This is a genomic window from Escherichia sp. MOD1-EC5189 (genome assembly GCF_002966045.1).
GTDB lineage: Bacteria > Pseudomonadota > Gammaproteobacteria > Enterobacterales > Enterobacteriaceae > Escherichia > Escherichia coli_F.
The window spans coordinates 1-48,671 of record NZ_PTRX01000033.1 but is presented as its reverse complement, the minus strand read 5'-3'; the positions used below and the strand labels follow the sequence as shown (position 1 = coordinate 48,671).

Annotated in this window: 42 protein-coding genes; 34 read left to right on the top strand and 8 right to left on the bottom strand. The window is 49.7% G+C overall.

The window, feature by feature from the left end:
- The 11 genes from ATB02_RS21720 to ATB02_RS21670 form a co-directional block, all read left to right on the top strand.
- Positions 1-684: pyridoxal-dependent decarboxylase (locus ATB02_RS21720; protein ID WP_001477102.1), on the top strand; the 684-nt coding region annotated here is incomplete at its 5' end.
- 155 nt (positions 685-839) lie between these two features.
- Complete coding sequence (gene gadC / locus ATB02_RS21715) at positions 840-2,375, top strand: acid resistance gamma-aminobutyrate antiporter GadC (protein WP_105272219.1); 1,536 nt, start codon at positions 840-842, stop codon at positions 2,373-2,375.
- A gap of 130 nt (positions 2,376-2,505) precedes the next feature.
- The gene (locus tag ATB02_RS21710; RefSeq protein WP_105272218.1) at positions 2,506-3,825 is read left to right on the top strand and encodes a family 10 glycosylhydrolase; all 1,320 of its coding nucleotides are present in this window, start codon (positions 2,506-2,508) and stop codon (positions 3,823-3,825) included.
- Between the two features lie 363 nt (positions 3,826-4,188).
- Positions 4,189-5,571 carry a diguanylate cyclase DosC gene (gene dosC, locus ATB02_RS21705; RefSeq protein WP_105272217.1) on the top strand — a complete coding sequence of 461 codons (1,383 nt, stop codon included), beginning with the start codon at positions 4,189-4,191 and terminating at the stop codon, positions 5,569-5,571.
- Between the two features lie 24 nt (positions 5,572-5,595).
- Positions 5,596-7,995 carry an oxygen-sensing cyclic-di-GMP phosphodiesterase DosP gene (dosP, locus tag ATB02_RS21700; RefSeq protein WP_024211995.1) on the top strand — a complete coding sequence of 800 codons (2,400 nt, stop codon included), beginning with the start codon at positions 5,596-5,598 and terminating at the stop codon, positions 7,993-7,995.
- A 257-nt stretch (positions 7,996-8,252) separates the two neighbouring features.
- Complete coding sequence (gene ddpX, locus ATB02_RS21695) at positions 8,253-8,834, top strand: D-alanyl-D-alanine dipeptidase (RefSeq protein WP_105272216.1); 582 nt, start codon at positions 8,253-8,255, stop codon at positions 8,832-8,834.
- A 13-nt stretch (positions 8,835-8,847) separates the two neighbouring features.
- Entirely contained in the window at positions 8,848-10,398 is a 1,551-nt protein-coding gene (locus ATB02_RS21690; RefSeq protein ID WP_000830536.1) for an ABC transporter substrate-binding protein, read from the top strand.
- 1 nt (position 10,399) lies between these two features.
- On the top strand, positions 10,400-11,422 hold the full coding sequence (locus ATB02_RS21685) for an ABC transporter permease (protein WP_000145093.1): 1,023 nt from the start codon (positions 10,400-10,402) through the stop codon (positions 11,420-11,422).
- Entirely contained in the window at positions 11,419-12,315 is an 897-nt protein-coding gene (gene ddpC / locus ATB02_RS21680; protein ID WP_032184225.1) for a D,D-dipeptide ABC transporter permease, read from the top strand. The genes ATB02_RS21685 and ddpC overlap by 4 nt, the downstream gene beginning before the upstream one ends.
- Positions 12,312-13,298 carry an ABC transporter ATP-binding protein gene (locus ATB02_RS21675; protein WP_032184224.1) on the top strand — a complete coding sequence of 329 codons (987 nt, stop codon included), beginning with the start codon at positions 12,312-12,314 and terminating at the stop codon, positions 13,296-13,298. Before ddpC ends, ATB02_RS21675 begins: the two co-directional genes overlap by 4 nt.
- Positions 13,291-14,217, top strand: a complete 927-nt coding sequence (locus ATB02_RS21670) for an oligopeptide/dipeptide ABC transporter ATP-binding protein (RefSeq protein ID WP_105272215.1) — start codon at positions 13,291-13,293, stop codon at positions 14,215-14,217. Before ATB02_RS21675 ends, ATB02_RS21670 begins: the two co-directional genes overlap by 8 nt.
- A 37-nt stretch (positions 14,218-14,254) precedes the next feature.
- On the opposite strand, the gene ATB02_RS21665 is transcribed toward ATB02_RS21670, so the two are convergent.
- Positions 14,255-15,145 carry a LysR family transcriptional regulator gene (locus ATB02_RS21665; protein WP_000784067.1) on the bottom strand — a complete coding sequence of 297 codons (891 nt, stop codon included), beginning with the start codon at positions 15,143-15,145 and terminating at the stop codon, positions 14,255-14,257.
- 141 nt (positions 15,146-15,286) lie between these two features.
- Here ATB02_RS21665 and ATB02_RS21660 point away from each other — a divergent pair, with 141 nt between their 5' ends.
- The 6 genes from ATB02_RS21660 to ATB02_RS21635 are packed head-to-tail and all read left to right on the top strand — an operon-like array spanning position 15,287 to position 21,000.
- A complete protein-coding gene (locus ATB02_RS21660) occupies positions 15,287-15,994 on the top strand; it encodes a CoA transferase subunit A (protein WP_000907685.1) in 708 nt (235 codons plus the stop codon).
- A gap of 2 nt (positions 15,995-15,996) precedes the next feature.
- On the top strand, positions 15,997-16,653 hold the full coding sequence (locus tag ATB02_RS21655; protein WP_000957780.1) for a CoA transferase subunit B: 657 nt from the start codon (positions 15,997-15,999) through the stop codon (positions 16,651-16,653).
- 9 nt (positions 16,654-16,662) lie between these two features.
- Entirely contained in the window at positions 16,663-17,868 is a 1,206-nt protein-coding gene (locus ATB02_RS21650; protein WP_001154416.1) for an acetyl-CoA C-acetyltransferase, read from the top strand.
- Positions 17,858-18,781: a 3-hydroxyacyl-CoA dehydrogenase family protein gene (locus ATB02_RS21645; RefSeq protein WP_105272214.1), complete on the top strand. Its 924-nt coding sequence runs from the start codon at positions 17,858-17,860 to the stop codon at positions 18,779-18,781. Before ATB02_RS21650 ends, ATB02_RS21645 begins: the two co-directional genes overlap by 11 nt.
- A gap of 45 nt (positions 18,782-18,826) precedes the next feature.
- On the top strand, positions 18,827-20,218 hold the full coding sequence (locus ATB02_RS21640; protein ID WP_000114547.1) for a GntP family permease: 1,392 nt from the start codon (positions 18,827-18,829) through the stop codon (positions 20,216-20,218).
- An 11-nt stretch (positions 20,219-20,229) separates the two neighbouring features.
- On the top strand, positions 20,230-21,000 hold the full coding sequence (locus tag ATB02_RS21635; protein ID WP_001053158.1) for a 3-hydroxybutyrate dehydrogenase: 771 nt from the start codon (positions 20,230-20,232) through the stop codon (positions 20,998-21,000).
- Between the two features lie 34 nt (positions 21,001-21,034).
- Here the strand turns inward: ATB02_RS21635 and osmC are convergent, their stop codons facing one another.
- Positions 21,035-21,466: a peroxiredoxin OsmC gene (gene osmC, locus ATB02_RS21630; RefSeq protein WP_000152305.1), complete on the bottom strand. Its 432-nt coding sequence runs from the start codon at positions 21,464-21,466 to the stop codon at positions 21,035-21,037.
- Between the two features lie 343 nt (positions 21,467-21,809).
- On the opposite strand from osmC, the gene bdm reads away from it, so the two are divergent.
- From bdm to ATB02_RS21595, 6 genes are all read left to right on the top strand, one after another.
- Positions 21,810-22,025, top strand: coding sequence for a biofilm-dependent modulation protein (gene bdm / locus ATB02_RS21620; protein ID WP_105272213.1), 216 nt, complete (start codon positions 21,810-21,812; stop codon positions 22,023-22,025).
- Positions 22,026-22,126: 101 nt separating this feature from the next.
- Complete coding sequence (sra, locus tag ATB02_RS21615) at positions 22,127-22,264, top strand: stationary-phase-induced ribosome-associated protein (protein ID WP_000841554.1); 138 nt, start codon at positions 22,127-22,129, stop codon at positions 22,262-22,264.
- Between the two features lie 156 nt (positions 22,265-22,420).
- A complete protein-coding gene (maeA, locus tag ATB02_RS21610; protein ID WP_000433464.1) occupies positions 22,421-24,118 on the top strand; it encodes a malate dehydrogenase in 1,698 nt (565 codons plus the stop codon).
- 132 nt (positions 24,119-24,250) lie between these two features.
- Positions 24,251-25,261 (top strand): alcohol dehydrogenase AdhP, encoded by a 1,011-nt coding sequence (adhP, locus tag ATB02_RS21605; protein WP_105272212.1) that lies wholly within the window; start codon positions 24,251-24,253, stop codon positions 25,259-25,261.
- A 185-nt stretch (positions 25,262-25,446) separates the two neighbouring features.
- The gene (locus ATB02_RS21600; protein WP_104919749.1) at positions 25,447-25,725 is read left to right on the top strand and encodes a type II toxin-antitoxin system RelE/ParE family toxin; all 279 of its coding nucleotides are present in this window, start codon (positions 25,447-25,449) and stop codon (positions 25,723-25,725) included.
- Positions 25,725-26,009, top strand: coding sequence for a HigA family addiction module antitoxin (locus tag ATB02_RS21595; protein ID WP_000781370.1), 285 nt, complete (start codon positions 25,725-25,727; stop codon positions 26,007-26,009). Before ATB02_RS21600 ends, ATB02_RS21595 begins: the two co-directional genes overlap by 1 nt.
- A gap of 50 nt (positions 26,010-26,059) precedes the next feature.
- Here ATB02_RS21595 and fdnI read toward each other — a convergent pair whose 3' ends face one another.
- Genes fdnI through fdnG form a run of 3 tightly spaced genes read right to left on the bottom strand, consistent with a single transcriptional unit; the run spans position 26,060 to position 30,650 of the window.
- Positions 26,060-26,713 (bottom strand): formate dehydrogenase-N subunit gamma, encoded by a 654-nt coding sequence (gene fdnI / locus ATB02_RS21590; protein ID WP_000045646.1) that lies wholly within the window; start codon positions 26,711-26,713, stop codon positions 26,060-26,062.
- Positions 26,706-27,590, bottom strand: coding sequence for a formate dehydrogenase N subunit beta (gene fdnH, locus ATB02_RS21585; RefSeq protein WP_001240580.1), 885 nt, complete (start codon positions 27,588-27,590; stop codon positions 26,706-26,708). The genes fdnI and fdnH overlap by 8 nt, the downstream gene beginning before the upstream one ends.
- Positions 27,591-27,602: 12 nt before the next feature.
- The gene (gene fdnG / locus ATB02_RS21580; protein ID WP_157945214.1) at positions 27,603-30,650 is read right to left on the bottom strand and encodes a formate dehydrogenase-N subunit alpha; all 3,048 of its coding nucleotides are present in this window, start codon (positions 30,648-30,650) and stop codon (positions 27,603-27,605) included.
- 231 nt (positions 30,651-30,881) lie between these two features.
- On the opposite strand from fdnG, the gene yddG reads away from it, so the two are divergent.
- From yddG to ATB02_RS21520, 10 genes are all read left to right on the top strand, one after another.
- Complete coding sequence (gene yddG / locus ATB02_RS21570; protein ID WP_105272210.1) at positions 30,882-31,763, top strand: aromatic amino acid efflux DMT transporter YddG; 882 nt, start codon at positions 30,882-30,884, stop codon at positions 31,761-31,763.
- Positions 31,764-32,022: 259 nt separating this feature from the next.
- Complete coding sequence (gene ompC / locus ATB02_RS21565; RefSeq protein ID WP_032184219.1) at positions 32,023-33,123, top strand: porin OmpC; 1,101 nt, start codon at positions 32,023-32,025, stop codon at positions 33,121-33,123.
- A 169-nt stretch (positions 33,124-33,292) separates the two neighbouring features.
- Positions 33,293-34,552 carry a leucine-rich repeat domain-containing protein gene (locus ATB02_RS26250; RefSeq protein WP_123059858.1) on the top strand — a complete coding sequence of 420 codons (1,260 nt, stop codon included), beginning with the start codon at positions 33,293-33,295 and terminating at the stop codon, positions 34,550-34,552.
- Between the two features lie 61 nt (positions 34,553-34,613).
- The gene (locus ATB02_RS21550) at positions 34,614-35,864 is read left to right on the top strand and encodes a leucine-rich repeat domain-containing protein (RefSeq protein WP_105272209.1); all 1,251 of its coding nucleotides are present in this window, start codon (positions 34,614-34,616) and stop codon (positions 35,862-35,864) included.
- Between the two features lie 324 nt (positions 35,865-36,188).
- Positions 36,189-37,577 (top strand): nitrate/nitrite transporter NarU, encoded by a 1,389-nt coding sequence (gene narU / locus ATB02_RS21545; protein WP_001207897.1) that lies wholly within the window; start codon positions 36,189-36,191, stop codon positions 37,575-37,577.
- Positions 37,578-37,671: 94 nt separating this feature from the next.
- On the top strand, positions 37,672-41,412 hold the full coding sequence (narZ, locus tag ATB02_RS21540; protein WP_105272208.1) for a nitrate reductase Z subunit alpha: 3,741 nt from the start codon (positions 37,672-37,674) through the stop codon (positions 41,410-41,412).
- On the top strand, positions 41,409-42,953 hold the full coding sequence (narH, locus tag ATB02_RS21535; RefSeq protein WP_000702545.1) for a nitrate reductase subunit beta: 1,545 nt from the start codon (positions 41,409-41,411) through the stop codon (positions 42,951-42,953). Before narZ ends, narH begins: the two co-directional genes overlap by 4 nt.
- On the top strand, positions 42,953-43,648 hold the full coding sequence (gene narW / locus ATB02_RS21530; protein ID WP_105272207.1) for a nitrate reductase molybdenum cofactor assembly chaperone: 696 nt from the start codon (positions 42,953-42,955) through the stop codon (positions 43,646-43,648). The genes narH and narW overlap by 1 nt, the downstream gene beginning before the upstream one ends.
- Complete coding sequence (gene narI / locus ATB02_RS21525; protein WP_000617115.1) at positions 43,645-44,325, top strand: respiratory nitrate reductase subunit gamma; 681 nt, start codon at positions 43,645-43,647, stop codon at positions 44,323-44,325. Before narW ends, narI begins: the two co-directional genes overlap by 4 nt.
- A 79-nt stretch (positions 44,326-44,404) precedes the next feature.
- Entirely contained in the window at positions 44,405-45,298 is an 894-nt protein-coding gene (locus ATB02_RS21520; RefSeq protein ID WP_105272206.1) for a PhzF family isomerase, read from the top strand.
- Between the two features lie 95 nt (positions 45,299-45,393).
- On the opposite strand, the gene nhoA is transcribed toward ATB02_RS21520, so the two are convergent.
- A complete protein-coding gene (gene nhoA / locus ATB02_RS21515; RefSeq protein ID WP_105272205.1) occupies positions 45,394-46,239 on the bottom strand; it encodes an N-hydroxyarylamine O-acetyltransferase in 846 nt (281 codons plus the stop codon).
- Between the two features lie 174 nt (positions 46,240-46,413).
- On the opposite strand from nhoA, the gene ATB02_RS21510 reads away from it, so the two are divergent.
- On the top strand, positions 46,414-46,983 hold the full coding sequence (locus ATB02_RS21510) for a flavin reductase family protein (protein WP_032184209.1): 570 nt from the start codon (positions 46,414-46,416) through the stop codon (positions 46,981-46,983).
- A 391-nt stretch (positions 46,984-47,374) separates the two neighbouring features.
- On the opposite strand, the gene ATB02_RS21500 is transcribed toward ATB02_RS21510, so the two are convergent.
- The gene (locus ATB02_RS21500; protein WP_105272203.1) at positions 47,375-48,010 is read right to left on the bottom strand and encodes an aminopeptidase; all 636 of its coding nucleotides are present in this window, start codon (positions 48,008-48,010) and stop codon (positions 47,375-47,377) included.
- 214 nt (positions 48,011-48,224) lie between these two features.
- Positions 48,225-48,671: ISAs1 family transposase (locus tag ATB02_RS21495; protein ID WP_123059857.1), on the bottom strand; the 447-nt coding region annotated here is incomplete at its 5' end.

The window sequence follows — 48,671 nt, the reverse complement described above, 5'->3', positions numbered from 1 at the left end:
ATGCACATCGACGCCGCCAGCGGTGGCTTCCTGGCACCGTTCGTCGCCCCGGATATCGTCTGGGACTTCCGCCTGCCACGTGTGAAATCGATCAGTGCTTCAGGCCATAAATTCGGTCTGGCTCCGCTGGGCTGCGGCTGGGTTATCTGGCGTGATGAAGAAGCGCTGCCGCAGGAACTGGTGTTCAACGTTGACTACCTCGGCGGTCAGATTGGTACTTTCGCCATCAACTTCTCCCGCCCGGCGGGTCAGGTGATTGCACAATACTATGAATTCCTGCGCCTCGGTCGTGAAGGCTATACCAAAGTACAGAACGCTTCCTACCAGGTTGCCGCTTATCTGGCGGATGAAATCGCCAAACTGGGGCCGTATGAGTTCATCTGTACGGGTCGCCCGGACGAAGGCATCCCGGCGGTTTGCTTCAAACTGAAAGATGGTGAAGATCCGGGATACACCCTGTATGACCTCTCTGAACGTCTGCGTCTGCGCGGCTGGCAGGTTCCGGCCTTCACTCTCGGCGGTGAAGCCACCGACATCGTGGTGATGCGTATTATGTGTCGTCGCGGCTTCGAAATGGACTTTGCTGAACTGTTGCTGGAAGACTACAAAGCCTCCCTGAAATATCTCAGCGACCACCCGAAACTGCAGGGTATTGCCCAGCAGAACAGCTTTAAACACACCTGATAACGTTTAACGGTAACGGTGTCCCGAAACGAACCCGTTTCGGGACAATTTCCAAAGTCTGTTCACTGGCATTAGCAACGGAAAATATTGTTCTGAATACGCTTCAGAACAAAACAGGTGCGGTTCCGACAGGAATACCGTTTTAGGGGGATAATATGGCTACATCAGTACAGACAGGTAAAGCTAAGCAGCTCACATTACTCGGATTTTTTGCCATAACGGCATCGATGGTAATGGCTGTTTATGAATACCCTACTTTCGCAACATCGGGCTTTTCATTAGTCTTCTTCCTGCTATTAGGCGGGATTTTATGGTTTATTCCCGTGGGACTTTGTGCTGCGGAAATGGCTACCGTCGACGGCTGGGAAGAAGGTGGCGTCTTCGCCTGGGTATCAAATACTCTGGGGCCGAGATGGGGGTTTGCAGCGATCTCATTTGGCTATCTGCAAATCGCCATCGGTTTTATTCCAATGCTCTATTTCGTGTTAGGGGCACTCTCCTACATTTTGAAATGGCCAGCGTTGAATGAAGACCCCATTACCAAAACTATTGCAGCACTCATCATTCTTTGGGCGCTGGCATTAACACAGTTTGGTGGCACGAAATACACGGCGCGAATTGCTAAAGTTGGCTTCTTCGCCGGTATCCTGTTACCTGCATTTATTTTGATCGCATTAGCGGCTATTTATCTGCACTCCGGTGCTCCCGTTGCTATCGAAATGGATGCGAAAACCTTCTTCCCTGATTTCTCTAAAGTCGGCACCCTGGTTGTGTTTGTTGCCTTCATTTTGAGTTATATGGGGGTAGAAGCTTCCGCAACCCACGTCAATGAAATGCGCAACCCCGGTCGCGATTATCCGCTGGCGATGTTACTGCTGATGGTGGCGGCAATCTGCTTAAGCTCTGTTGGCGGCTTGTCTATTGCGATGGTTATTCCGGGTAATGAAATCAACCTCTCCGCAGGGGTAATGCAAACCTTTACCGTTCTGATGTCACATGTGGCACCGGAAATTGAGTGGACGGTTCGCGTGATCTCCGCACTGCTGTTGCTGGGTGTTCTGGCGGAAATCGCTTCCTGGATTGTTGGCCCTTCTCGCGGGATGTATGTCACCGCGCAGAAAAACCTGCTGCCAGCGGCGTTCGCTAAAATGAACAAAAATGGCGTACCGGTAACGCTGGTTATTTCGCAGCTGGTGATTACTACTATCGCGTTGATCATCCTCACCAATACCGGTGGCGGTAACAATATGTCCTTCCTGATTGCCCTGGCGCTGACGGTGGTGATTTATCTGTGTGCTTATTTCATGCTGTTTATTGGCTACATTGTGTTAGTGCTTAAACATCCTGACTTAAAACGCACATTTAATATCCCTGGTGGTAAAGGGGTGAAACTGGTCGTGGCAATTGTCGGTCTGCTGACTTCAATTATGGCGTTTATTGTTTCCTTCCTGCCGCCGGATAACATCCAGGGTGACTCTACCGATATGTATGTTGAATTACTGGTCGTTAGTTTCCTGGTGGTACTTGCCCTGCCCTTTATTCTCTATGCTGTTCATGATCGTAAAGGCAAAGCGAATACCGACGTCACTCTGGAGCCAATCAACAGTAAGAACGCACCAAAAGGTCACTTCTTCCTGCACCCGCGTGCACGTTCACCACACTATATTGTGATGAATGACAAGAAACACTAACCATGTCTGAATGGTTATAAGACAAGGGAGCGATAATTCATCGCTCCCTTTTTCGTGCTCGCTGTCGTATTGACTTAACCGGGATAAGTACGAGAATGAGCGCACATCTGTTTACCGGAAACCAGCATATATGGATATCTGCTCCCGAAACGAGAAATTAGCGATTAGAAGACCAGCGGTACTGGTTGCACTGGCACTTTCACTGTGTAGTTGCAAAAGCACGCCCCCAGAGTCAATGGTGACACCACCAACAGGTTCGAAGCCACCAGCTACGACGCAACAATCGTCACAACCGATGCGTGGCATCTGGCTGGCCACAGTGTCTCGCCTCGACTGGCCACCGGTTTCCTCGGTTAACATTAGTAACCCCACCAGCCGGGCACGTATACAACAACAGGCGATGATCGACAAACTGGATCATCTGCAACGTCTCGGCATAAACACGGTCTTTTTCCAGGTCAAGCCGGACGGTACCGCCCTGTGGCCATCGAAAATTTTGCCGTGGTCCGATCTTATGACCGGAAAGATTGGTGAAAATCCAGGTTACGATCCGCTGCAATTTATGCTCGACGAAGCCCATAAGCGAGGGATGAAAGTACACGCCTGGTTTAACCCCTATCGCGTATCGGTTAATACGAAGCCCGGTACTATCAGGGAACTGAATAGCACTCTGTCTCAACAACCAGCGAGCGTCTATGTGCAACACCGCGACTGGATCAGAACGTCCGGCGATCGCTTTGTCCTCGACCCTGGTATTCCTGAGGTTCAGGACTGGATCACATCAATAGTCGCGGAAGTGGTTTCCCGCTATCCGGTAGATGGCGTGCAGTTTGACGACTATTTCTATACTGAGTCGCCGGGCTCACGGTTAAATGATAACGAGACGTACCGCAAATACGGAGGCGCATTTGCGTCAAAAGCAGACTGGCGGCGCAACAATACCCAGCAGTTAATTGCGAAGGTTTCGCACACCATTAAAAGCATTAAGCCGGAAGTCGAATTTGGCGTTAGCCCGGCAGGCGTGTGGCGTAACCGATCACACGATCCGCTCGGTTCCGATACCCGAGGCGCGGCAGCCTATGACGAATCCTACGCTGACACGCGCCGATGGGTGGAACAAGGATTGCTGGATTACATTGCCCCCCAAATTTACTGGCCATTCTCGCGGAGTGCCGCGCGTTATGACGTGTTGGCAAAATGGTGGGCGGATGTCGTAAAACCAACTAAGACCCGCCTGTATATCGGTATCGCTTTCTATAAAGTGGGTGAACCTTCAAAGATAGAACCAGACTGGATGATTAACGGTGGCGTACCGGAACTGAAAAAGCAGCTCGATCTTAACGATGCTGTACCAGAAATCAGCGGCACAATCTTGTTCCGTGAGGACTATCTGAACAAACCTCAGACTCAACAAGCGGTCAGCTATTTGCAAAGTCGTTGGGGCAGTTAAACTTGTAACATGGCCGGTGCTTTACTCACCGGCTTGTTATCCTCTTGAAATATCCCACTAATAATCATGCTTATTTAAGCCAAATTAACCACGCAATTAACCACTCTTAGTTTAATAGCCATAAAACCCCTAATAAAAATGTATGAATATGAAAACCCTACGGTATTCGCTGTTTCCGAAAAATAATTACGATGGGCTATACTCTTCTGAAGAACAGTAGCGTAGATTGAAACTGTCCTAAGTCGCTTATTTGTTTTCAGTATATCTTCATATTTCAGGAGAATATGTGCAGTTAGTCGATCTCGCACGTTGCGTTTCGTTTTTGATTCCGTCTGCTTTCTCAGCCTTATAAGGGTGTGAATTATGGAGATGTATTTTAAAAGAATGAAAGATGAGTGGACCGGACTTGTCGAACAGGCAGATCCGCTCATTCGTGCCAAAGCCGCGGAAATTGCCGTTGCGCATGCCCATTACCTGAGCATTGAGTTTTATCGGATTGTCCGTATTGACCCGCATGCAGAAGAATTCTTGAGTAATGAACAAGTTGAGCGGCAGCTGAAAAGTGCGATGGAACGCTGGATTATTAATGTGCTTTCTGCCCAGGTTGACGATGTTGAAAGGCTAATACAAATCCAGCATACCGTCGCAGAAGTGCATGCCCGCATCGGCATTCCAGTAGAAATTGTCGAGATGGGGTTTCGGGTGCTGAAAAAAATCCTCTATCCGGTGATTTTCTCTTCGGATTATTCTGCCGCAGAAAAACTTCAGGTCTACCATTTCTCGATTAACAGTATTGATATCGCGATGGAAGTCATGACCCGCGCGTTTACCTTTAGTGACAGTAGTGCCTCAAAAGAAGATGAAAACTATCGTATCTTCTCGTTACTGGAAAACGCCGAAGAAGAAAAAGAACGGCAAATAGCCTCAATCCTTTCATGGGAAATTGACATTATCTATAAAGTTCTGCTGGATTCTGATTTAGGCAGTAGTTTGCCTTTAAGCCAGGCTGATTTTGGCCTGTGGTTTAACCATAAAGGTCGACATTATTTTAGCGGCATTGCCGAAGTGGGTCATATCTCCCGCCTGATTCAGGATTTCGACGGTATTTTTAATCAAACCATACGTAATGCAAAAAATTTGAGCAACAAAACTCTGCGGGTGAGATTTTTATTACAGATAAGAAATACCGTATCGCAAATTATTACCTTGCTGCGTGAATTATTTGAAGAAGTATCTCGCCACGAAGTGGGTATGGATGTACTGACAAAATTACTTAACCGCCGCTTCCTGCCGACCATCTTTAAACGCGAAATTGCCCATGCCAACCGGACCGGAACCCCCCTGTCAGTGCTGATTATTGACGTTGATAAATTCAAAGAGATCAACGATACGTGGGGCCATAACACCGGTGATGAAATTTTGCGTAAAGTTTCTCAGGCCTTTTACGACAACGTCCGCAGTAGTGATTATGTTTTTCGTTACGGGGGAGATGAATTTATCATTGTCCTGACTGAAGCTTCTGAAAACGAAACGTTACGTACCGCAGAACGTATTCGCAGTCGGGTGGAGAAAACCAAACTGAAAGCCGCAAACGGCGAAGATATTGCCCTCTCACTTTCCATCGGCGCAGCTATGTTTAATGGTCATCCTGACTATGAGCGCCTCATTCAAATAGCCGATGAAGCTCTGTATATCGCCAAAAGACGAGGTAGAAACCGTGTTGAACTCTGGAAAGCCAGTCTTTAGATGCGCCAGGATGCAGAGGTAATCATGAAGCTAACCGATGCGGATAATGCCGCCGATGGCATTTTTTTCCCCGCCCTTGAGCAAAATATGATGGGCGCGGTGTTAATTAACGAAAATGATGAAGTGATGTTTTTCAACCCCGCCGCAGAGAAGCTCTGGGGATACAAACGTGAAGAAGTCATTGGCAATAACATTGATATGCTGATTCCGCGGGATTTGCGTCCTGCGCATCCTGAATATATCCGTCACAACCGTGAAGGCGGTAAAGCGCGCGTCGAGGGGATGAGTCGGGAGCTGCAGCTGGAGAAAAAAGACGGCAGTAAAATCTGGACCCGTTTTGCGCTATCGAAAGTGAGCGCCGAGGGTAAAATTTATTACCTGGCGCTGGTACGGGATGCCAGCGTAGAAATGGCGCAAAAAGAACAGACCCGACAATTGATTATTGCTGTTGACCATCTCGACCGACCGGTGATTGTCCTCGATCCGGAACGCCATATTGTGCAGTGCAATCGCGCATTTACCGAAATGTTTGGTTACTGCATTAGCGAAGCCAGCGGTATGCAGCCCGATACACTCCTGAACATTCCAGAATTCCCTGCTGATAACCGCATTCGTTTACAACAGTTGCTATGGAAAACCGCCCGCGATCAGGACGAATTTCTGCTGTTGACGCGCACCGGTGAAAAAATCTGGATTAAAGCCTCTATCAGCCCGGTCTATGATGTGCTCGCGCATCTGCAGAACCTGGTAATGACTTTCTCGGATATCACCGAAGAACGGCAAATCCGCCAGCTTGAAGGCAATATTCTCGCCGCCATGTGCAGCAGCCCGCCATTTCATGAAATGGGGGAAATCATTTGTCGTAACATCGAATCTGTTCTCAACGAATCGCATGTTTCGCTGTTCGCGCTGCGCAACGGGATGCCGATACACTGGGCGTCATCTTCGCACGGTACAGAAGTTCAAAATGCGCAAAGCTGGTCAGCGACCATTCGTCAGCGTGATGGCGCACCGGCGGGGATCCTGCAAATTAAAACCTCGTCAGGAGCAGAAACCAGCGCCTTTATCGAACGCGTGGCAGATATCAGCCAGCATATGGCCGCGCTGGCGCTGGAACAGGAAAAAAGCCGTCAGCATATTGAACAACTCATCCAATTTGATCCGATGACCGGTCTACCAAATCGCAATAACCTGCACAATTACCTCGATGACCTGGTCGACAAAGCCGTCTCTCCGGTGGTGTATCTCATCGGTGTTGACCATATTCAGGATGTGATTGATAGCCTTGGCTATGCGTGGGCCGATCAGGCATTGCTGGAAGTGGTCAATCGCTTTCGTGAAAAACTCAAACCGGATCAATATCTCTGTCGTATCGAAGGTACGCAGTTTGTCCTCGTGAGCCTGGAAAACGACGTCAGTAACATTACCCAAATCGCCGATGAGCTACGGAATGTGGTCAGCAAACCGATAATGATTGACGATAAACCATTCCCGCTCACCTTGAGCATTGGCATCAGCTACGACGTGGGTAAAAACCGCGATTACCTGCTCTCCACTGCCCATAACGCGATGGATTATATTCGCAAGAATGGCGGTAACGGCTGGCAGTTCTTTAGCCCGGTGATGAACGAAATGGTGAAAGAACGATTGATATTAGGCGCAGCGCTGAAAGAAGCGATTAGCAATAACCAACTGAAACTGGTTTACCAACCGCAAATCTTCGCAGAAACGGGTGAACTGTATGGTATCGAAGCCCTTGCTCGCTGGCACGATCCTCTGCATGGTCATGTGCCCCCTTCACGGTTTATTCCTCTCGCAGAAGAGATTGGCGAAATCGAAAATATTGGGCGCTGGGTCATCGCGGAAGCTTGCCGTCAGTTAGCAGAATGGCGTAGCCAGAATATTCATATTCCAGCGTTATCCGTTAACTTGTCTGCGCTGCACTTCCGCAGTAATCAGCTGCCTAATCAGGTGTCTGATGCAATGCAAGTCTGGGGCATTGACGGCCACCAGCTAACGGTGGAAATCACCGAAAGCATGATGATGGAACACGATACGGAAATTTTTAAGCGCATCCAGATCCTGCGCGATATGGGCGTGGGTTTATCGGTAGATGATTTTGGCACGGGCTTTTCCGGATTATCCCGCTTAGTCAGTCTTCCGGTAACGGAAATCAAAATTGACAAAAGTTTTGTTGATCGTTGTCTGACTGAAAAACGCATCCTTGCCTTACTTGAAGCTATTACCAGCATTGGGCAAAGCCTCAATTTAACCGTCGTAGCGGAAGGCGTCGAAACCAAAGAGCAATTTGAGATGCTACGCAAGATTCACTGTCGCGTTATTCAGGGATATTTCTTTTCCCGCCCCCTGCCCGCCGAAGAAATTCCAGGCTGGATGAGTAGCGTGTTACCGCTGAAAATCTGACAAATCCCTCTCGCCCGCACTCGCGGGTTTTCATTTAACGTGACACTGTCACTTAAATACTGTGATTTCAGCTACGATTCCGGGAGATTCCTTCCTTAACTTCCCCTCTTGCACCAAAACTGCACTACGCTGCACAAATGTTGATCAAAAGTTAAAAAATATAACTTTAAGCCAGCATTCTGGCGCTTATCCCGGCATGGCATGAGATCTGCATAAGCGGAAAGCGCAGCAATTTTTGTCTTATACAGGAACCGTTTATGTCAGATACCGCCGAACTGGTTGATTTAGCCGTGATCTTCCCTGATCTGGAGATCGAATTGAAATACGCCTGCGCTGATAACATCACAGGTAAAGCTATTTATCAGCAAGCGCGTTGTCTGTTACACAAGGATGCGATTACCGCGCTGGCGAAAAGTATCAGTATCGCCCAGCTGTCAGGCTTACAACTGGTGATTTACGATGCGTATCGCCCACAACAAGCACAGGCGATGTTGTGGCAAACCTGCCCAGACCCGCAATATGTTGTTGATGTGACGGTCGGTTCTAATCACAGCCGTGGCACGGCGATCGACCTGACGCTTCGTGATGAGCACGGGAACATCCTCGATATGGGCGCAGAGTTCGATGAAATGCACGAACGTTCCCATGCTTACCATCCTTCCGTCCCGCCCGCCGCTCAGCGCAATCGCCTGTTGCTGAATGCGATTATGACTGGCGGTGGCTTTGTCGGTATCCCGAGCGAATGGTGGCACTTCGAATTACCCCAGGCAGCGAGTTACCCACTACTCGCTGATCAATTCACCTGTTTTATATCCCCTGGCACACAGCACGCCAGTTAATCAGGAAACTGTCATGAAGAGATCGATTTCGTTTCGTCCTACATTGCTCGCGATCGTCCTTGCCACAACAATGCCGGTTGCGCACGCCGCCGTACCGAAAGATATGCTGGTGATCGGTAAAGCTGCCGACCCACAAACCCTCGACCCGGCGGTAACAATTGATAATAACGACTGGACAGTGACCTACCCGTCTTATCAGCGACTGGTTCAGTACAAAACGGACGGTGATAAAGGCTCAACAGACGTTGAAGGCGATCTGGCGAGTAGCTGGAAAGCGTCTGACGATCAAAAAGAGTGGACGTTCACCCTGAAGGACAATGCTAAATTTGCCGATGGCACACCCGTCACTGCCGAAGCAGTAAAACTCTCTTTTGAGCGGTTACTAAAAATCGGTCAGGGGCCAGCAGAAGCATTTCCCAAAGATTTAAAGATTGATGCTCCCGACGAACATACGGTGAGGTTTACCCTTAGCCAGCCATTCGCACCGTTCCTCTACACGCTGGCGAACGACGGTGCATCCATTATCAATCCGGCGGTCTTAAAAGAACATGCGGCCGATGATGCCCGTGGTTTCCTCGCGCAAAATACCGCTGGCTCCGGACCGTTTATGCTGAAAAGCTGGCAAAAAGGTCAGCAATTAGTTCTGGTGCCAAATCCGCATTACCCCGGCAATAAACCGAACTTCAAACGGGTATCGGTAAAAATTATCGGTGAAAGTGCCTCCCGTCGCCTGCAGCTCTCCCGTGGCGACATTGACATTGCCGATGCGCTGCCGGTGGATCAACTCAACGCCCTGAAGCAGGAAAACAAAGTCAACGTGGCAGAGTATCCGTCACTGCGCGTCACCTATCTGTATCTCAATAACAGCAAAGCGCCACTTAATCAGGCGGATCTGCGTCGGGCCATTTCCTGGTCTACCGATTATCAGGGTATGGTTAACGGCATTCTGAGTGGTAACGGAAAACAAATGCGCGGCCCGATTCCGGAAGGCATGTGGGGATACGATGCGACGGCAATGCAATACAACCATGATGAAACGAAAGCCAAAGCCGAATGGGATAAAGTGACGAGCAAACCCACCAGCCTGACGTTTCTCTACTCCGATAACGACCCAAACTGGGAACCTATTGCTCTGGCAACACAATCCAGCCTCAACAAGCTGGGCATCAATGTGAAGCTGGAAAAGCTGGCGAACGCCACCATGCGCGACAGAGTGGGTAAAGGTGATTACGACATCGCGATTGGCAACTGGAGTCCGGATTTTGCCGACCCGTATATGTTTATGAATTACTGGTTTGAGTCAGACAAAAAAGGTCTGCCGGGTAACCGCTCGTTCTATGAAAACAGTGAGGTCGATAAGCTACTGCGCAATGCGCTAGCGACCACCGACCAGACGCAGCGTACCCGGGACTACCAGCAGGCACAGAAAATCGTCATTGATGACGCTGCTTATGTGTATCTGTTCCAGAAAAACTACCAACTGGCGATGAACAAAGAGGTGAAAGGCTTTGTGTTCAATCCCATGCTGGAACAGGTCTTCAATATCAATACCATGAGTAAATAACGTGACCTTCTGGAGTATTTTACGCCAACGCTGCTGGGGGCTGGTGCTCGTGGTGGCGGGCGTCTGCGTGATTACGTTTATTATCTCGCACCTGATCCCCGGCGATCCGGCGCGGTTACTGGCGGGTGACCGCGCCAGCGATGCTATCGTGGATAATATTCGCCAGCAACTGGGACTGGACCAGCCACTGTACGTACAGTTTTACCGCTACGTCAGCGACCTGTTTCAGGGTGACCTGGGAACATCCATTCGTACCGGGCGTCCGGTGCTGGAAGAGTTGCGCATATTTTTCCCGGCGACGCTGGAACTGGCATTTTGCGCCCTGCTGCTGGCACTCCTGGTTGGTATCCCGCTGGGCATACTCTCTGCAGTCTGGCGAAATCGCTGGCTGGATCATCTGGTGCGAATAATGGCCATTACCGGAATCTCCACGCCTGCGTTCTGGCTTGGGCTGGGCGTCATTGTGCTGTTTTATGGTCATCTGCAAATTCTTCCCGGCGGCGGAAGGCTTGATGACTGGCTGGATCCACCAACGCACGTTACCGGCTTTTATCTGCTCGATGCGCTGCTTGAAGGCAACGGTGAAGTCTTCTTCAATGCGCTGCAACATCTCATCTTACCGGCATTAACGCTGGCGTTCGTTCACCTGGGGATTGTCGCTCGCCAGATCCGCTCAGCTATGCTGGAACAATTGAGTGAAGACTACATTCGTACCGCCCGGGCCAGCGGCTTGCCCGGCTGGTATATCGTTTTATGTTATGCGCTACCCAATGCGTTGATCCCCTCGATTACCGTATTGGGGCTGGCGCTGGGCGATTTGTTGTATGGCGCAGTGCTTACCGAAACCGTTTTTGCCTGGCCCGGAATGGGTGCATGGGTAGTAACATCAATACAGGCGCTCGACTTCCCGGCAGTGATGGGCTTTGCCGTCGTGGTTTCATTTGCTTATGTGCTGGTCAACCTGGTGGTGGATTTGCTCTATTTGTGGATTGATCCGCGTATCGGACGTGGAGGTGATGAATGATGCTAAGCGAGGAAACGTCCGTCGTACGCCCACCAAAACAAACGCGATTTAACGGTGCAAAACTGGTATGGATGCTGAAAGGCAGTCCGCTCACCGTGACCGGCGCAGTCATCATTGTATTAATGCTACTGATGATGATTTTTTCACCGTGGCTGGCGACGCATGATCCCAACGCCATTGATTTAACTGCCCGCCTTTTGCCGCCTTCTGCGGCGCACTGGTTTGGCACCGATGAAGTGGGACGCGATCTGTTTAGCCGCGTACTGGTCGGCAGTCAGCAATCAATTCTCGCCGGATTAGTGGTGGTCGCCATTGCGGGTATGATGGGTTCGCTACTCGGGTGTCTATCCGGTGTGCTTGGCGGACGCGCAGACGCGATCATCATGCGCATCATGGACATTATGCTGTCGATTCCTTCGCTGGTGCTGACAATGGCGCTGGCTGCCGCACTTGGACCGAGTTTGTTTAACGCCATGCTGGCGATTGCTATCGTGCGAATCCCGTTTTATGTGCGCCTGGCGCGGGGGCAAACATTAGTTGTCCGCCAGTACACTTACGTTCAGGCGGCGAAAACCTTTGGTGCGTCACGCTGGCATCTGATCAACTGGCATATTTTACGTAACTCCCTGCCGCCGCTGATTGTGCAGGCATCGCTGGATATTGGTAGCGCGATTTTAATGGCCGCCACGTTGGGATTTATTGGCCTGGGTGCTCAACAACCGAGTGCTGAATGGGGGGCGATGGTGGCGAATGGTCGCAACTATGTGCTCGATCAATGGTGGTATTGCGCATTTCCGGGGGCAGCGATTTTGCTTACCGCCGTCGGGTTCAATCTCTTTGGTGATGGTATTCGCGATCTGCTTGACCCGAAAGCAGGAGGAAAGCAGTCATGACCCAACCCGTTCTGGACATTCAACAACTGCATTTGAGTTTCTCCGGTTTTAACGGCGACGTTCACGCGCTCAACAATGTGTCATTGAAAATCAACCGCGGTGAAATTGTCGGTCTGGTGGGAGAATCCGGCTCGGGTAAATCAGTCACTGCAATGTTGATTATGCGTCTGTTACCGACGGGCAGTTATTGCGTACATCGGGGACATATTTCACTGCTGGGAGAAGATGCTCTTAACGCTCGGGAAAAACAGCTTCGTCAGTGGCGCGGCGCACGAGTGGCGATGATCTTTCAGGAACCGATGACCGCCCTAAATCCGACACGTCGAATAGGTCTTCAGATGATGGACGTGATCCGCCATCATCAACCAATAAGTCGTCGGGAAGCCAGAGCTAAAGCGATTGCCCTGCTGGAAGAGATGCAAATCCCGGATGCCGTGGAAGTTATGTCGCGCTATCCGTTTGAGCTTTCAGGTGGTATGCGCCAGCGGGTAATGATTGCGCTGGCATTCTCCTGCGAGCCGCAATTGATTATTGCCGACGAACCGACTACGGCGCTGGACGTCACGGTACAGTTGCAGGTACTGCGTCTGCTTAAACATAAAGCCCGCGCCAGTGGAACTGCGGTACTGTTCATCAGCCATGATATGGCCGTGGTGTCGCAACTGTGCGATAGCGTTTACGTGATGTATGCCGGAAGCGTGATCGAGAGCGGTATGACGGCAGACGTTATCCATCATCCCCGGCATCCGTATACCATTGGTTTGCTGCAATGCGCACCGGAACATGGAATACCACGCCAGCCATTACCCGCCATTCCAGGGACGGTACCAAACCTCACCCATTTGCCTGACGGCTGCGCTTTTCGCGATCGTTGCTATGCGGCAGGTACACAGTGTGAAAACGTCCCGGCGCTGACAGCGTGTGGTGACAACAACCACCGCTGCGCCTGTTGGTATCCTCAGCAGGAGGTCATTAGTGTCTGACACGTTATTAACGTTACGCGACGTCCATATCAATTTCCCGGCCCGAAAAAACTGGCTTGGTAAAACTACGGAACATGTTCATGCCATCAATGGTATTGATTTACAGATCCGTCGTGGTGAAACCTTAGGGATCGTCGGTGAGTCAGGCTGCGGCAAAAGCACCCTCGCACAGCTTTTAATGGGTATGCTGCAACCGAGCCACGGGCAGTACATCCGTTCAGGATCACAACGCATTATGCAGATGGTGTTTCAGGACCCGCTCTCTTCGCTTAATCCGCGCTTACCGGTGTGGCGCATCATCACGGAACCGCTCTGGATTGCTAAGCGTAGTAGTGAACAACAGCGGCGAGCGTTGGCAGAGGAGCTGGCTGTGCAGGTGGGTATTCGTCCGAAGTATCTCGACCGCTTGCCTCATGCGTTCTCAGGCGGGCAGCGGCAACGTATCGCCATTGCCAGAGCACTCTCTTCGCAGCCTGACCTGATTGTGCTTGATGAACCAACCTCGGCGCTGGATATCTCCGTGCAGGCGCAGATCCTCAATTTACTGGTAACGCTACAGGAAAATCGCGAGCTGACTTATGTGCTGATTTCACACAATGTCTCGGTGATACGTCATATGAGCGATCGGGTGGCGGTGATGTATCTCGGACAGATTGTTGAACTAGGAGACGCGCAACAGGTGCTGACAGCTCCGGCACATCCATACACCAGATTATTGCTGGATTCCCTCCCCGCCATTGATAAACCGCTGGAGGAAGAATGGGCATTGCGTAAAACGGAACTACCAGGAAACCGCACGTTGCCGCCGGGCTGTTTTTTCCGTGAACGTTGCCCTCTGGCAACCCACGGATGTGAAGTCCGGCAATCATTAACAATAAGGGAGGACGGACGTGAGATCCGGTGCTGGCGGGCGCTGTAGAGACGCGGCATCCGGCTATTGCATGTCTGTGGAAACGTTATGCGTCATAGGTTTTTTTTAACGTTTCCATCAACGCTTGCGCCGCAGTAGAAAGCTTATGGTGTGACGAACGCAGAACGCCTACCCGTCGCTCAATCACCGGATTATCCAGTTCCAGACACACTGCGCCCAATTCGCTCATCTGCCTGCGGCACAGTGCAGGCACAGCGCTGCCCCCCAAACCGTTTGCCACCAGCCGCCCAACCGTAACCAGTTGATGGCTTTCCAGCGCCACTTCCAGTTGCGTTCCACTTTGTGCCAATTCCTCTTCCAGCATCAACCTGACGGCTGACGGTCGCTGGAGGGTGATAAAATCGAGCGTCAGCAAATCCCGCCAGCTCACGCGTTGCCGATTTGCCAGTCGGGAATCGGCTGGAACAATAGCAACAAACCGATCCACGCCCAGCGGGATAAAATGCAAATGGCCGCAATAGTCAGGTTCAAAGGCAATCCCCATCTCCACGCGCCCTTCACTCACCATTTCGATTACCAGCTCATTCACCACATCGTGCACAGTGACGTTAATCCCTGAATAACAATCGCGGAAGGTTTTCAGCACCGGAGGCAAAACGTTGGCCGCAAATGACGGCATCGCTGCCACTGAGACTTTGCCCCGCCTGAGCGTGAATCGCTGACGCATGGCCTCTTCGGTGTTATCCCAGTCAGCCAGCAAAGGCCGTGCCATCGACAATAGCGTTTCCCCCTCCTGGGTTAACGTCACTTTTCGCGTAGTACGCAGCAGTAAAGCGCCCCCTAAGGCATCTTCCAGTCCTTTAATGGCAAGACTTAGCGCAGGCTGCGACATATTCAGCCGTTCACTGGCATGGGCAAAGTTCAGAGTGTGAGCTACCGCTAAAAACGCGCGTAACTGTTTGATGCTCATTTTCATCTGGTATTCCGTTAACTTGTTGAATACATTTAATTAACATTATATTTATAAATAATACAAATGAATGAGTCACAAATTTAAAATTAACAAATCATTTTTTGCCCTTAATGATGTTGGAAAGGACAACTGGAGGGCAACTGTATGGCTGGGCTGGATAAACGGGTCGCTACGTATCACGAGGCGCTTGAAGGACTTACCAATGAGATGACGATTCTGGCGGGAGGTTTTGGCCTGTGCGGCATCCCGGAGAATCTGATTGCTGAAGTTCGCCACCGTGGAGTAACCGCATTGACGGTGGTTTCCAATAACTGTGGCGTAGACGGTTTTGGACTGGGTGTACTGCTGGAAACCCGACAGATCCGTAAAGTCATCGCTTCTTATGTTGGCGAAAATGCTTTGTTTGAAAAACAGGTGCTTAACGGCGAACTGGAGGCGATTCTCACACCACAAGGAACCCTGGCAGAACAACTGCGCGCAGGCGGCGCGGGCATCCCGGCGTTCTTTACTGCCACCGGTTACGGTACACCCGTTGCCGAAGGGAAAGAAGTCCGCGAATTCAACGGTCGCCCGTACATAATGGAACAGGCTATCACCGGTGATTTTGCCCTGGTCAAAGGCTGGAAAGCCGACTGGTACGGCAACGTGATTTATCGTCATACCGCGCAAAACTTCAACCCACTGATGGCGGCTGCCGGAAAAATCACCGTGGTGGAAGTGGAAGAGATTGTGCCGCCTGGTGAACTTGATCCTGCCGCAATCCATACCCCAGGGATTTTTGTTAATCGCGTCATTCAGGGGCAATTTGAAAAACGCATTGAACAACGCACCCTTAGCCGCAAAGGAGCCTGACCATGTTAACCCGTGAACAAATGGCGATGCGAGTCGCCCGCGAATTGCGCGATGGCTATTACGTCAATCTCGGCATTGGTATCCCGACCCTGGTGGCAAACTACATTCCTGACGGGATGGATGTGATGTTGCAGTCAGAAAACGGTTTGCTGGGAATGGGCGCATTTCCTACGGAAGATGAACTGGACGCCGACATGATTAACGCCGGTAAACAAACCGTTACCGCACGGAAAGGCGCGGCAATTTTCGATTCGGCGCAATCTTTCGCCATGATCCGTGGCGGCCATGTGGATCTGACTGTGCTTGGCGCATTTGAAGTGGATGTGAATGGCAACATTGCCTCATGGATGATCCCCGGCAAGATGGTTAAAGGCATGGGCGGTGCCATGGATCTGGTTGCCGGTGCCGAGAATATTATTGTGGTAATGACCCACGCCTCCAAATCCGGCGAATCCAAACTGCTTCCCGACTGTACCCTGCCATTGACTGGCGTCGGCTGCATCAAACGCGTCTTAACCGACCTTGCTCTGCTGGAAATTGCTGACGGCGCTTTCATTCTGCGCGAGCGCGCGCCGGGAATCAGCGTTGCGGAAATCGTCGCCAAAACCGCCGGTAAGTTGTTTGTGCCGGAACATGTCCCGGAAATGCAATTCAACTGAGGAATCACCATGCAGGACGTTGTTATTGTTGCCGCTACGCGCACGCCGATTGGCTGTTTTCATGGCGCTCTCGCACCACTTTCTGCGGTTGATCTCGGCGCTGCCACCATCCGTTCATTGCTGGAGAAAACCGCACTTGCAGCAGAACAGATCGATGAAGTGATTTTTGGTCAGGTCCTGACTGCCGGAAGCGGACAAAACCCAGCACGGCAATCGGCGCTCAAAGCCGGGTTAAGCCACGATACACCCGCCGTTACCATCAACCTGGTATGTGGTTCCGGTTTGAAAGCCGTACACCAGGCCGTGCAGGCGATCCGCTGTGGTGATGCACAGATCATTATCGCAGGTGGCCAGGAAAGCATGAGCAACGCGCCCTATTTTATTGATGGCGCGCGGGCAGGTTTACGCCTCGGGCATACCAGCATGAAAGACAGCGTGGTTCATGACGGACTATGGGATGCTTTCAATGATTACCACATGGGCATTACTGCAGAAAACCTGGCGCAAAAATATGCCATCAGTCGCGAGCGCCAGGACACATTCGCGCTACGTTCTCAGCAAAAAGCCGCTGCCGCAATGGAAGCCTGGCGCTTTGCAGACGAAATTACTCCGGTCAGCGTACCACAAGGTAAAAAACCACCACGCTGGGTAAATACCGACGAACAACCACGTTCCGGGACGCAACTGGAAAAACTGGCGCAACTGAAACCGGCCTTTCTTCCGGGGGCAGGAAGCGTCACCGCGGGAAATGCCTCTTCCATCAATGATGGTGCCGCCGCAGTCATGTTAATGCGCGCCAGCAAAGCTGCCGAACTTGGCCTCTCTGTGCTGGCTCGGGTGGCCGGTTATGCCGTTTCTGGCGTCGATCCTGCCTTTATGGGCATCGGTCCGGTCGTCGCTACCCGCGAATGTCTTAAGCGTTGCGGATGGACGCTGGAAGATATTGATCTTATTGAAGCAAACGAAGCTTTCGCAGCGCAGGCGCTGGCCGTTGGCGACGAACTGAACTGGGATAACGACAAAGTGAATGTTAACGGCGGCGCAATCGCACTTGGGCATCCTATTGGCGCTTCTGGTTGCCGCATTCTGGTCACTCTCATTTATGAAATGGCGCGACGTAATGCGCAAAAAGGGCTGGCGACGCTGTGCGTCGGTGGCGGTCAGGGCGTGGCGCTGACGCTGGAAAGAACCACAGGAGAACACCATGCAAACTGAACAATTTGCGGTACTGGGCGCCGGATTGATGGGCGTGGGGATTGCCACTCATTTCGCCCGCTTTGGTCATGATATCTGGCTGTACGATACCGAGCAGAGCCGGATTGCTGAAATCCCCGTAGTTGCAGGCGGGATTCTTGATGAACTGATTAGCTGCGAACAGTTTACTGCCTCGGGAAAAGAGAATGTGCTTAAACGCCTTCACGGCACGACCTCTCTTGTTGACATCGCCGACTCGCAACTACTGATTGAGGCGATCCCGGAGCGGCTTGAACTAAAACACGCATTATATGCCGAGCTTGAAACACTTATTTCTCCTGAGGCCATTGTCGCCAGCAATACCAGCGGTCTGCCGCCCGATGATCTGGCAGCGAAGATGCGCCACCCGCAACGACTGCTGATCGCCCATTTCTGGCATCCGCCGCACTTCATTCCACTTGTAGAGATTGTCCCCGGCAGCGTTACCGAGCCAAAGCATTTGCACTGGCTGCAACACTTGCTTGTGTCACTGCAACTGGAAGCTGTGTTGCTGGATCGCGCTGCGCCAGGATTTGTCGGCAACCGTCTGCAATTTGCACTGTTGCGTGAAGCCCTGCATATCGTAAAAAGCGGCATCGCCAGTGCCGAAGTAGTCGATCAGGTCATGCGCGCCTCGCTTGGGCGACGTTATGCCATGTTCGGCCCGCTGGAGGCCGCCGACATGACCGGACTTTCGACGGTGCAGGATATTTGTCGCCATCTTCTCCCTGAACTGGCGACTGGCAGCGACATGATGTCATTAGTTGCCGAAAAAGTGGAACGTGGAGACATCGGCGTACGTAGCGGTCAGGGATTTTACCGCTGGGATGAATCGCGGAAGCAGTACATCCAGCAGCGTCGGGAACATCAGCTTCGCTTCGCCCTGAAACCCTAACTTCTCTCGCTGTACCCACTATAACAACGATATTGAGGAGTCCCGATGAGTGTATTAATCGCCCTTGCCGCGCTTGGGCTGCTAATGCTGGCAGCCTATCGCGGATACAGCGTTATCCTTTTTGCCCCCATCGCGGCATTAGGCGCTGTTCTTGTCACCGATCCGGGGGCTGTTGGCCCAGCATTTACCGGTCTGTTCATGGAAAAAATGGTCGGCTTCGTGAAATTGTACTTCCCGGTGTTTCTGCTCGGGGCCGTGTTCGGAAAACTGATTGAGCTTTCAGGATTTTCTCGTTCGATTGTCGCTGCTGCAATCAACATTCTCGGGCGGCGGCATGCGATTCCGGTGATTGTGCTGGTATGCGCATTACTCACCTATGGCGGCGTGTCGCTGTTTGTGGTGGCATTTGCCGTTTATCCGTTCGCGGCTGAATTGTTCCGACAGAGTAATATCCCCAAACGGCTTATACCGGCAACGGTGGCCCTCGGAGCATTCTCTTTTACTATGGACGCTCTGCCCGGCACACCTCAAATCCAGAACATTATTCCCACCAGTTTCTTTGGCACCAACGCCTGGGCCGCGCCGTGGCTGGGGCTCATTGGTTCACTGTTTATCATTGCCGTCGGGCTTATCTATCTGGAGCGACAGCGTCGTAAAGCGCATGCAAAAAATGAAGGTTACGGCACAGAGTTACTTAATGAACCTGAAACGCCAGACAACATCAATTTACCGAATCCACTCATTGCGATTTCACCGTTGATTCTGGTGGGGCTGTTGAACTTGTTGTTTACCTGGTGGATCCCTGTTTGGTACGGTGCGAGTCACCAACTGGAGTTGCCAGGACTTGCCGCCCCGATCACTACAGATGTCGCCAAAATCACCGCTATCTGGGCCGTTGAAGCAGCGCTCATTGCCGGAATTTTGCTGGTGGTGATTTTCGGATATCGCAATATTCATGGAAGACTGGCAGAAGGAAGCCGTACTGCGGTGGGTGGCGCAATTCTGGCCGCGATGAACACCGCCTCAGAATATGGCTTCGGTGCGGTTATCGCCGCTCTGCCCGGTTTTCTGGTGCTCTCAAAGGCGCTGGCTGCCATTCCAGATCCATTACTCAACGAAGCCATCAGCATCACCACGCTTGCCGGCATTACCGGTTCAGCGTCCGGCGGGATGAGTATTGCTCTTGCGGCTATGTCCGACACTTTTATTGCCGCTGCGCACGCTGCCAATATTCCACTGGAAGTTTTTCACCGCGTGGCATCTATGGCCAGTGGCGGCATGGATACATTGCCCCATAACGGCGCAGTGATCACTCTGCTGGCAATTACTGGGCTGAGTCACCGTCAGGCTTACGGCGGTATCTTCGCAATTACGATCATTAAAAGTCTGGCCGTGCTGTTTATCATCGGCGTGTACTACACCACCGGCATTGTCTAAGGAGAATCATCATGAATTTACAAGGTAAAACTGCGCTTGTGACGGGGTCCTCCAGCGGTATTGGACTCGGTATTGCTCAGACACTGGCAAAAGCCGGCGCGCAAGTGATCCTCAACGGCTTCGGTGATGTTGACGCGGCAATCAATGGAGTTTCTCGTGTGGGTAAAACGCCTGGCTATCATGAGGCAGACCTCAGCGATGAATCGCAAATTGTCAGCATGATGGCCTACGCACGGAGGGAATTTGGCGGTGTGGACATTCTGGTGAATAACGCCGGGATCCAATATGTCTCCCCGGTGGAATCTTTCCCGGTAGAAAAATGGAACGCCATTATCGCTATCAATCTCTCTTCTGTCTTTCACACCACGCGTCTGGCACTGCCTGAAATGCGCACTCGTAACTGGGGGCGGATCATTAACATTGCCTCTGTGCATGGGCTGGTAGCGTCGAAAGACAAATCGGCTTATGTTGCGGCAAAACATGGCGTGGTGGGACTCACAAAGACCATTGCTCTGGAGACTGCGCAGACGGGTATTACCTGCAACGCGCTCTGCCCTGGCTGGGTGCTGACGCCGCTGGTACAACAGCAGATTGATAAGCGCATTGCGCAAGGCGAAGATGCGGAAAGCGCGCGTGACGCCTTACTGGCAGAAAAACAGCCTTCTCGTGAATTTGTGACTCCGCAACAACTGGGTGAACTGGCGCTCTTTCTCTGTTCGGATGCGGCAGCACAAGTGCGCGGTGTAGCGTGGAATATGGATGGCGGTTGGGTAGCACAGTAAGAGTTCGCCGGATGACGCGTCATCCGGCAACGCTTTACGATTTCAACTGGTAATCCAGCGTAATTTCCGCTTTCAGTACCTGAGAAACCGGGCATCCTGCTTTTGCTTTCTGGATAATGCCGTCAAAAGTAGAGGCATCAATACCCGGCACGGCAACTTCGCTCTTCAGGGCGATTTTAGTAATCGCAAACCCGGCATCCACTTTATCCAGCGAGACATCGGCGGTGGTATCAATCGATGTTGGCGTGAATCCCGCTTCCCCTAGCATTAATGAAAGCGCCATTGAGAAACATGCGGCATGCGCTGCGCCAATCAGTTCTTCAGGGTTGGTTCCTTTTTCGCCTTCAAAACGCGTGTTAAATCCATACGGCTGTTGGTTCAGCACGCCGCTCTCGGTGGATACTGTTCCCTTCCCGCGTTTGATATCGCCTTCCCAGTGTGCCTGACCTTTCTTATGGATTGTCATTGTTGCTCTCCTGTGGGCTTAAAAAGGAAATTATAGACTACGTGAGAAACAGCATGAGGATAAGCGGGATATTCCGAATAGAATCCGGCGAAAATATTATCTATGTACTTAAATAAAATTCCCACAATAGATAACCGGGAATATATAACTCAAGAGATATTGCATCAATATCAATCAACTCACACCAATAATATTCCCATTAGTATCATGGAGTTAAAATATAAAAATCATCAACCAGGACTAATCTTAACAACGAAGCGGCAAATATTTGCCATGCTGAATGTGCTTTATAAATCTGCGATCCGTAGCAGACACCATAAATACACAGACACGGAGAATCACTATGTTTACTTATTATCAGGCAGAAAATTCAACAGCAGAACCCGCTCTGGTTAATGCCATTGAGCAAGGCCTTCGGGCAGAACACGGTGTTGTCACTGAAGATGACATTCTCATGGAGCTGACCAAATGGGTGGAAGCTTCTGATAAAGACATCCTCAGTGATATCTACCAACAAACGATCAATTATGTGGTCAGTGGCCAGCACCCTACGCTTTAAGGTGCTATGCTTGATCGGCAACCTAATTTAGGGGTTTAGCACGTGTTTCTTCGCTACGGCGATGTTGTCCTTAAAACTAGCAACAGGATTGAGGAGTTAAAATGAAATCGAACCGTCAGGCACGTCATATTCTTGGACTGGACCATAAAATTTCTAACCAGCGCAAAATAGTTACCGAAGGTGACAAATCCAGCGTGGTAAATAACCCAACCGGCAGAAAACGCCCCGCTGAAAAGTAATTCATAACCATCAGTCCTCAATGACGATTAAACACCATTGCCTGCGCAATGGTGTTTTTGTTTTTAACTGCTTTATACTTGGAGCCGACGCCCTGGCGGTAAAGCAAAGACGATAAAAGCACCCCAGGGATGGATATTCAAAAAAGAGTGAGTGACATGGAACCAAAAACAAAAAAACAGCGTTCGCTTTATATTCCTTACGCTGGCCCTGTACTGCTGGAATTTCCGTTGTTGAATAAAGGCAGTGCCTTCAGCATGGAAGAACGCCGTAACTTCAACCTGCTGGGGTTACTGCCGGAAGTGGTCGAAACCATCGAAGAACAAGCGGAACGCGCATGGATCCAGTATCAGGGATTCAAAACCGAAATCGACAAACACATCTACCTGCGTAACATCCAGGACACCAACGAAACCCTCTTCTACCGTCTGGTAAACAATCATCTCGATGAGATGATGCCTGTTATTTATACCCCAACCGTCGGCGCAGCCTGTGAGCGTTTTTCTGAGATCTACCGCCGTTCACGCGGCGTGTTTATCTCTTACCAGAACCGCCACAATATGGACGATATTCTGCAAAACGTGCCGAACCATAATATTAAAGTGATTGTGGTGACTGACGGCGAACGTATTCTGGGGCTTGGTGACCAGGGCATCGGCGGGATGGGCATTCCGATCGGTAAACTGTCGCTCTATACCGCTTGTGGCGGCATCAGCCCGGCGTATACCCTTCCGGTGGTGCTGGATGTCGGGACGAACAACCAGCAGTTGCTTAACGATCCGCTGTATATGGGCTGGCGTAATCCACGTATCACTGACGACGAATACTATGAATTCGTGGATGAATTTATCCAGGCTGTGAAACAACGCTGGCCGGACGTGCTGTTGCAGTTTGAAGACTTCGCACAAAAAAATGCGATGCCGTTACTTAACCGCTATCGCAATGAAATTTGTTCTTTTAACGATGATATTCAGGGCACCGCGGCGGTAACAGTCGGCACACTGATCGCAGCCAGCCGTGCGGCGGGCGGTCAGTTAAGCGAGAAAAAAATCGTCTTCCTCGGCGCAGGTTCAGCAGGATGCGGCATTGCGGAGATGATCATCGCCCAGACCCAGCGTGAAGGATTAAGTGAAGAAGCGGCGCGGCAGAAAGTCTTTATGGTCGATCGCTTTGGTCTGCTCACCGACAAGATGCCGAATCTGCTGCCTTTTCAGACCAAACTGGTGCAGAAGCGCGAAAATCTCAGTGACTGGGATACTGACAGCGATGTGCTGTCATTGCTTGATGTGGTGCGCAATGTCAAACCGGATATTCTGATTGGCGTCTCAGGACAGACCGGGCTGTTTACGGAAGAGATCATCCGTGAGATGCACAAACACTGTCCGCGTCCGATCGTGATGCCGCTGTCTAACCCGACTTCACGGGTGGAAGCCACACCTCAGGACATTATCGCCTGGACTGAAGGTAACGCGCTGGTCGCCACTGGCAGTCCGTTTAATCCAGTGGTATGGAAAGATAAAATCTACCCTATCGCCCAGTGTAATAACGCCTTTATTTTCCCGGGCATCGGGCTGGGTGTTATTGCTTCCGGCGCGTCACGTATCACCGATGAGATGCTGATGTCGGCAAGTGAAACGCTTGCTCAGTATTCGCCGCTGGTCCTGAACGGCGAAGGTCTGGTACTGCCGGAACTGAAAGATATTCAGAAAGTCTCCCGCGCAATTGCGTTTGCGGTTGGCAAAATGGCGCAGCAGCAAGGCGTGGCGGTGAAAACCTCTGCCGAAGCCCTGCAACAGGCCATTGATGATAACTTCTGGCAAGCGGAATACCGCGACTACCGCCGTACCTCCATTTAAGTCTCAGCCCGGTGGTGAATGCTACCGGGCAATTTTCCTCCTCTTTTTTAGATCTAATCCATACTGGGTAATGGCAAATAAATCTCATTTGCCTCACCTGCTATGCAGAACATCATCCGAAAAGGAGGAACTATGAAGGCTGCAGTTGTTACGAAGGATCATCATGTTGACGTTACGGATAAAACACTGCGCTCACTGAAACATGGCGAAGCCCTGCTGAAAATGGAGTGTTGTGGCGTATGTCATACCGATCTTCATGTTAAGAATGGCGATTTTGGTGATAAAACCGGCGTGATTCTGGGCCATGAAGGCATCGGTGTGGTGGCAGAAGTTGGCCCCGGCGTTACCTCATTAAAACCAGGCGATCGCGCCAGCGTGGCGTGGTTTTACGAAGGATGCGGTCATTGCGAATACTGTAACAGCGGTAACGAAACGCTCTGCCGTTCAGTAAAAAATGCCGGATACAGCGTTGATGGCGGCATGGCGGAAGAGTGCATCGTGGTCGCCGATTACGCGGTTAAAGTGCCGGATGGCCTGGACTCCGCGGCGGCCAGCAGCATTACCTGCGCGGGTGTCACCACCTACAAAGCCGTTAAGCTGTCAAAAATTCGTCCAGGACAGTGGATTGCTATCTACGGTCTTGGCGGTCTGGGCAACCTCGCCCTGCAATACGCGAAAAATGTCTTTAATGCAAAAGTGATCGCCATTGATGTCAATGATGAGCAGTTGAAACTGGCAACCGAAATGGGTGCAGATTTAGCGATTAACTCACGCACCGAAGACGCCGCCAAAATTGTGCAGGAGAAAACCGGTGGCGCTCACGCAGCGGTGGTGACCGCGGTAGCTAAAGCTGCGTTTAACTCAGCGGTCGATGCCGTTCGTGCAGGCGGTCGTGTTGTGGCTGTCGGTCTGCCGCCGGAGTCTATGAGCCTGGACATCCCACGGCTGGTGCTGGATGGTATTGAAGTGGTCGGTTCGCTAGTCGGCACGCGCCAGGATCTAACCGAAGCCTTCCAGTTTGCCGCCGAAGATAAAGTGGTGCCAAAAGTTGCCCTGCGTCCGTTAGCGGACATCAACACCATCTTTACTGAGATGGAAGAAGGCAAAATCCGTGGCCGTATGGTGATTGATTTCCGCCGCTAAGAGGCCTTTGCTGCGACTGCCATGTTCGGGTCGCAGCCTGTTTTGCGAGACGATTTCCGCAATTTCACTCTTCTTCTTTTCCTCCCCCATCTTTCCCCTCACAATTCGCGAAAACGTAGCGAAATTTGTTGCGCTGCACGGAACAATAGTGATAGTGTTCCTTTCGAAGGAACAAGGATGAAGAGATGATAATGAATTTCAGACACAAGGGATTGCGTGACTTGTTTCTTCTCGGCAAAACCTCCGGCGTTATACCGACGCAAGTCAAACGATTACGCCACCGACTCGCTGTGATTGATGCAGCAAGCTGTCTTGCTGATCTCGATATGCCCGGTTACCGACTACACCCGTTAAGCGGCGATCGCGATGGAATTTGGGCGATATCTGTCTCGGGCAACTGGCGGATAACGTTTGAGTTCGTCAATGGCGATGCATACATACTGGATTACGAGGACTATCACTGATGAAAATGGCCAATCATCCCCGCCCGGGGGACATTATTCAGGAATCACTGGACGAACTTAATGTCAGCCTGCGCGAGTTTGCCAGAGCAATGGAAATTGCGCCCTCAACGGCAAGCCGATTGCTGACCGGAAAAGCAGCTTTGACGCCAGAAATGGCAATTAAACTTTCCGTGGTGATCGGCAGTTCGCCGCAAATGTGGCTGAATCTACAAAACGCCTGGAGTCTGGCAGAGGCAGAAAAAACGGTAGATGTGTCGCGACTACGCCGTCTGGTTACGCAATAAAAAAATGGCGCTTTTTACAGCGCCATTTTCAGCTTAAAGTTCAAAAGAGATTATATCCCTTCTTCACTCTCTTTTTTCGCTTCTGCCTTTTCGATTTCACGATACCAGCGTGGATGGTGTTTCTTCGCCCAACGACGGCTCACCTTCCCTTCGATCATCCCTTTAATCGACCCTTTCACCCAGAATGCCATATACATATGGATCAGGATGGCGTGGATCAGGATGATACCCGCAGCCGCGTGAATCAACAGGCTATAACGGACAACCTGTATCGGGAAGTACTGCGCAAAGTACGGACGCCAGATAATCACCCCGGTCACCAGCAGCACGAAAATCATGCTCATGATCGACCAGAACATCATCTTTTGCCCGGCGTTGTACTTACCAACATCCGCCACTTTGTGTTCGTTGCCTTTTAATACTTCGACAATGTTCAACAGCCACGGAATATCTTTCTTATCCGGGATGTTGTGATGCACAAAACGCACAAACATAAACATCAGCGCGACGAAAATGGCAATGCCGAAGAACGGGTGCAAAATGCGTCCCATCTGCGGCGTACCGAAGGTTTGTGTCAGCCATTGCAGCGTCGGGAAGAAGAACGAAATCCCGGACAGCGCTACCAGGAAGAAGCAAATCACCACGGTCCAGTGACAGGCGCGATCAATAAACTTGGTGCGCACAATCATTTTCGACTTACTCATGATGATCCTCCTCGTCATCGTCCACTTCCTTATTCGGGCCAATACCGATGTAGTGGAAAATTAACCCGGCAAAAGTGGCGATAAAGCCAGCCGCTGCCAGCGGTTTCAACGCGCCTTTCCACAGATTTACCGATGTATCGATCTTCGGATCTTTCGGCAGACCGTGATACAGCTCCGGCTGATCGGCGTGATGCAGCACGTACATGACGTGCGTACCACCGACCCCTTCCGGGTTGTAGACGCCAGCATGTTCGTAACCACGCGCTTTCAGTTTCGCCACGCGCTGTTCCGCCAGCTCCAGCATCTCCTTCTTGGTGCCGAAGTGGATAGCCCCGGTCGGACAAGTTTTCACACAAGCAGGTTCCTGACCGACGCTGACACGATCGACGCAGAGTGTGCATTTATATACCCGGTTATCCTCTTTGTTGAGGCGTGGAATATTAAACGGACACCCGGCAATGCAGTAACCACAGCCGATGCAGTTTTCCGACTGGAAATCGACAATCCCGTTAGCGTACTGAATGATCGCACCAGCAGACGGGCACGCCTTCAGGCAGCCCGGATCTTCACAGTGCATACAACCGTCTTTACGGATCAGCCACTCCAGCTTGCCGTTCTGTTCGGTTTCGCTAAAGCGCATCACCGTCCAGGACTTGGCGCTCAGATCGGCGGGGTTATCATAAACCCCGACGCAGTGCCCCACTTCATCACGGATATCGTTCCACTCCGAACACGCCACCTGACAGGCTTTACAGCCGATACAGGTAGAAACGTCGATAAGTTTCGCGACTTCTGCTTTGTAATCACGCACCTGAGAAGGCGGCGTGATGGAGTTAGTTGCGGACCTTTTGATAATGTCCTGCGTTTCCATAGCCATCTGTTCGCCCCCTTACGCCTTCTCGATGTTGACTAAGAACGCTTTATATTCCGGCGTTTGCGAGTTTGCATCACCGACATTCGGCGTCAGAGTGTTAGCGATATAACCTTTACGCGCGACACCCTCAAAGCCCCAGTGGATTGGAATACCCACCGTTTCAACCTGCTGACCGTTTACATTCAGTGGTTTCAGACGGCGCGTTACCACAGCCACCGCGCGGATAAAGCCACGCTTGCTGGAGACAGTGACACGATCGCCATTGGCAATGCCTTTCGCCGCCGCCAGCGTTTCGCTGATTTCCACAAACTGTTCCGGCTGAGCAATTGCGTTGAGCAACGCGTGCTTGGTCCAGGTGTGGAAGTGCTCGGTCAGACGATAGGTCGTACCCACATACGGGAACTGCTCTTTTTTACCCATCCGCAGCGCGTCTTGTTCATACAGACGAACCACCGGGTTAGACACCACGTTCGGATGCAGCGGGTTAGTGCCCAGCGGCGTTTCAATTGGCTCGTAGTGTTCCGGGAACGGACCTTCCGCCATTTTGTTGATGGCAAACAGGCGTCCCATCCCTTCCGGCTGCATGATAAACGGCCCGGTTGGCGTACCCGGTGCGGCATTGCCGAAGTCCGGAATATCGTTACCCGTCCACTTGCTGCCGTTCCACTGGATCAGCATCCGTTTCGGATCCCACGGTTTACCGTTGATATCCGCCGAAGCACGGTTGTACAGCACGCGACGGTTGAGCGGCCACGCCCAGGCCCATCCCAGCGTATTCCCCAGACCGGACGGGTCGGAGTTATCGCGGTTGGCCATCTGGTTGCCCTGCTCTGTCCAGCTACCGGTGTAGATCCAGCAAGAAGATGCGGTTGTACCGTCATCACGCAGATGCGCAAAGCTACTCAGCAACTGACCTTTTTTCGCAATCAGCACGCCATTAGCGTCATAGAGATCTTCCAGCGCATAGCCGTTGTTCTCTTTTGCCACTTCGTCTGACTGCGGCTCGTGCGGCTGCTTGTAGTTCCAGCTCATCTTCATCAGCGGTTCTACACCTTTACCACCTTCGGCTTTGTACAACTCGCGAAGATGATGGTAGATACCCGCCAAAATTTCGCCGTCGTTACGTGCTTCGCCTGGCGCGTCCTGACCTTTCCAGTGCCACTGCAACCAGCGACCGGAGTTAGCGATAGAACCATCTTCTTCAGCAAAGCAGGTCGAAGGCAGACGGAATACCTCTGTCTGAATAGACGCCGAATCGACATCGTTCGACTCGCCGTGGTTCTGCCAGAAAGTAGAGGTTTCAGTCACCAGCGGATCGATAACCACCATGTACTTCAGCTTGCTCAGGCAGCTCACCACTTTGTTTTTGTCCGGGAAGGACGCAACCGGGTTAAAGCCCTGGCAGAAATAACCTGTGACTTTGCCTTCATCCATCATGTTGAAATACTTGATGACGTCGTAGGTCTGGTCCCACTTCGGCAGCCAGTCATAGCCCCAGTTGTTCTCTTTCTGCGCGGCATCGCCGTAGAAAGATTTCATCAGGCTAACGAAGAACTTCGGATAGTTGCTCCAGTAGTTCACCTGATCAGCCAGCGTCGCTTTCGGCGTGTTCGCTTCCAGATACGACTGCAAATCAACCTGTTTTTCTGACGGCAGCGTCAGATAACCCGGCAGGCTGGTAGAGAGCAGACCTAAGTCAGTCAGGCCCTGAATGTTGGAGTGACCACGCAATGCGTTCACGCCGCCACCGGCCATACCCATGTTACCGAGCAGCAACTGGATCATCGCCATAGTACGGATGTTCTGCGCACCCACGGTGTGTTGGGTCCAGCCCAGCGCGTACAGGAAGGTGGTTGTGCGATCCGGCGCGCTGGTGGAGGCCAGCACTTCACACACTTTCAGGAAGTCAGCTTTTGGCGTACCGCAGATGTTTTCTACTACGTCCGGCGTGTAACGGGAAACGTGCGCTTTCAGCAAGTTCCACACACAGCGCGGATGAGTCAGTGTTTCATCGCGTTTCGCATAGCCGTTTTCATCGAACTGATAGTTCCAGGACGACTTATCGTACTGACGTTTTTCAGCGTCGTAACCGCTGAACAGACCGTCTTCGAACGCAAAATCATCACGCACCAGCAGGCTGGCGTTGGTGTAATGCTTAACGTATTCGGCATTGATTTTGTTGTTTTCGATCAGGTAGCGCAAAACGCCAGACAGGAACGTAATGTCCGTACCGGAACGAATAGGTGCGTAGATATCCGCAACAGAAGCGGTACGCGTAAAACGGGGATCGACAACGATCAAGGTTGCATCGTTGTTGTTTTTCGCTTCCATCGCCCAGCGGAAACCGACGGGATGCGCTTCAGCAGCGTTACCGCCCATCACCATTACGACGTTAGCGTTTTTGATATCCACCCAGTGGTTGGTCATCGCACCGCGACCAAATGTTGGAGCAAGACTTGCTACCGTTGGTCCGTGTCAGACGCGCGCCTGGTTGTCTACCGCCAGCATCCCGAGGGAGCGGGCAAATTTCTGTGTCAGCATCCCGGTTTCGTTGCTGGCACCGGAAGCACACAGCATACCGGTAGAAAGCCAACGGTTTACCGTTACGCCCTGCTCATTCTTTTCAATAAAGTTAGCGTCACGGTCTGCCTTCATCAGCTTCGCAATGCGGGAGAATGCTTCTTCCCAGCTAATGCGCTGCCATTTGTCAGAACCTGGCGCACGATATTCCGGGTAGCGCAGACGGTTTTCGCTGTTGACGTAATCCAGCAATCCGGCCCCTTTCGGGCACAGCGCACCACGGCTTACCGGATGATCCGGGTCACCTTCAATGTGATAAATCGCTTCTCTGGCGTTTTTCGCGCCATCACCCAGGCTATACATCAATAGCCCGCAACCTACGGAACAGTATGTACAAGTGTTACGGATCTCTTTCGCGCGTAATAATTTGTAGTTTCGCGCCTGAGCCAGTGCTTGCTTCGGGGCAAAACCCAATGCCGCGACTGTTGTTCCCGCCATACCGCCCGCGCAGATTTTAAAAAATTGTCTGCGACTGACGTCCATTGCTTTCCTCTTTTTTCAGGGGTATTACTGCGCGAGGAAACTAACAGTAAAATTCTGAATCTTTTTGCGCGAAATCAAAAAGAACACTTGTTTGCCACAAAATAATCCGCCTGCGCAAATTGACCTACCTCAATAGCGGTAGAAAAACGCACCACTGCCTGACAGGCCAGTTAAAAAAATGCTATAAAATTCAGCTTAATTTTTAACGGCAAGAGAGACAAAACAGCGAGCATGACACGACAAAAAGCAACGCTCATAGGGCTAATAGCGATCGTCCTGTGGAGCACGATGGTAGGATTGATTCGCGGTGTTAGTGAGGGGCTCGGTCCGGTCGGCGGCGCAGCTGCTATCTATTCATTAAGCGGGCTGCTGTTAATCTTCACGGTTGGATTTCCGCGAATTCGGCAGCTCCCGAAAGGCTATTTGCTCGCCGGGAGTCTGTTATTCGTCAGCTATGAAATCTGTCTGGCGCTTTCCTTAGGGTATGCGGCGAGCCGTCATCAGGCGATTGAAGTAGGTATGGTGAACTATCTATGGCCCAGCCTGACAATTCTCTTTGCCATTCTGTTTAATGGTCAGAAAACCAACTGGCTGATTGTACCTGGATTATTATTAGCCCTGGTCGGTGTCTGCTGGGTATTAGGCGGTGAAAATGGATTACACTATGATGAAATCATCAATAATATTACCACCAGTCCATTGAGTTATTTCCTGGCGTTCATTGGCGCTTTTATCTGGGCAGCCTATTGTACAGTAACGAATAAATACGCACGCGGATTTAACGGTATTACCGTTTTCGTCCTGCTGACAGGAGCAAGTTTGTGGGTTTACTATTTTTTAACGCCGCAACCGGAGATGGTATTTAGCACACCCGTCATGATTAAACTCATCTCTGCGGCATTTACCTTAGGATTTGCTTACGCTGCGTGGAACGTTGGCATTTTACATGGCAACGTCACCATTATGGCAGTAGGTTCGTATTTTACGCCCGTACTTTCGTCGGCGCTTGCTGCGGTACTGCTTAGTGCTCCGCTATCGTTCTCATTCTGGCAAGGCGCACTGATGGTCTGCGGCGGTTCCCTGCTCTGCTGGCTGGCGACACGTCGTGGATAAAATTATTGTCGGGTCATAGCACCCGGCAGTTAACCCGCTAAATTACGACAATAATAAAAAATAAATTTCAAATACCAGTAATTCACCTTATATCTCATTTCGACTTCGATCACATATCGATAAATAATATTATTTCATCTATTATTCTCATTGTTTTTAATCACCATTCTATTTTAAAAACAGTATGTCATTTGTAAATGACGCCGTTTAAAATTCGTTTAGAAAATAGGTTTAACGATAATTAAAAGGATACTGTTAAATGAAATTAAAAATAGTTGCGGTGGTTGTAACTGGTTTGTTAGCTGCGAACGTAGCACATGCTGCCGAAGTATATAACAAGGATGGTAATAAACTCGACCTTTATGGCAAGGTTACCGCTCTACGTTATTTTACTGATGATAAGCGTGACGATGGTGATAAAACTTATGCCCGTCTCGGTTTTAAAGGAGAAACGCAAATCAATGATCAAATGATTGGTTTTGGTCACTGGGAATATGATTTTAAAGGCTATAACGATGAAGCCAACGGCTCGCGCGGCAACAAAACCCGTCTTGCCTATGCAGGTTTAAAAATTAGTGAATTTGGCTCTCTGGACTATGGTCGTAACTACGGTGTCGGTTATGACATTGGTTCATGGACCGATATGTTGCCAGAATTTGGTGGCGATACCTGGAGCCAGAAAGATGTCTTCATGACATATCGTACCACTGGTGTGGCAACCTATCGCAACTACGATTTCTTTGGCTTAATTGAAGGGCTGAACTTTGCCGCACAATATCAAGGCAAAAATGAACGCTCTGATAACGCTCATCTTTATGGTGCTGACTATACGCGTGCCAATGGTGACGGTTTCGGTATCTCCTCAACTTATGTTTATGATGGCTTTGGGATCGGTGCTGTGTATACCAAATCTGATCGGACAAATGCGCAGGAAAGAGCAGCGGCTAATCCTCTCAATGCCTCCGGTAAGAATGCAGAACTGTGGGCAACAGGTATAAAATATGATGCCAACAACATTTACTTTGCAGCTAATTACGCTGAAACATTAAACATGACCACCTATGGTGATGGTTATATCTCTAACAAAGCACAAAGTTTCGAAGTGGTGGCCCAATATCAATTCGACTTCGGCTTGCGCCCATCACTCGCTTACCTGAAATCAAAAGGCAGAGATCTGGGGCGTTACGGCGATCAGGACATGATTGAGTATATCGACGTTGGTGCAACGTATTTCTTCAACAAAAATATGTCGACCTATGTTGATTATAAAATCAACCTGATCGATGAAAGCGACTTTACCCGTGCCGTAGATATTCGCACCGATAACATCGTCGCAACGGGCATTACCTATCAGTTCTAACATCCTCTCCTGACCAGCCCTTCTCTGGGCTGGTTTTTGATTTAAGTGCTGCTGTATGACTCCTTAAGTAAAAATGAGCAATTTTTGATATTTCTGGTCATTCACCTCAATTAATATTCTTCCATACCCTCCGGGGACATCTTAGTATAATATTTATTGATGAGTGATTATGACCAATATTAATACAGGTTGTGTAAAAAATAATGCCAGTTATCAAGTGAATAACGCATTACCTAACAGAGAAACCATCGCCAGCAATTTTTTTGAACAACTGGCACAATGGGGTGAGAAATCGCTTAATAATGGCGTAGAAAAAAGAACTATTCTAGAGCGAATTAATGAAGCTTACAACTCAAACATGGAATCTCTTAATTTGTCATATCTTGATTTGAGTGAGTTACCGCCTATCCCCCCTACAGTTAAAACATTGAATTTGGAGGGGAATTGTCTAACTTTCCTTGACTTTACCGACAATGCTAGTCTTATCAATATCAACCTCACCTTGAATAATATTGAAACGATAACCTTTCCAAATGAATCAAAACTGGAAAATATTTATATCGATTGCAACAAGCTGGAAAGTTTAGATTTAAAAAATCAGCATTCATTGGTTAATCTGGAAGCGCAAAATAATAATCTAAAAGAAATTAATATTTCTGACAGTTATAAACTGAAATTTCTTAACCTTGATAATAACCAGCTAACATCGCTGGATGTTTCTCAACAAGAATCTCTGATTGAGTTAAGTGCTTGTCACAATATGATCAATGATCTTAAATTACACTATCACCCCATGGTGAAAAAAATCGCTTTAAACGACAACCATATTGCAAATTTAAACGCTAAAAGCACTGCGATACTTGAATATTTAGACTTAAGTAACAACAATTTATTACCAACAGATAACATTAATGAGTTAATATCATCAAAACATCTTTGGTATTTATCAGTTAACGGTATTAACAATGATCCTATTGCACAAATGCAGTACTGGAATGCAATAATGGATTTAGTTGATCATATTAATGAAGTGACCATTAAGATATCTTATGATCTAGCAATTAAAAATATCGATACCAGTAATAAGCATCTTGTAGAAGTAAGCAAAAATACTGAAGGTGATAATAAAGAAAACAATGATTCAATGTCGATTCGTTACCGTTCAAAACCTTATTTCAGCAATTTAACTTTAACAGAACAAGAAACAACACTTTCTGAAGAAGAATTAAAAGCTATTCTGCCTATGTATCGCGCGTGTCGGTTTGATAACGACACTCCCCTATCCTCATCCTCATCCTCATCCTCAGAACTCAAGGACGCAACAGGCACCCCTATCTGTTATTACATTTATGATGAGAATAAAACTTCCTTAGGTTATGGACCAACATTTCATAATTGGTTAAGCCAATCCTTTACCACAGAGTTATAAAAAACATCCTGATTAATCAAGGATAATAAATCAAAAAATATATTATTGCCATGGAGTAGTTATGAAGTTTCCTTTAATCTTTTTTAAAACAAAGCAGTCCCTACAGCGACTCCCCGAACAGAATTTATATAGCTGGATGCATGAATTGAATAAATGGAAAGAAAAATGCATAGTCACAGGTGAACTTCATCGTCAAGAATGCCGAAAAGAAGCGGCAGAAAGGATAAACCGTGCTTTTTTGTCGAAGCAGAATGACATTGATTTATCTCGACTTAATTTAACTACTCAACCACCAGGGCTGCAAAACTTCACCTCTATCAATCTTGATGAGAACCAACTCAAACATTTTGATGCAACCAACTACGATAAACTCATCAACCTTAGTCTGAATAGTAATGCTCTTGAGTCTATAAATTTTCCTCAAGGCAGAAATGTAAGCATTAAACATATATCTGTGAATAATAATGCTCTCAGAAATATTGATATAGATGGGCTTTCATCAGTTACTTATTTTAGTGCGGCACATAATCAACTAGAGTTTGTGCAATTAGAATGTTGCGAAAGGCTGCAGTACCTGAACCTCAGCCACAATCAATTAACTGATATTGCTGCAGGAAATAAAGATGAACTCTTACTTCTGGACCTATCCCATAATAAACTAACAAGTTTACATAATGCCTTATTTCCCAACTTGAATACGTTACTTATCAACAACAACTTGCTTTCTGAAATTAAAATATTCTTTAGCAACTTCTGCAATGTACAGACATTAAACGCTGCGAACAATCAGTTGAAAAAAATAAACCTTCATTTCCTGACTTATCTTTCATCTATCAAAAGCTTAAGGCTGGACAATAATAAAATAACCCGCATTGACACTAAGAATACATCCGATATTGGAACTTTATTCCCCATAATAAAACAGAGCAAAAACTTAAATTTTTTAAATGTTTCTGGGAAGAACAATTGCCCTACTATGCAGCTCATGTTATTTAATTTGTTTTCCCCAGCACTTAAGCTTAATACTGGCCTGGCAATTCTTTCGCCTGGTGCATTTGAAGTTCACTCTGACGGAGTAGATGTGGATAACGAATTGTTTCACTATACTTTTAAAGAAGCATACACCCCATATAATATACACACTTATAAAACAGAAGAAGTTGTAAATCAGATGAATATAAAAATTAAAAATATGACCTTAGATGAAATAAACAATACTTACTGTAATAACGATTATTACAATGAGGCGATAAGAGAGGAACCGATAGACTTTCTGGACAGATCGTTTTCCTCCAGCTCATGGCCTTTTTAGTGAATAAATCATCACTAATTCTATAAGTGTCTGGTCTTATTAAGAATATAGTTAATATGCAACCCTTTAGATTCACGATCTGAAGGGTTGAAACATGGCATACGTTCAAAGATTAACCCCCGTTTGAAGGTTAGCCTGTTAGTTACATTTAGTAACACATATCTGTCTGCTTAATCCCCATTCTGCCCCCGCGGTTACGCTTTCTTATCTATTCTTTCAATCAGCACTTCACCTAATTCATCCTTAATTCTAATAACTGGCTATTGCGCCTTACCTCCTGTTTTGTCTTTTTTTCATTACCAATGTGTACATGTGAGGAACAATATGGCACTGCAAAATGAGAAAAATAGTCGTTATCTTTTGCGCGACTGGAAACCAGAAAACCCGGCCTTCTGGGAAAATAAAGGAAAGCATATTGCACGAAGAAACCTCTGGATATCAGTAAGTTGCCTACTTCTTGCCTTCTGTGTCTGGATGCTATTTAGCGCAGTTACTGTTAATCTCAATAAAATCGGTTTTAATTTCACTACCGATCAACTCTTTTTATTAACCGCATTACCCTCCGTTTCTGGCGCATTATTGCGTGTCCCCTACTCCTTTATGGTGCCTATATTTGGTGGACGCCGATGGACGGTTTTTAGTACTGCAATCCTGATTATTCCTTGCGTCTGGCTCGGAATTGCCGTGCAGAATCCGAATACTCCTTTTGGGATATTTATCGTTATCGCTTTGCTATGCGGTTTTGCAGGGGCGAACTTTGCTTCGAGCATGGGCAATATCAGTTTCTTCTTCCCAAAAGCCAAACAAGGGAGCGCACTTGGGATTAATGGCGGATTAGGAAACTTAGGCGTAAGCGTGATGCAGCTGGTTGCGCCGCTGGTGATTTTTATCCCCGTATTTGCCTTTCTCGGTGTCAATGGCGTACCACAGGCCGACGGTTCGGTAATGTCGCTGGCGAATGCCGCATGGATTTGGGTGCCATTACTGGCGATTGCCACTATTGCCGCCTGGTTAGGGATGAATGATATCGCCAGTTCACGCGCGTCAATCGCCGATCAATTGCCTGTATTACAACGTCTGCATCTCTGGCTGCTCAGTCTTCTCTATCTCGCCACCTTCGGTTCGTTTATCGGTTTTTCTGCGGGTTTTGCCATGCTGGCGAAAACCCAGTTCCCGGATGTGAATATTCTGCGTCTGGCGTTCTTTGGCCCATTTATCGGTGCCATCGCGCGGTCGGTTGGTGGTGCTATTTCCGATAAATTTGGCGGCGTGCGGGTGACGTTGATCAACTTCATTTTTATGGCGATTTTCAGTGCACTGCTCTTCCTTACCTTACCGGGCACAGGCTCTGGTAATTTCATCGCATTTTACGCCGTCTTTATGGGGCTGTTTCTGACCGCGGGTCTGGGAAGTGGTTCTACTTTCCAGATGATCGCCGTCATCTTTCGCCAGATAACCATTTATCGGGTGAAGATGAAAGGCGGTAGTGATGAGCAAGCTCAGAGAGAAGCCGTCACCGAAACGGCGGCGGCTCTGGGCTTTATCTCAGCCATTGGCGCAGTGGGCGGCTTTTTCATTCCGCAGGCGTTTGGCATGTCGCTCAATATGACCGGCTCTCCGGTAGGCGCGATGAAAGTGTTTTTAATCTTCTACATCGTTTGTGTGCTGCTGACCTGGCTGGTTTATGGTCGGCGGAAGTTCAGCCAAAAATAAGAAATCGATGCCTGACACGTCTTATCAGGCTACAACCGTGTCGCATCCGACAAGGCATCAGATCCCAATTCATTCCTGGAGCAGGAGTTATGTCATGAGTAAACTTTTGGATCGCTTTCGCTACTTCAAACAAAAGGGCGAAACCTTTGCCGATGGTCACGGCCAGGTGATGCATAGCAACCGCGACTGGGAGGACAGCTATCGCCAGCGTTGGCAGTTCGACAAAATCGTGCGTTCCACTCACGGCGTTAACTGTACAGGCTCCTGTAGCTGGAAAATCTACGTTAAAAATGGCCTGGTGACCTGGGAAATCCAACAGACCGACTATCCTCGCACTCGCCCTGACCTGCCCAATCATGAACCTCGCGGCTGCCCGCGTGGTGCAAGTTACTCCTGGTATCTTTACAGCGCCAACCGACTGAAATACCCGCTAATACGTAAACGACTAATTGAACTGTGGCGCGAAGCGCTCAAGCAACACAGCGATCCGGTACTGGCGTGGGCATCGATTATGAATGATCCGCAAAAGTGCATGAGTTACAAGCAGATACGCGGACGTGGCGGTTTTATCCGCTCCAACTGGCAAGAGCTAAACCAGTTGATTGCTGCCGCTAACGTCTGGACCATCAAAACCTACGGCCCGGATCGCGTTGCCGGTTTCTCGCCGATTCCAGCCATGTCGATGGTTTCTTACGCCGCCGGAACACGCTATCTGTCGCTGTTAGGTGGCACCTGTTTAAGCTTCTACGACTGGTATTGCGACCTGCCGCCCGCCTCACCGATGACCTGGGGCGAACAAACCGACGTGCCAGAATCTGCCGACTGGTATAACTCCAGCTATATCATCGCCTGGGGTTCTAACGTACCGCAAACGCGCACACCAGACGCCCACTTCTTTACCGAAGTACGTTACAAAGGTACCAAAACTATCGCCATTACCCCGGACTACTCTGAAGTAGCCAAATTGTGCGACCAGTGGCTGGCACCGAAACAAGGCACTGATAGCGCCCTGGCAATGGCAATGGGCCATGTGATTTTAAAAGAGTTCCATCTCGATAATCCCAGCGACTACTTTATCAATTACTGCCGCCGCTATAGCGACATGCCGATGCTGGTAATGCTTGAACCGCGCGACGATGGCAGCTACGTTCCCGGACGGATGATCCGTGCATCTGACCTGGTGGATGGGTTGGGCGAAAGCAACAATCCGCAGTGGAAAACCGTGGCAGTTAATACTGCGGGTGAACTGGTGGTGCCTAACGGTTCGATTGGTTTTCGTTGGGGCGAAAAAGGCAAATGGAACCTGGAATCTATCGCCGCCGGAACAGAAACTGAGTTAGCGTTAACCTTGCTCGGTCAACACGACACTGTTGCAGGCGTGGCCTTCCCCTACTTTGGCGGCATTGAAAATCCACACTTTCGCAGCGTAAAACACAATCCGGTCCTGGTGCGCCAATTGCCCGTTAAAAACCTGACATTAGCCGATGGCAACACCTGTCCGGTCGTCAGCGTTTATGATCTGGTACTGGCAAATTACGGCCTCGATCGCGGGCTGGAAGATGAAAACAGCGCGAAAGATTACGCTGAAATCAAACCTTACACCCCAGCCTGGGGCGAGCAAATTACCGGCGTACCGCGCCAGTACATTGAAACCATCGCCCGCGAATTTGCCGATACCGCCCATAAAACGCATGGGCGCTCGATGATTATCCTCGGTGCTGGCGTCAACCATTGGTATCACATGGACATGAACTACCGTGGGATGATCAACATGCTGATCTTCTGCGGTTGTGTCGGGCAAAGCGGTGGCGGCTGGGCACACTATGTCGGTCAGGAAAAACTGCGCCCGCAAACCGGCTGGCTGCCTCTGGCCTTTGCACTCGACTGGAACCGACCACCGCGCCAGATGAACAGCACCTCGTTTTTCTACAATCACTCCAGTCAATGGCGCTATGAAAAAGTCTCTGCTCAGGAGTTACTTTCACCGCTGGCCGATGCCAGTAAGTACAGCGGTCATCTGATTGATTTCAACGTTCGCGCTGAACGTATGGGCTGGCTACCTTCTGCGCCGCAGCTGGGGCGTAACCCGCTCGGGATTAAAGCTGAAGCCGACAAGGCCGGATTATCCCCCACAGAATTAACCGCCCAGGCGCTGAAATCGGGCGATTTACGCATGGCCTGCGAACAACCCGATAGCGGCAGCAATCATCCGCGTAATTTGTTTGTCTGGCGTTCTAACCTGCTTGGCTCCTCCGGCAAAGGCCACGAATATATGCAGAAGTATCTGCTGGGAACCGAAAGTGGGATTCAGGGTGAGGAACTCGGTGCCAGCGACGGGATCAAACCAGAAGAAGTCGAGTGGCAAACTGCGGCGATTGAAGGCAAGCTCGACCTGCTGGTGACGCTCGACTTCCGTATGTCCAGTACCTGCCTGTTCTCCGATATCGTTCTGCCCACCGCCACCTGGTACGAAAAAGACGATATGAACACCTCGGATATGCATCCGTTTATTCATCCGCTTTCTGCGGCGGTCGATCCGGCGTGGGAATCACGCAGCGACTGGGAAATCTACAAAGGTATTGCCAAAGCATTTTCGCAAGTGTGCGTAGGGCATCTTGGCAAAGAAACCGACGTGGTATTACAACCCCTACTGCATGACTCTCCGGCAGAACTCTCCCAGCCGTGTGAAGTGCTCGACTGGCGCAAAGGCGAATGCGATCTGATCCCGGGTAAAACCGCGCCCAATATTGTGGCAGTGGAGCGTGACTACCCTGCTACCTATGAACGCTTTACCTCTCTCGGGCCATTGATGGACAAACTTGGCAACGGCGGTAAAGGGATTTCGTGGAATACCCAGGATGAAATCGATTTCCTCGGCAAACTCAATTACACCAAGCGTGATGGCCCGGCACAGGGGCGACCGCTGATTGACACCGCCATTGACGCATCAGAAGTGATTCTGGCGCTGGCACCGGAAACCAACGGTCATGTTGCAGTCAAAGCGTGGCAGGCGCTGGGCGAGATCACCGGACGCGAACATACCCATCTGGCGCTGCACAAAGAGGACGAAAAGATCCGCTTTCGCGATATTCAGGCGCAGCCGCGTAAAATTATCTCCAGCCCCACATGGTCCGGTCTGGAAAGCGATCACGTCTCCTACAACGCCGGATACACCAACGTTCATGAGTTAATTCCGTGGCGCACGCTGTCGGGGCGCCAGCAGGTCTATCAGGATCATCCGTGGATGCGTGCCTTTGGTGAAAGCCTGGTGGCTTATCGTCCGCCTATCGACACGCGCAGCGTCAGCGAAATGCGCCAGATACCGCCAAACGGCTTCCCGGAAAAAGCACTTAACTTCCTGACACCGCACCAGAAATGGGGCATTCACTCTACCTACAGTGAAAACCTGCTGATGCTGACGCTCTCTCGCGGCGGGCCAATTGTTTGGATCAGCGAAACCGATGCCCGCGAACTGACCATTGTCGATAACGACTGGGTGGAAGTGTTTAACGCCAACGGCGCACTGACGGCCCGTGCAGTGGTCAGCCAACGTGTACCGCCGGGCATGACCATGATGTATCACGCCCAGGAACGCATAATGAATATCCCCGGCTCGGAAGTAACCGGCATGCGCGGCGGCATTCATAACTCGGTTACCCGCGTTTGCCCAAAACCGACACATATGATTGGCGGTTACGCGCAGCTGGCCTGGGGCTTTAACTACTACGGCACCGTCGGCTCGAACCGCGACGAATTCATCATGATCCGCAAGATGAAGAACGTTAACTGGCTGGATGATGAAGGTCGCGATCAGGTACAGGAGGCGAAAAAATGAAAATACGTTCGCAAGTCGGCATGGTGCTTAACCTCGATAAATGTATCGGCTGCCATACCTGTTCGGTGACCTGTAAAAACGTCTGGACCGGACGCGAAGGCATGGAGTACGCATGGTTTAACAACGTCGAAACCAAACCGGGCATTGGTTATCCGAAAAACTGGGAAGATCAGGAAGAGTGGCAAGGCGGCTGGGTGCGTGATGTGAATGGCAAGATACGCCCGCGTCTGGGCAGCAAAATGGGCGTAATAACCAAAATCTTCGCCAACCCGGTGGTGCCGCAGATTGACGATTACTACGAACCTTTCACCTTCGACTACGAACATTTGCATAGCGCGCCAGAAGGTAAACACATTCCTACTGCCCGCCCGCGTTCGCTGATTGACGGCAAACGGATGGACAAAGTGATTTGGGGGCCAAACTGGGAAGAACTGCTGGGCGGTGAGTTCGAAAAACGCGCTCGCGACCGCAACTTTGACGCAATGCAAAAGGAGATGTACGGTCAGTTTGAAAATACGTTCATGATGTACCTGCCGCGCCTGTGCGAACACTGCCTTAACCCCAGCTGCGTGGCGACCTGCCCCAGCGGCGCGATCTACAAACGCGAAGAAGACGGTATTGTGCTCATCGATCAGGACAAATGCCGTGGCTGGCGTTTGTGCATTAGCGGTTGTCCGTACAAAAAAATCTACTTCAACTGGAAAAGCGGTAAGTCAGAAAAATGCATCTTCTGTTACCCACGAATTGAGTCAGGCCAACCCACCGTGTGCTCAGAAACCTGCGTGGGTCGCATCCGGTATCTGGGCGTGCTGCTTTACGACGCCGACCGCATCGAGGAAGCGGCGAGCACCGAACGCGAGGTTGATCTCTACGAACGCCAGTGCGAAGTGTTCCTCGATCCGCACGATCCCTCAGTGATCGAAGAAGCCCTGAAACAAGGTATTCCACAAAACGTGATTGAAGCTGCCCAGCGTTCGCCAGTCTACAAAATGGCGATGGACTGGAAACTGGCGCTACCGCTGCACCCTGAATATCGCACCCTGCCGATGGTCTGGTACGTACCGCCGCTGTCACCAATTCAGTCCTACGCCGATGCAGGCGGCTTACCGAAAAGCGAAGGTGTGCTTCCCGCTATCGAAAGCCTTCGTATACCGGTGCAATATCTCGCCAATATGTTGAGTGCGGGCGATACCGGTCCGGTGCTCCGGGCTCTAAAACGGATGATGGCGATGCGCCACTATATGCGTTCACAAACGGTGGAGGGCGTGACTGATACCCGTGCTATCGACGAAGTAGGCCTGAGCGTCGCCCAGGTCGAAGAGATGTATCGCTACCTTGCCATCGCCAACTATGAAGATCGTTTTGTCATTCCAACCAGTCATCGGGAAATGGCGGGCGATGCCTTCGCAGAACGCAACGGCTGCGGCTTCAGCTTTGGCGACGGTTGCCACGGCTCAGACAGCAAATTCAACCTGTTCAACAGTAGCCGTATCGATGCCATCAACATTACCGAAGTGCGCGATAAAGCGGAGGGAGAATAATGCAGATCCTCAAAGTGATCGGCCTGTTGATGGAGTATCCGGACGAGCTGTTGTGGGAATGTAAGGAGGACGCGCTGGCGTTGATCCGCCGCGACGCACCGATGCTCACCGATTTTGCACTCGACCTGCTCAACGCGCCGCTGCTGGATAAACAGGCCGAATGGTGTGAAGTGTTCGACCGCGGGCGCACCACGTCGCTGCTGCTGTTCGAACATGTTCATGCCGAATCCCGCGATCGAGGCCAGGCAATGGTGGACCTGCTGGCGGAGTATGAAAAGGTCGGTCTGCAACTGGATTGTCGGGAACTGCCTGATTATCTGCCGCTGTACCTGGAGTACTTAAGTGTGCTGCCGGACGATCAGGCAAAAGAAGGATTACTCAACGTTGCGCCGATCCTCGCCCTGCTTGGCGGACGCTTAAAACAACGCGAGACACCGTGGTACGCGTTATTTGACGCCCTTTTGCAACTGGCAGGAAGTCCCCTGTCAAGTGACAGTGTCACAAAACAAATTCGTAGTGAAGAGCGTGACGACACCCGCCAGGCGCTGGATGCGGTGTGGGAAGAAGAACAGGTGAAGTTTATTGAAGATAACGCCACGGCGTGTGACAGCTCGCCGCTTAATCAATATCAGCGACGCTATAGCCAGGATGTCGCGCCGCAGTACGTCGACATCAGTGCGGGAGGTGGGAAATGATTCAGTATCTGAACGTCTTTTTTTACGATATCTACCCATACATTTGTGCGACGGTGTTTTTCCTTGGCAGCTGGCTGCGCTATGACTACGGGCAGTACACCTGGCGCGCCTCCTCGAGCCAGATGCTCGATAAACGCGGGATGGTGATATGGTCGAATCTGTTCCATATCGGCATTCTGGGGATCTTCTTCGGTCATCTGTTCGGCATGTTAACACCGCACTGGATGTACGCGTGGTTTTTACCAGTGGCAGCGAAACAACTGATGGCGATGGTGCTCGGCGGTATTTGCGGCGTGTTGACGTTGATTGGCGGTGCAGGACTGCTGTGGCGCAGACTGACAAATCAGCGTGTGCGTGCTACTTCCACCACGCCTGATATCATCATCATGAGCATATTGCTGATCCAATGTTTGTTGGGGCTAAGTACCATACCGTTTTCAGCACAGTATCCTGATGGTAGCGAAATGATGAAACTGGTGGGTTGGGCGCAAAGTATCGTCACTTTCCGTGGAGGATCGTCAGAAATGCTTAACGGCGTAGCGTTCGTCTTCCGCCTGCATCTGGTATTGGGAATGACCATCTTCCTGCTCTTTCCGTTCACCCGACTGGTGCATGTGTGGAGCGCGCCTTTTGAGTACTTTACTCGTCGGTACCAGATTGTGCGCTCGCGGCGATAATTCTCCCCCTGGCCGGATAGTCCTTCGCTCTCCGGCCACTTGCAGGCTATGATAGTTCTCCAGCCACAGGAGAACGTTAATGAAACCGCAGGTTTATCACGTCGATGCTTTTACCTCACAACCGTTTCGCGGCAATTCTGCCGGTGTTGTTTTTCCCGCCGATAAACTTAGCGAAGCGCAAATGCAGCTTATCGCCCGCGAATTAGGTCATTCGGAAACTGCTTTTCTGCTGCACAGCGACGACAGCGATGTACACGTTCGATACTTTACGCCAACGGTTGAAGTGCCAATTTGCGGTCACGCAACGGTGGCTGCACACTATGTACGTTCAAAGGTATTAGGTTTGGGAAATTGCACGGTCTGGCAAACGTCGCTGGCAGGAAAACATCGCGTGACTATCGAAAAGCACAACGATGATTATCGTATTTCGCTGGAACAAGGTACGCCGGGCTTTGAGCCACCGCTGGAAGGTGAAACACGTGCAGCGATTATCAACGCATTGCATCTTACCGAAGACAATATTCTGCCGGGTTTGCCAATCCAGGTGGCAACCACAGGACACTCAAAAGTGATGATCCCGTTGAAACCAGAAGTGGATATCGACGCTCTTTCGCCTGACCTTGCTGCGCTGACCGCAATCAGCAAGCAGATTGGCTGCAATGGTTTTTTCCCGTTCCAGATCCGCCCTGGCAAAAATGAAACCGATGGTCGCATGTTCTCACCTGCGATTGGTATTGTGGAAGATCCGGTGACCGGGAATGCCAATGGCCCGATGGGCGCATGGTTGGTACATCACAACTTACTACCCCACGATGGCAGCGTGTTGCGTGTTAAAGGCCATCAGGGGCGCGCACTGGGGCGTGACGGCGTGATTGATGTGACGGTGACAATTCGAGATAACCAACCGGAGAAAGTCACCATTTCTGGCACAGCGGTGATTCTTTTCCATGCTGAATGGGCCATTGATTTTTGATACCGTTGCCTGATGCGCTTCGCTTATCAGGCCTACAACCGGGCTAATGTGGGCCGGTTGTAGGCGTTTACGCCGCATCCGGCCCCTGGCACAAACTATTTCCCCGCCTCCGGATGCGTATCAAACGCCGCCATCACCAACGCCAGTTCATCCACAGTAAAGCCATGCTTTGCGTCATCTACGCCCAGACCAAACTGCTCCTGCATCACGGCATATAACGACGCCACATCCGGTAGATTTCGTTGCTCCACTGCATGTCCATTTTCATAATGGGTGAAATGAAAATTGGTCAGTGTCAGTTTGCCACCGTCCGGCAAATGGCGGCACATCAGCAAATGATGGCGAAAATGCGATTGCGGCCAGTGCGCCGACCAGAAATTCCCCATCACATAATCACTTTGTTGTTGTTCACAGAGATCAAAACGGTACATCGACTGCCAGTGCTGATGATGATTAAACTGCAACACCCAATCATCACCCTCCTGTAACAACCGATACTCTCCGTGTGGCGTGATCTGCACGAGATCGGGAACTAAACGAATCGGCGCGGTTAGCGTCTGTCCACCGAAACCGACATCAGCAATCCAGTGTTCGCCTTCCAGCTCCACCAACAACAAACGATGGGTACGCGGCGGTAATGCTGGCGGATTAGATAACACTACGCGCCCTAACAGACTGCGTACCTGAAAACCCAGCTCGCGTAACACCCGCTCAAACACGCCATTCTGCTCAAAGCAGTAACCACCACGCCGGGCGAGCACCAATTTCTCTTCCAGCGATTGATCATCAAGCTGCATTTCTCTCGGCAGCAAAACATCGAGATTTTCAAATGGAATGGTGCAATTGTGTTTCAGGTGTAATGCGCGCAGCGTTTCGATATTGACCGCAGCCGCTCCCGACCAGTTAATGCGGGTAAAATAGTGATTCAGAATGGGCGTCATCAGGCGTTTCCGTTTGTGGTTTTCTCAATTTATAACCTGGAATAGACGCCGCACCGGCTATTTTGTGCGATCGCGGACATGCATCACGTTCGCAAATCGCCAATCCCGTTAATTTCGTTACTTATTGCGTTACGAGCTACGCTTTTAAAACAACCTTCTTAGCGAGGCGATACCGTGAGCCGATTCATCCCCGTCGAATTACACCATGCCAGCCGTCTGTTAAACCACGGCCCCACAGTTTTGATAACAACTTTTGATGAAAAATCACAGCGACGTAATGTGATGGCTGCGGCCTGGTCGATGCCGGTGGAGTTTGAACCGCCACGCATAGCGATTGTGGTAGATAAATCGACATGGACCAGGGAGTTGATTGAGCGTAACGGTAAATTTGGCATTGTTGTCCCAGGTGTTGCAGCGACTAACTGGACGTGGGCGGTGGGAAGTGTCTCGGGTCGTGAAGAAGATAAATTTAATTGCTATGGCATTCCGGTTGTGAAAGGTCCGGTGCTTGGATTGCCGCTGGTTGAAGAGAAATGTCTGGCATGGATGGAGTGTCGATTGCTACCAGCGACTTCTGCGCAAGAAAAATACGATACGCTATTTGGCGAAGTGGTATCGGCAGCGGCAGACGCACGAGTATTTGTCGAAGGCCGCTGGCAGTTTGATGATGATAAACTCAATACGTTGCATCATTTAGGTGCGGGCACGTTTGTTACCAGCGGGAAGCGAGTCACCGCGGGCTAAAGAATCATATGCAGCAACCAAGTTGTTTAAGCAATGTTTCCATATGAGTTAAAGCATATTTTATCTCACGATTGCATATTTTTAGTGAAGATTAATTTATCCTCACCAATATCATAGTAATTGCGTATTATCGCCTCATTGATAAAGCCCTGTTTTGTATAAAATGCGCGGGCGGCACTAAAATCGATATGGCTAGAGATCTCTACTAAAAGTAGTCTTGCGTGATTGGGACAGGTCAAGAAAAAGCAGTTTTGCAGTTTTTTATTTCAGGGCGCAGTTGCGAAAATTGAATACCGTATGGACTAATGTGAGAAAATTCCGAGGTATGACTGTTTTGATATAGTGGACAATCAAGCGTCTCGAATTAACAATGAATTTCAGGTGCCAAGCCTTACAATTTGTAGCATGACGGATATAGGACAACATTAGGAAATCGGACAGAAAATTCATTATAATAAAATGACAACTTATCTCTTTCTCTCACGTTCTGTGAAATTTCACAAAAGTATAAACTGAGCCAATATGCCTTTATATATAAAAAATACTCATGTTTATTATTATCGGAAAAAGCCAAGATTTGATTAAGGCCATCAAAAATATCTTTCTCATGATCTATATGTACTCTTGATGATTTTACAATATCTTTTAATTCGCGGTAAATCTTATTAAATAGCGCAACCGATTCACTGTTATTGAATCCATAGTTGATAAAAAGACATGATTTAACATCCGATATTAGCAAGTCGTCATAATTCATCTCTATTTCAGACAATTTCACGATATACTCAGCTATAGTATTACTTTGTAAGGACTCAACAACTGACAGTAAAACAGATGGATGCAATAATATTTCAAGAAGACTTCTGTCGATATTTTTATACACATTTATTGCAAATTCATCACTCGTCCCATCGATGGTGTCAGATATTGAAAAAAATACATAATCGGGGAGTTCATACCACATATTAATTTTAATAATATCACGACACATATCTTCTAATTGTTGTAATCTATTACCTTTATTCATAACAACCTTAATATTATATGGAATCTTTGGCGGAATCTTCTTACTCCGCGGAATTTTACTAAAGCTTTGTTAGATAAAATATGCGTATCACTGACAGCATGTTATTAATTCACCATAGTGTTATTTAACAACAAATACCCCCACATGTTTTCACCTCTTTGTATTTATGATAATTAAGGGAAGTGCTAATTTAATATAAACACCCAGAGCAAGATTACGAAAGCCCGCTCCCCGCAAGGACTGACGCCAGATACTTTCTGTCCATGGCTGCTTTTCGCATCTTACGTCTTAACCCTGCCTTGAATACCTTATCATTCGTCAAAATATTAATAGCGATGTGCCGTATCCCTGAAAATAATTCTGCTGCATTTCCTCTTCTTATTTTGCAGTCGTCTTCATTCATTACCACGTCCAGACGCCAGTGCAGCTTATTCTCCACGTGCCAGTGGTTTCGGATTGCTGTGGCGAACTTCTCTGCGGTTAAATCAGCAGAACTGATATAATATCTGACCGTCATTTCTGGCTCTTTCTTTTGTTCTGCTATTATTGACCGAAAGGAGACTGCCACGCATAATTTCTTCAGACCTTTCCATTCAAACGTGAAATCAATAAGTTCATCAGGGACATCGCAAACAATGTGAAGACGGATTTCTTCTCTGCC

What these genes read in the sequence shown, in the direction of transcription:
- gadC (WP_105272219.1), top strand. Translation starts at nt 840, where the DNA reads ATGGCTACATCAGTACAGACAGGTAAAGCTAAGCAGCTCACATTACTC.
- ATB02_RS21710 (WP_105272218.1), top strand. Translation starts at nt 2,506, where the DNA reads ATGGATATCTGCTCCCGAAACGAGAAATTAGCGATTAGAAGACCAGCG.
- dosC (WP_105272217.1), top strand. Translation starts at nt 4,189, where the DNA reads ATGGAGATGTATTTTAAAAGAATGAAAGATGAGTGGACCGGACTTGTC.
- dosP (WP_024211995.1), top strand. Translation starts at nt 5,596, where the DNA reads ATGAAGCTAACCGATGCGGATAATGCCGCCGATGGCATTTTTTTCCCC.
- ddpX (WP_105272216.1), top strand. Translation starts at nt 8,253, where the DNA reads ATGTCAGATACCGCCGAACTGGTTGATTTAGCCGTGATCTTCCCTGAT.
- ATB02_RS21690 (WP_000830536.1), top strand. Translation starts at nt 8,848, where the DNA reads ATGAAGAGATCGATTTCGTTTCGTCCTACATTGCTCGCGATCGTCCTT.
- ddpC (WP_032184225.1), top strand. Translation starts at nt 11,419, where the DNA reads ATGATGCTAAGCGAGGAAACGTCCGTCGTACGCCCACCAAAACAAACG.
- ATB02_RS21675 (WP_032184224.1), top strand. Translation starts at nt 12,312, where the DNA reads ATGACCCAACCCGTTCTGGACATTCAACAACTGCATTTGAGTTTCTCC.
- ATB02_RS21665 (WP_000784067.1), bottom strand. Translation starts at nt 15,145, where the DNA reads ATGAAAATGAGCATCAAACAGTTACGCGCGTTTTTAGCGGTAGCTCAC.
- ATB02_RS21660 (WP_000907685.1), top strand. Translation starts at nt 15,287, where the DNA reads ATGGCTGGGCTGGATAAACGGGTCGCTACGTATCACGAGGCGCTTGAA.
- ATB02_RS21655 (WP_000957780.1), top strand. Translation starts at nt 15,997, where the DNA reads ATGTTAACCCGTGAACAAATGGCGATGCGAGTCGCCCGCGAATTGCGC.
- ATB02_RS21650 (WP_001154416.1), top strand. Translation starts at nt 16,663, where the DNA reads ATGCAGGACGTTGTTATTGTTGCCGCTACGCGCACGCCGATTGGCTGT.
- ATB02_RS21645 (WP_105272214.1), top strand. Translation starts at nt 17,858, where the DNA reads ATGCAAACTGAACAATTTGCGGTACTGGGCGCCGGATTGATGGGCGTG.
- ATB02_RS21640 (WP_000114547.1), top strand. Translation starts at nt 18,827, where the DNA reads ATGAGTGTATTAATCGCCCTTGCCGCGCTTGGGCTGCTAATGCTGGCA.
- ATB02_RS21635 (WP_001053158.1), top strand. Translation starts at nt 20,230, where the DNA reads ATGAATTTACAAGGTAAAACTGCGCTTGTGACGGGGTCCTCCAGCGGT.
- osmC (WP_000152305.1), bottom strand. Translation starts at nt 21,466, where the DNA reads ATGACAATCCATAAGAAAGGTCAGGCACACTGGGAAGGCGATATCAAA.
- bdm (WP_105272213.1), top strand. Translation starts at nt 21,810, where the DNA reads ATGTTTACTTATTATCAGGCAGAAAATTCAACAGCAGAACCCGCTCTG.
- sra (WP_000841554.1), top strand. Translation starts at nt 22,127, where the DNA reads ATGAAATCGAACCGTCAGGCACGTCATATTCTTGGACTGGACCATAAA.
- maeA (WP_000433464.1), top strand. Translation starts at nt 22,421, where the DNA reads ATGGAACCAAAAACAAAAAAACAGCGTTCGCTTTATATTCCTTACGCT.
- adhP (WP_105272212.1), top strand. Translation starts at nt 24,251, where the DNA reads ATGAAGGCTGCAGTTGTTACGAAGGATCATCATGTTGACGTTACGGAT.
- ATB02_RS21600 (WP_104919749.1), top strand. Translation starts at nt 25,447, where the DNA reads ATGATAATGAATTTCAGACACAAGGGATTGCGTGACTTGTTTCTTCTC.
- ATB02_RS21595 (WP_000781370.1), top strand. Translation starts at nt 25,725, where the DNA reads ATGAAAATGGCCAATCATCCCCGCCCGGGGGACATTATTCAGGAATCA.
- fdnI (WP_000045646.1), bottom strand. Translation starts at nt 26,713, where the DNA reads ATGAGTAAGTCGAAAATGATTGTGCGCACCAAGTTTATTGATCGCGCC.
- fdnH (WP_001240580.1), bottom strand. Translation starts at nt 27,590, where the DNA reads ATGGCTATGGAAACGCAGGACATTATCAAAAGGTCCGCAACTAACTCC.
- yddG (WP_105272210.1), top strand. Translation starts at nt 30,882, where the DNA reads ATGACACGACAAAAAGCAACGCTCATAGGGCTAATAGCGATCGTCCTG.
- ompC (WP_032184219.1), top strand. Translation starts at nt 32,023, where the DNA reads ATGAAATTAAAAATAGTTGCGGTGGTTGTAACTGGTTTGTTAGCTGCG.
- ATB02_RS26250 (WP_123059858.1), top strand. Translation starts at nt 33,293, where the DNA reads ATGACCAATATTAATACAGGTTGTGTAAAAAATAATGCCAGTTATCAA.
- ATB02_RS21550 (WP_105272209.1), top strand. Translation starts at nt 34,614, where the DNA reads ATGAAGTTTCCTTTAATCTTTTTTAAAACAAAGCAGTCCCTACAGCGA.
- narU (WP_001207897.1), top strand. Translation starts at nt 36,189, where the DNA reads ATGGCACTGCAAAATGAGAAAAATAGTCGTTATCTTTTGCGCGACTGG.
- narZ (WP_105272208.1), top strand. Translation starts at nt 37,672, where the DNA reads ATGAGTAAACTTTTGGATCGCTTTCGCTACTTCAAACAAAAGGGCGAA.
- narH (WP_000702545.1), top strand. Translation starts at nt 41,409, where the DNA reads ATGAAAATACGTTCGCAAGTCGGCATGGTGCTTAACCTCGATAAATGT.
- narW (WP_105272207.1), top strand. Translation starts at nt 42,953, where the DNA reads ATGCAGATCCTCAAAGTGATCGGCCTGTTGATGGAGTATCCGGACGAG.
- narI (WP_000617115.1), top strand. Translation starts at nt 43,645, where the DNA reads ATGATTCAGTATCTGAACGTCTTTTTTTACGATATCTACCCATACATT.
- ATB02_RS21520 (WP_105272206.1), top strand. Translation starts at nt 44,405, where the DNA reads ATGAAACCGCAGGTTTATCACGTCGATGCTTTTACCTCACAACCGTTT.
- nhoA (WP_105272205.1), bottom strand. Translation starts at nt 46,239, where the DNA reads ATGACGCCCATTCTGAATCACTATTTTACCCGCATTAACTGGTCGGGA.
- ATB02_RS21500 (WP_105272203.1), bottom strand. Translation starts at nt 48,010, where the DNA reads ATGAATAAAGGTAATAGATTACAACAATTAGAAGATATGTGTCGTGAT.